The following is a 46420-nucleotide window of genomic DNA, read 5'->3' on the forward strand; positions in this document are numbered from 1 at the left end:
GCAGAACCGGATCTGCGGCAAGGGCGAGGCGAGCGATTTCAGGAAGGGCGCACCGCCTGCCGCCTCGGCCGGAAAGAATTTCTGGATGGTGTAGCCGCGTTCCAGAAGGCGCATCGCCTCGGTCGCCGAAGCCGCGCCCGGCAGCAGCGGCAGCCCCGCCTCTTCGCAAGCGTCGAGCAGCGTGTCCGTCGCACCGGGCGAGACGCCGAATTTCGCGCCGGCCTCCACCGCCCGTTGCACGTCCTTCGGAGTGAGCAGGGTGCCGGCCCCCACGACGCCACCTTCGACACGGGCCATCTCGGCAATCACCTCGAGCGCGGCATCGGTGCGCAAGGTCACCTCCAGCGCAGGCAAACCGCCCGCGACCAGCGCGGCGGCGAGGGGTGCGGCATGGGCCACATCCTCGACGATCAGCACGGGCACGATGGGGGCCAATTCGCAGATTTCGGCGGCTTTGGCAGACGCTTCGGCAGGGGTCATCGTCATCTCCTTACACAACCACGCCCGCGCCCTCGGTGGCGAGGCCGACGTTCTGGCGGAACATTTCGAACAGTTCGCGGCCAAGACCACGGGCATTGGCCGTCAGGTCCATCGTGGCGGGCGTGCGCGCGTCGAATCCTTCGGTCAGCACTTCGATGGTGCCGTTCGTGGCATCCACGCGCACCAGATCACCGTCCTGCACCTTGGCGATGGGGCCACCGTCCACCGCTTCGGGCGAGACATGGATCGCGGCGGGCACCTTGCCCGACGCACCGGACATGCGCCCGTCGGTCACGAGCGCGACCTTCAGCCCCCGGTCCTGCAACACGGCGAGCGTCGGCGTCAGCCCGTGAAGCTCAGGCATCCCGTTGGCCTTGGGGCCTTGGAAGCGCACGACGACCACCGTGTCCTCGGTGAACGCGCCGGCCTTGAACGCTTCCTTGACCGACGCCTGATCGGTGAAGACCCGCGCCTTGGCTTCGATCACGTGGCGCGCGGGATCGACCGCCGACACTTTCATGACCGCATGACCGAGGTTGCCCACCAACTGCGACAAGCCGCCGGTTTTCTGGAACGGATCGGCATAGGGGCGCACGATCTTGTCGTTCAGCGTCTTGCGCGGGCCGGGTTCGTATTTCACCCGGTCGCCATCTACTTTGGGCTCCTGCGTATAGGCTTCCAGCCCGCCGCCCGCGACGGTGCGGGTGTCGGGGTGCAACATGCCTTCGTCCAACAGGTCGCCGATCAGGTAGCCAAGCCCGCCCGCGGCGTGGAAATGGTTCACGTCGGCCAGACCGTTCGGATAGACCCGCGCCATGAGCGGCGTGACGGCCGAGATGTCGGCGAAATCCTGCATCGTCAGCTCGATCCCGGCGGCCCGCGCCATGGCGGGCAGGTGGATGAGCAGGTTCGTGGACCCGCCCGTGGCCATCAGCCCGACGATCCCGTTCACGAAGGCCTTTTCGTCCAGCACCTCGGCGACCGGGGTGAAAGCATTGCCCAATGCGGTGATCTGCGTCGCGCGGCGCGCACCCTCCATCGTCAGGGCATCGCGGAGCGGCGTGTTCGGGTTCACGAAGGACGCGCCGGGCAGGTGCAGCCCCATGAACTCCATCAGCATCTGGTTCGAATTGGCGGTGCCGTAGAAGGTGCAGGTGCCGGGGCCGTGATAGGCCTCCATCTCGGCCTGCATGAGCGCGTCGCGGCCCACTTCGCCCGCCGCGAATTTCTGGCGCACCTTGGCCTTTTCGTCGTTCGGCAGGCCGGAGGTCATGGGCCCTGCCGGCATGAAGATGCCGGGGATATGGCCGAAGGTGGCGGCGGCGATCACCAGACCCGGCACGATCTTGTCGCAGACCCCCAAATAAAGCGCGGCGTCGAAGGTGTTGTGACTGAGCGCCACGCCCGAGGCGAGCGCGATCACGTCGCGTGAAAACAGCGACAGCTCCATTCCGGTCTCGCCTTGCGTGACACCGTCGCACATGGCCGGCACGCCCCCCGCCACCTGCGCCGTCGCGCCCTCGGCCCGCGCGGCGGCCTTGATGAGGTCGGGGAACCGCTCGAACGGCTGGTGGGCCGACAGCATGTCGTTGAAGGTGGTGACGATCCCGATGTTGGGCGCATCCTTGGTGGCGAGTGCGTGTTGATCGGGGCCAGCCCCGGCATAGGCATGCGCCTGACCCGAACAACTCAGATGGCCGCGCTTCGGCCCCTTGTCGATCTGCGCCTGAATCCCCTCCATGTAGGAGGCGCGCCGTGCGGCGCTGCGGTCGATGATCCGTTGGGTGACCCGTTCGATCTCGCTGTTGAGAGCCATGGGAAGTCCTATTCTGATCGCGCGTTCTGGCGACCGCTTATCATGTCGTGATAGCGCTAACAACCCGGCGAACGCATCTGGCCGGGCAGGGCGCCCTCGTCGGAGGCTAGCATGCCTTTCCCCGGCGTCCCGTGCAAACGGCGCGAAACCGTCCGCAGGCGGGCACGTGCGCAGCCTCTTCCCGCCCGGACGCGAACGGGATAGGCAGTGCGCATGATCGATACGCAAAAGGGCAATCGCCCGTCCATCCGCCTCAAGCCGAAAGCCAACGCGCGCGCGATCCGTCACGGCGCACCGTGGGTCTATGACAACGAACTGGTCACGGACCGGCGTACCAAGGGCATCGCGCCGGGCACCATCGCCCGTTTGGAGGACGCGGACCGTGCGGCCCTGGGCACTGTCGCGGTGAACCCGAATTCCCGCATCTTCGCGCGGATGCTGGACCGCGACCCGGACGCTGTGATCGACAAAGCGTGGCTCGCCGCCAAGGTCGAACTGGCGCTCGCCCACCGTGCACGGCTTTTCCCCGACCCGTTCTATCGCCTGATCCATGCCGAGGCCGACGGGCTGCCCGGCGTGGTCATCGACCGCTTCGGCGATACGGCGGTGATCCAGCCCAATGCGGCATGGGCCGATGTGCTGTTCGACGATCTGGCGGCGGCGGTGGCCGAGGTCACGGGCGTGAGCACGGTGGTCAAGAACGCCAGCGGCCGGGCGCGCGGGCTCGAAGGGCTGGACGAGGAGACGCTGGTGGAGCGCGGGGCGGTCGACGGCCCGATCCCGGTGCCGATGAACGGCGCGACCTATATGGCCGACCTTCTGGGCGGGCAGAAGACGGGCCTTTTCTTCGACCAGCGTCCGAACCACGCCTTCGCCGCGACGCTTTCGAACGGCGCACGCGTGCTCGATGTCTTCAGCCATGTCGGGGGCTTCTCGCTCGCCGCACTGGCGAACGGCGCCACCACCGCACTGGCCGTCGACGGCTCGCAACCCGCGCTGGACCTCGCCACACAAGGCGCCGAAGCCACGGGCGTGGCGGACCGGTTCGACACCCGCCAAGGCGACGCTTTCGACGTGCTGACCTCGCTTGGCGAAGCGGGCGAGGTGTTCGACATGGTTATCTGCGACCCGCCCGCCTTTGCGCCCAACAAACAGGCGCTCGACGCGGGTCTCAGGGCCTATGAGCGCATCGCCCGGCTGGCGGCCCCCCTCGTCGGCCCCGGCGGCTATCTGGGCCTGTGCTCCTGCTCCCACGCCGCCGACCTCGACAGTTTCCGCAAGTCCAGCGTGCGGGGTATCGGGCGCGGCGGACGCGCGGCGCAATTGATCCACACGGGCTTTGCCGGCCCCGACCACCCGCAACATCCGGCGCTTGCCGAAAGCGGCTACCTCAAGGCGCTGTTCTTCCGGCTGACCGCATGAAGGTTCTGATCGACGCCTGCGTGCTTTACCCGACGGTGATGCGCGAGATGGTGATCGGCGTAGCCAAGGCGGGGTTGTTCGAGCCGAAGTGGAGCCCCCGCATCCTCGAAGAATGGGCGCGGGCGGCGGCGAAACTCGGTCCGGGGCAGGAGGCGCTTGCGCGCGGTGAAATCGCGACGCTGGAGGCCGACTGGCCCCGCGCCTCGTTCCGGCCCAAGGACGGCGACATGAGCCGCCTGTCGCTGCCCGACCCCGACGACGTGCATGTTCTAGCCTCGGCCATTGCATCCTCGGCGGACGTGCTGATGACGCTGAACATCAAGGACTTCCCCCGGCAATTGCTGGGCGAAGAGGGGCTGGTGCTGGCAAGTCCCGATCCGTTTCTGCTGGGGCTTTACGAAGACGCACCCGAAGCGATCGAAACCGTCGCCCGCGCCGTGCTGGACGAGGCGATCCGGCTGTCGGGCGAAGATTGGACGATCCGCAAGCTGATGAAGAAAGCCCGCCTGCCAAGACTCGGCAAGGCATTGGAAGCCTCGGGCACGTTCTAGCTATCGGCCTTGATAAGCCCGAGGCCCCGCAAGTAGACGCCGATCCCGCTTTCCAGCAGATCCTCGGGCGGAAACGGCGACTTGGTGCCGGGCGAGCCACGACCGAAAAGTTCGACGACACCGTGCGACATGGCCCAGATATGGGCCGAGACCATCCGGGCCGGCGGCCGTTTTTCGGGCGGCACGTCTTTCAGCAGTTCGTTCGCCGCCATGTCGAGCACGCCGAGCGCCCGGTTCGCCACATGGGCCAGATCGGCGGACTTGTTGATCGACACCCCGGACTCGAACATCGCGATGTAATGGCCCGGAAAGCGGCGGGAAAATGCCAGATAGGCCCGCCCCGTCGCCTCGAACGAGGCCAGCGCCGAGGGCTGGCCCTTGGCATAGGCATGTTCCATCAGGTCCGCGAAAATCTCATACCCCTGACGTGCGGCTTCGGCGATCAGGTCTTCGCGCCCGTCGAAATGGCGATAGACGGCGGCGGGCGTCACGCCAGCCTGCTTGGCCGCTTCCGACAGCGTGAACCCGGTCGGTCCCTTTTCCTCGATCAGCGTCAAGGCGGCTTCGACCAGCGCCTGCCGGAGATTGCCGTGGTGATATCCGCGCTTTTTCGTGGGCACCGGCGTCAGCTTTCCCAGATGTCCAGCCCGCCCGCGATCTTGGGGTCGGGGGCACAGGCCACGTCGTGGATTTTCTTATCGTAATCAATGCCCTGCAACACGGTCTTGATGGCCGCAAGCCGGGCGCGCTTTTTGTCGTCGGAACGGATGATCGTCCAGGGCGCATAGGGAAAATGCGACTTGGCGAAGGTTTCCGAGATCGCATCGGAATAGGCCTGCCAACGGCTGAGCCCCTGAACGTCGATGGATGAGAGTTTCCAATGCTTTAGCGGATCCTGCTCACGCGCCATGAAGCGGCGGAGTTGTTCCGCGCGGCCAACGTTCAACCAGAGCTTCACGAAATAGATGCCTTCGTCCACCAGCATGTGTTCGAACTCCGGCAGTTGCCTGAAGAACGCCGCGCGCTCGGCCTCGTCGCAGAAGCCGAACACCTTTTCGACCACACCCCGGTTGTACCACGAGCGGTCGAAGAGCACGATCTCACCTTCGGTCGGCAAGTGGCTGACATAGCGTTGGAAATACCATTCGCCCTGTTCGCGGTTCGAGGGTTTCGGAAGTGCGACGACCCGCGCGACACGGGGGTTCAGGTTCATCCGCATCCGCTTGATCGTGCCGCCCTTGCCAGCGGCGTCGCGCCCTTCGAACACGACGACGACACGCTTGCCGGTCGCTTTCACATCGGCCTGCAACTTCACAAGTTCAAGCTGAAGCGCCTCCAGCTCGTCCTCGTAATCGTCCTTGTCCATTTCTTCGGCATAAGGATAGGACGGGTCGAGCATATCGTCCTTGCCCGCACCCTCGATGGCCTTGCGCACATCCTCGGGCGCTTCGTCCGCATAGAATTTCGAGATTGCGCCGTCGAAAGGCAGGTCCATCGCCGTCTCCCGTGTCCAGTCAGGCCAGTATGGCTATTTGACCCCGGCGCGCAACGCCGCGCGGTCGATGGCGGCGATGGTTTCCGCCATCTCGACGTGATGGGGCATGTGTCCAACGCCGTCGAGAACCGTCAGGTTTCCGTTCTGCACCTCTTCGACCAGCGGTTCCGAATGGACCGACAACCCGACCGTGGTGTCGGCGTCGCCGTGGATCACCTCGACCGGGATTTCGACATCGGCATAACGCGGCTGCTGCTCTTCGAGGTGGTGGAGCAGTTCGTGCCGCTGTTGCGCATTGGCCTTGAATTGCTCGGGCAGCAGGATCATGCCCGCACCGATGTAATCGGCATATCCGGGCAGGGGATCGTTCGGCGCGAAGACCGCGTTGATCTGGGCTTCCAGATAGGCTTCGGGCAGCCATGCCGAGATGACATGCGCCATGATCGGCCCGATCACGGGTTGGGCGAGCAGGGCATAAAGCGTATCGCGGCCACCGGGCCACGGATGCGTGGCCCCGGCGATAGAGACGGCGGCGGAGATATGGTCGGGGTGATAGACCGCCCAGTTCATCACAAGGGCCCCGCCAAAGCTCTGGCCCGCGACGACGGGGTTTTCGACCCCCAGGGCGCGGGCGGCCTCGACCATAAGTGTGGTCTGTTCCGACAGGGTCACGCCATTGGGTTTGAGCGGCGGGGTGTAGCCCAGCCCCGGACGGTCGAGGATCGTGACGCGGTAGCTTTCAGCCAGCACCGGCGCGATGTCGAAGGTCCAGTCGCGGGTCGAACCGGACGCGCCGTGAAGCAGCACCAGATCCGGCCCTTCGCCCATCTGGACGTAATGCACCGGGTGCCCGTCCACGACGATGAATTGCCCCTCGGGCGGATGCGCGCGGTAGGCGGCAAGCCGACGGTTTTCCACCCGGATCATCGTCGCGCAGGCGAACAGCGCGAGGATCAGGAGAAGGCTAAGTGCCAATTTCATTCTGATCGTAGGGCGTCGTCTGGTAAATCTCGTTGATCCAGTTGCCGTAAAGCAAATGCGCATGGCTGCGCCAACGGTTCTTGGGCGGCTTGGTCGGGTCGTCGTCCGGGTAGTAGTTGATCGGCACCTCGATCGGCGTGCCGGAGGCGGTGTCGCGGTCGTATTCCTGCTTCAACGTGTCCGAGTCGTATTCGAAATGGTTGAAGATATAGAGCGCCCGGTGCGCCGGGTCTTCGACCAGACACGGCCCCGTCTCGGGCGACCCGAGAAGGGTGGTCAGCCCGTCGGCTGCGTCGATCTCATCCTGTTTCATCTCGGTCCACCGGCTTACGGGAATGACGAAGCTGTCCGAGAAGCCACGCAGATAGGGCGAATTTGGTTTCAGCTTTTCCTGCGGAAAGCAGCCGAAGCTTTTTTCCGGCAGTATATGCTTCTGCACCCCGTGGAAATGATAGATCATCGCCATGCCGCCCCAGCAGACGCCGAAGGTGGAATGCACATTGGTCTGGGTCCAGTCCATGACCTCGACCATCTCGTCCCAATAGGTCACGTCCTCGAACGGCAGATGTTCGATCGGGGCGCCGGTGATGATGAGCCCGTCGAACTTCTCGTCCTTCACGTCCTGAAAGTCGCGATAGAACATGCCCAGATGCTCCTCGGGCGTGTTCTTGGAGGCGTGCTCGGTCATCTTGATGAGCGTGAAATCGATCTGAAGCGGGGTCGCCCCGATCAGACGCGCGAACTGCGTCTCGGTCTGGATCTTCTTGGGCATCAGGTTCAAAAGCCCGATCTTCAGCGGCCGGATATCCTGTCGCGCCGCCTGATTTTCCGACATGACCATGACGCCCTCGCGCGAAAGCACGTCGGCGGCAGGCAGGTCGGCAGGGATCTTGATCGGCATCGGAAGCTCCGGTTGAAAGGTTCGGGTGAGATAAGCCTTTGATCACCGGGCCTCAAGGGCCGCCGCGATCAGGTCGTCGAAGTCGTCGGGGGACCGGACCTTCGCCACGTCGTCGGCCTTGACCCTGACCCCCCATTTCTCGGCCATCGCGGCATAGAGCGGGTGGCGGTGGTGCAGCGCCTTGGCATAGGTCGAGCGCACGAAGTCGTCCGGGTCCACCTGATCTTCGCGCAGACCCTTTTCGGCAAGGTAATCGGCCCAGCAGGCTTCGAGAAACGCGGGCTGATAATACATCGGCTTGGGCGCCTTGATGAACCGACGGACGAGTTCCTCGGTATGCGCCTCGGACCCTTCGATCCAGACCATCAGCAGATTGTCCGACAGGGCGGTGAGCACCGGGTCCGTTGGATCGTGCGGGTCCACGACCTCGCAGATCGAGCCGCCGCTGTCGCAGACGAAGTTGTCGTAGCCGTAAAGCGACTTGGCGCGGCGCACGAAACGCACCGTGTCGAGCAGGGCGTTGATCTCGGCGTCGCGATGCTCGGCCTGCCGCTGCATGTAGACGTCCCACGGCAATCCGTGTTTCGACGGATCGCCGGGTTTGCCGAGATAGGTCGAAAGGGGCGCGAGGTTGTTGAAGGTGATGTTCGACGCGATATAGACGCTGTCGGTCAACAGAAGCTCGCGCAGAAACGGGTTCTTCATCGCCTCGGACTTGAAATTGTCCGATATGAGCTCGCCCATGTATCGCGTGCCGATCCGGTAATCGACCGAGTAATGAAACCACGCGCCGCCGTCGCGCAGCATGTTGGACAGGTGCGTCTTGCCCAGCCCGGACATGCCGAACAGCAGCACGCGCTTCGCCGTCGCGTCGCGCCAGTCTTTCGCGGTCTCGTAGATCATCGCCGTCCCTGCCGTGGTTCTTGCCCCGTGTGGTAGCGGGCGGGCGCGGGCAGGGCAAGATCAACCCCGGTCGTCACGCTCCTGCGCCGGGACCGGGCCGCGTTCGGGGTCGAAGGTCAGGCGGCCGGGGCGGCAGGCGCTTTGCGCGATGTCCTCCCACGAACAGCCCCGGGCGCGCAGCGTGGCGATACTCGGCCCGCCCACGTCGCCATGTGCGCGCAGAGTCCGGGCCTCGATCAGGCTGCGCATCGGTTCGGGCGTGCGCGCCTTGAACGCAGTGGCAAGCGCGCGGCGCCGGGCATGAAGATGGCGTGCGATTGTTTCGGGCGCGTGACCGTCGGCCCGCATCCGCCGTGCCTCGCCTTTGAGCGCGTGAACCTCGGCCTCGTATGCGGCGCGAAGATCGCCCGCGCCACCGCTCATCCGACCCGCGCCCGCGCCTCGCGCACGCTGGCCCGGATGTTGATCCAGTTGGCCGTCAGGATCAGTGCACCGCCGAGGATCACGGCCATCTCCAACCGCTCCTGATAAAGCAGCCACCCGATTAGGGCGATCACCGGCAGGCGGGCGAAGTCGATGGGCATGACCACCGTTGCAGGTGCCAGTTTGAGCGCCGAGGTCAGGCAGAAATGCGCGGCGAGGCCCGCGAAACCGATGATGACGAGCCACGGCGCGGAGGCCGCGGACGGCAGCGCCATGTCGCCGTCGATGGCCGCGAGTGTGAGGCCGAAGACCGCCTGCATCGTCGTCAGGTAGAACAGGATCGAGGCAAGGCTTTGGGTGCGGGTCAGCTTGCGGGTGAACACGGCGGAGCCAGCAAAGCCGATCGCGGCACCCAGCGCGGCCAGCACGCCCGGCTCGAGCTGCACCGAAAAGGGTCGTGTCACGACGAGGATGCCGAGAAAGCCCACAAAGGCCGCCAGGGCCCGCGGCGCGGTGATGCGCTCGGCCAGAAAGATCGGCGACATCGCAAGCACCCAGAGCGGCGAGGTGAATTCGAGCGCGAAGACCTGTGCGAGTGGGATCACCCCGACGGCGTAGAACCACAGGTTCTGCCCGGTGAAATGGGACACGTTGCGCACGAAATGCAGGCCCAGTTGGCGACGCCCGACGCTGCCCCAAAGCCCGCGCGCGGAAATCACGGACACCACGATGACGATGCCGACGGAGGAGCGGTAGAACATCAACTCGAAGGTGTCGTGGTCGAGGCTCACCTCGCGGCCCGCCACGGCCATGGTGGTGAAACAGGCAATCGCACCCAGCATCCAGAGCGAGGCGCTCAGGATCGGGTTCACTGTCGGGGCCAGACCCTGCTCGTTCGCGCCATCGATCATGGCGCGACCCTGCCGTCAGCCGGTGGGAACCGCAAGCATAATGAACGCGAAAAATCCGACGACGACGATGGCCGGAATGGCCGCCATCGCGATCAGCGACCCCGGCTTCTGCCAGCCCGGCTTTTCGTTGAAACACGATCCGCAGTAATTGCTCGCAAGCCGCATACGATGCCCGCACGCGGTGCATTTGAAAATCCTGATTGCCATTCCGTCCCCACGGCAGGCTATATACAAAAGTCCTTAACGGTCGAAGCAGCCTCTCCGCACCGTCTGAATCAAGACGGAGCCAGTGCCCGTCGGCGACTCGTTAACATGCTATTTCCACATGACAAAGTGAGTTGTGCGGGCGACGGTCCCTTTTGCGCGCCGTGGTCCCAAAACGCTTTGGGTCGCATCATTTTTTTGCGGCAGGCAGCGGGTGAGGCCGGTTTCGATCAGAGCTTGTGCAGAATGAAAATGCCGGGGCTTGCCTAGGGTGAGCCCAGGTTCGTGTCCCACATCCTGCGAAAATCGGGCGTGTCGAACAGCTTTTCGACCATGATCGTTTCGCCCCGCGCCGTCGTGTGGCCGCCGTCCGGGGTCAAAGGCGCTCCGTCCTCGTCTATGACCCGGCACCCTTTGCCGGTCTCGCAAAAGGCGTCGTTCACAAGAAAATACGCGCGCCCGGTCATGCGCGAGCGGGCCTGATGGATAAGGTCGATCATGGGCGGAGCGGGTTCGACCACCGTGTATGACGCGTTCGTGTCGATATCCGCGACCCGCTCGGTGCGCGCGCAGGGCACTCAGCGAGTTGTATTTCACATCGCCGAAGGTGGTCGCTTCCAGAAACGCGACCCGCCCCGGCGCAAGTGCATCGAGATGATCGTAGGTTCGTGGCAACTCGCGGGTCGGCAGAACATCCCATGCGCTGCGCACGAGGGTCAGATCGGCTTCGCGCACGAGAGGATCGAGGTCCGGATCACCGACGCGCGGCTTCCAGTTCTGGCATTGTTTGTCCGAGGGGTCGAGAAACGCGGCAAGGTCCGGGGTGTCGCGGAGCACGTTTTTGCACCTACGCGGAATGGTGACCAGAACCACGTCGAGCCGGGAAAGATCGGCGGCCGAAGATGCGCGCAGGCCCTCGTACAGATCCTTGGCGAAGCTGTCCCCGATGATGAGGAGCTTGGGTTTGCCCGATCCGAATCCGGCCCGTGACGCCACCTGCCGGAAATCGTCATCCGGCCTGTTGTCGAGCGCCGCGACGAAAGCGCGTTCCGTCTCGCTGAGGCGAGAGGCGAACCCTTGGGTCAGGTGAGCGCCCAAACCGGCAGCGGCCAGTGCGACCATCCCAAGGGCCGACCACGCGAAAATGCGCGGTCGCGTCCATGTCTTGGAGGATCGGTCGCGGAAGGGCCGCTCGACATATCGCCAGCTCAGAAACGCCAGCGCGAAGGTCATCACGACGAGCGCGCCACCCAAAGCCAGATCGAATGACTCGGCGTACCGAAGTCTTGTGAAAGCGAACAAGGGTTGGTGCCAGAGATAGGCACTGTAGCTCACCAAACCGATCGCGACCGGAATGCGCGACCCCAGTAACCGACGCACCAAGGTGTCGCCCGAGCCGAACAGAATGATGAGCGCGACGCCTGCGACCGGAACGACCGTGATGAGCCCCGGAGAGGGTGTCGTGTCGTCGAACGCGAAAATCGGGACGATGACCATCGCCAGCCCGGCCAGCGAAAAAAGCTGGTTCGGTGCGACAGTCCGGCGGCTCATCACGAAGGCCACGAGCGACCCCGCGAACAACTCCCACGCGCGAAATATGGTCAAATAGAAGTTCGCCGTCGGCGCCTTGCGCCAACCTACTTCGCTCAGGCCAAGACTGATAAGGGCGATGACCCCGATGATCGTGAACGCCGCCTTGCGCCCCAGCCGCCATGCGAAAAACAGGAGGATCGGGAACAGAAGGTAGTATTGCTCTTCGACCGCAAGGCTCCACGTATGGAGAAGCGGTTTTTCCTCGGCCGCCGGGGAAAAATACCCGGCTTCACGCCAGAACAGGACATTCGAGACGAACAGGACGACCGCGATCAGGCTTCGACCGAATTCCTCCATCTGTTCGGGCAGCATCCATGCCCAGGCGAAGGGAATGCAGGCCAGCATCACCACGAACAGCGCGGGCAGGATGCGCCGCGCCCGGCGTTCGTAAAAGGTGACGAGGCTGAAACGACCCGCTTCGATGTCGTTCAGAAGGATCGTCGTAATCAGGTAGCCGCTGATGACGAAAAAGACATCGACGCCGATGAAGCCCCCGCTGAAAAGCGAGGCGCCGGCGTGGAAAAGAATGACAGGCACCACCGCGACGGATCGCAGGCCGTCGATCTCGGGGCGATAGTTCATTTCAACGTATTGAACCGGGTGTGGGCCATATCACGCATGACCGTCATCACTCCCACTCGATCGTCCCCGGAGGTTTCGAGGTGATGTCGTAGGTCACGCGGTTGATGCCCTGCACTTCGTTGATGATCCGCGTCGCGGTTTCGCCGAGGAATTCGTGGCTGAACGGATAGTAATCCGCCGTCATCCCGTCGACGCTGGTCACCGCGCGCAGCGCACAGGCGTAATCATAGGTGCGCCCGTCGCCCATGACGCCCACGGTGCGCACGGGCAGGATCGCGACGAAGGCCTGCCAGATCTCGTCGTAAAGGCCATGCTTGCGGATCTGGTCGATATAGACCGCATCAGCCTTGCGCAGAATGTCGAGCTTGTCGCGCGTGATCTCGCCCGGACAGCGGATCGCGAGACCGGGGCCGGGGAAGGGGTGGCGGCCGATGAAGCTGGCAGGCAGGCCAAGCTCGTGCCCAAGCGCGCGAACCTCGTCTTTGAAGAGTTCGCGCAGCGGTTCGACCAGCTTCAAACCCATCTTCTCGGGCAGACCGCCGACGTTGTGGTGGCTTTTGATCGTGACGCTCGGCCCGCCACTGAACGAGACGCTTTCGATCACGTCAGGGTAGAGCGTGCCTTGGGCGAGGAAATCGGCATCCTCGATTTCGCTCGCGTATTTCTGGAATACGTCGATGAAAAGCTTGCCGATGGTCTTGCGCTTCTGCTCGGGGTCCGAGACGCCCTCAAGCTCGCCAAGGAACAGATCGCTTTCATCCGCATGGATCAGCTTCATGTTGTAGTGGTCGCGGAACATCGTGACCACTTCCTCGGCCTCGTTGAGCCGGAGAAGGCCGTGATCGACGAAGACGCAGGTCAGTTGATCGCCAATCGCCTCGTGCAGCAGGACCGCCGTCACGGACGAGTCGACGCCACCGGACAGACCGCAGATCACGTGGGACGACCCCACTTGTTCGCGGATCTTGGCAATCGCTTCCTCACGGTAAGCGCCCATCGTCCAGTCGCCCTTGAAGCCTGCGTCGCGCACGAAGTTCTCGTAAAGCGTCTTGCCGTTCGGCGTGTGATGCACCTCCGGGTGGAACTGCACGGCGTAGAACCGGCGCTCAAGATCGGCGGTGATCGCGAAGGGGGCGTTGGGCGAGGTGCCGTAGACCTTGAAGCCCGGCGCGATCTTGGACACGTGGTCGCCGTGGCTCATCCACACCTGTTCGCGCCCCGTGCCGTCCATGAACCAGCCGTTCAGCGCGTCGATCCGCTCTTCGGTCGGGGTCACGTAGGCGCGCCCGAATTCGGCGGTGCCGTGACCGCGCAGAACCTCGCCGCCCAGCATGTGCATCATGACCTGCTGGCCGTAACAGATGCCGAGGATCGGAACCCCGAGGTCGAAAACGCTTGCCGGCGGACGCGGCGAGCCTTCGTCGATCACGCTGGCCGGACCGCCCGAGAAGATCACGGCTTTCGGCGCGAACTCGGCAAGGAACGCATCGGTCACGTTCTGGTAGGGGTGGATTTCGCAATAGACGTTCAACTCGCGCAGACGCCGCGCGATGAGCTGCGTCACCTGGCTGCCGAAGTCGATGATGAGAAGGCGCTGATGATCGCGCTGCGGGTCCGTGATGCTCATGGGCAAAGCAAATACGCGCCGCGCCACAGGCGCGCAAGCGCCCATCCGCCACAATCGACACACGCGCCGGGAACCCTGAGGCCGGCAGTCTCGTTTAGAGCCGCAGACCCCCGGACGGGTCCAACCCCAACATTAGCGAGGCTAACCATGAACACCCTAGATGCCCTGTTCAAACATTTCCTGCGCGACATTTACTATGCCGAAAAGCAGGTGCTGAAGACGCTGCCGAAAATGGCCCGCAAGGCCGACTCGGACGACCTCAAGACCGCCTTCGAAGATCACCGCGAAGAAACCGAGACCCAGATCGAGAACCTTGAAAAGGTGTTCGAGCATCTCGGGCTCAAGGCCCGTGGCGTCACCTGCGACGCGATCAACGGGATCCTCGACGAAGGCAAGGAGATCATGGAGGAAGCCGACGATCCCGATACCCGTGATGCGGGCATGATCGCGGCGGCGCAGGCGGTCGAGCATTACGAGATCACGCGCTACGGCACCCTGATCGCCTGGGCCAAGACCCTTGGGCTCGACCCCGAGGTCGGCAAGCTGTTGCAGGCGAATCTCGATCAGGAATACGACGCCGACCGCAAACTGTCGAAACTGGGCGAGGACAGCCTGAACCGTCAGGCGGCCTGAGCCGGGGCAGGCGGGGCCCCCGGTTTCAGGGCCCCGCCTGATCCAGCTTCGGCCCCGCGTCGTTTTCGCGCGTCAAATGTCGCAAACCCTCCCGACCCGGCGTCTGGGGCGGGCTATCAGGTGGCAGGATCAGCGCGGAGAAAGACATGTCCGAAGAAGTGGCGACCGGCGAACGCAAAAGGCGGGCACGGGGCGGAGGCGGCGCGGCACGACGCGCGGAACGCACGGCCCCGCGATTCGACTCGGCCCCCGTGATCGTGCGCAAGACGCCGACGCTGGACATTCTGAACGACGAGGCTTTGGCGATCATCGAAGCCAACGCGGAAACCGTGCTGGAAGAGATCGGGGTGGTCTTCGCCGAAAACCCCGGCGCGCTCGAGCGTTGGCGCGCGGCGGGTGCGGACGTGCGGGGGGAGCGGGTTCATATACCGCGCGGCCTCGCCCGCGAACTGTGCAAGACCGCGCCCTCGTCTTTCACGCATCACGCCCGAAACCCCGAGCGGTCGGTCGAGATCGGCGGCAACAATCTCGTCTTCGCGCCGGTCTATGGCCCGCCCTTCGTGCGCGATCTGGACGGCGTGCGCCGTTACGCCACGATCGAAGATTTCCGAACCTTCGTGAAGCTGGGCTATATGTCGAAATGGGTCCACCTGTCGGGCGGCACCCTGTGCGAACCGACGGACGTTCCGGTGAACAAACGTCACCTCGACATGCTCCATGCCCACATGACCCTGTCGGACAAGCCCTATATGGGTGCCGTGACCGACAAGGACTGGGCCGCCGATTGCGTCGAGATGTCCAAGATCCTGTTCGGGGCCGAGTTCGTCGACCAGAACGCGGTGATGACCTCGCTGGTCAACATCAACTCGCCGCTCACCTTCGACAGCGTCATGATGGGCACGTTGGAGACGTATGCCGCCGCAAATCAGGCCTGCATCGTGTCGCCCTTCATCGTCGGTGGTGCGATGGCGCCCGTGTCGGTGGCGGGCACGCTGACGCAGGTGCTGGCCGAGGTGATGGCGGGCGTCGCCTATTCGCAACTGGTGCGCAAGGGCGCGCCGGTGATCTTCGGCGCCTTCGTGACCTCGATCGACATGAACTCCGGCGCGCCGACCTTCGGGACGCCCGAGGCCACGCAGATCACGCTCGGCGCGGGGCAGCTTGCCCGCCGCATGGGGCTCCCGTTCCGCTCGTCCGGCGCGTTCACCGGCTCGAAACTGCCGGATGCGCAGGCGGGCTATGAAAGCGCGAACAGCCTTCAGATGGGGATGAATGCGGGCGTCAACTTCATGCTGCACGCCTGTGGCTGGCTCGAAGGCGGGCTGGTGTCGAGCTTCGAGAAATTCGTGCTGGATGCCGATCAGCTCGGAACGGTCCACAAATTCGCGGCCGGCGTCGCGATCGACGAGAACGCGCAGGCGATGGACGCGCTGCGCGAAGTGGGGCCGGGAGGGCACTACCTTGGCTGCGCCCACACGCAGGCCAATTTCAAGGACGCGTTCTGGCGCTCTGAAGTGCTCGACTACAAACCCTACGAGACCTGGTTCGAAGAAGGGGCACGGGATTCGTCGACGCTCGCCAATGTCCGGGTGCGCAAGCTGCTCGGCCAATACGAGGCACCGGCGATGGACCCCGCGGTGCGCGAGGCCATCGAAGCCTTCGTGGCGCGCCGCAAGGCCGAGATGCCCGACGCCTACAGCTGAACCTGATCGGGCGCGGCGAGGCTGCGGGCCTCGGCGATGATCGCGGTCAGCAACTCGATGTGCCGCGCGGGGGAATAATCCGCGCCCCCGCTCCGGCGGAGGCTTTCCACCTGTTCTTCGTGCAGGAGCAGCTCGTCGATGGTGTGGTCATGGCGGGCGGGCGTCTTGCCCAGAATCCGCGGCAAGGCCCGCTTGCGGTCATAACCTTCCAGCGCGAAGCGGGCGGCCTTCATCAAGAGTTTCGGGCGTTTCATCTGGCTGAGTCGGGTGATCGCGGGTCGCATCGTATCCTCCGTTGAGCGTGATTCGATGCCGTTGTCGCACAACCTAGACGAGTGTTGCGTCGTGGCCCCGCGCTGCGTGCGATGCCTTTAGAAGGCTTTATTCGATGCGGCGACATTGTGACCGCATCGTTGAGAGCCTGTGGATAAACCGTCAAATTGTGGATTGTCTGTGGATAACGACTCGCGTTAAGGTTGTATCGCTTCCAGATTGGAAACGGTTCGACACGGGATGAGGACAGAACATGCGGACACATGCCCAGCAGTCTTTCGGATCGCGCCAACGACTTCCGGCCTGGGTGCCGGAAACGGTTCGGACCTATCTGGCACATGTCGAAGACGGCACGTCGCTGCGCAATATCGCGCGGGAAACCGGCGTTCATGCGTCGACGGTGATGCGGCAGGTCAGGCGGTGCGAGGGATTGCGGGACGATCCGCTGGCGGACGCGGCTCTCAGGTCACTTGAAACGCTTTGGCATGGCTCGGGCCGCGACAGCGGACCGGACCGCCACGGAGGCACCGCGAAGACCATGACCCGCATACCGAACGACCATGACCGCATCGACCGGGAAGCCCTGCGCGCGCTCCGGGCGCTGACCGAACCGGGCGCGCTGCTTATCATCGCCGAGGGTGTCGAGGACGCCGTCGTCGTCGCGCATGTCGAAGACGACCGGCCCGTCCGCCGCGCGGTGGTGCCGCGCGACGTGGCCGAAATCCTCGCCCTGAAAGAATGGATCGAAGGGCGCACGCGGGGCCGCCTGAGCCGCTATTCGATCACGCCGTCGGGCCGGACCGAGCTTGGCCGGCTGATGGCCCAGAACGAGTCGCGCAAGGTCGCCTCGATCTCGGAGGTGACGAAAACGACCGCGAAACCGGGGCAGGGAGCGCAGAAGAAGCCGCGCACCGCGGGTGCGGAGCCGCCCCTGCGGGTTCTGGCCCGGCGCAAGCGCGGCGACGGATCGGCGTTTCTGTCCAAACCCATGGTGCGTGCGGCGGAACGGTTTCGCGAAAGCTACGAAATCGCCCGCACCGGGGGCGCCATCGGCGATGATCTGGGCGCCTTGCTCGAAGGGCATGTCCGCCCGGCGATGCCGTCGGGTGGCGGCGCGACCGCGCTCGCCATCCCGCGCCACATGACGGCGTTCCAAAGCCTCGCCAAAGCGATCGACAAGCTCGGCCCGGAGCTGTCCGAGGCCGTCATCCTGTCATGCTGTGACGAAACGGGCATGGAAGAGATCGAGGACCGGCTCGATTTCCCGGCACGGTCGGGCAAGATCGTTCTGCGGATCGCGCTGAATACGCTGGTGCGCCACTATGAAACGGTGGGCGACGAGGGTCACGATCTGATCTATTGACCCTGCGCCGCCCGGCGTTCAGACCGCACGCGATTCCGGCGTGCGGGCCACCACCAAAACGTCGAAATCCAGCCCGGGAAAACTGCGCCGGATTTCACGTTTGACCATCTCGGGGCGCGGAATGTCCTCGGCAAAGGCGCGGTAGCGCCCGCCGAATCCGCTGTCCACCAGTCGATAGGCGAGTTCCACGCAATCGAACCCGCTCGACATGAGCGGCGAAAGCACCACGTCGGGCCGATGCAACTCCATCAACTCGGTCGTCAGTTCGGCGAAATCCACGAAACGCGTTCCGGGAAGGTCACCGACCTTGTCGTTCGTGTTGGCCGCGTTCGATGAGCCGACGGCGAGCACGCGCAACGCCTCGGCACCTGTGCCTGTCGATGCGTCGATCCAATCAATGTTTTTGGTTTTATCCGGTTGACTCATTGCTCGGCTAAACCCCCTAGGAGTTATCAGGGTAAGTCCCTGTCCAAGTCACGCCACTGTAGTATGAGAGAAGTATTGATAGATTGCAAAGTGAACCTTTGGGCATTTAACCGAATAGATCAGTAACTTAGCGGGTGCGGTCGCGCGGCCACATTCAAAGGGATAGGCGAAGGCGAAAGCGGCAACGAAATGGATGCGGATACTTTCATCAGGGCGATTCCGATGCCCTGCGCCGTCATCGGTGCGGACCAGAGACTCGCGGCGCTCAATCCCGCTGCGGAGCGGCTTTTCGGCGGTGCCGTTCTGGGTCGGCACTACGCGGCGGTGTTCCGTCAGCCAGCCCTTCTCGACCGGATCGAGACCGTCATGCAGACCCGCGTGCCCGCGCAGGCGCGCCATATCGCATCGGGCGAGGCGCGGGAGCGGCTTTACGACGTATCGATCACGCCGCTCGACGCCGGAATGGGCACGATTCTGGCCTTCGACGATGTGACGGCGCTGGAAGAAGCGGGCGAGATGCGGTCGGAATTCGTGGCCAACGTCAGCCACGAACTGCGCACGCCGCTGACCGCCATTTCGGGCTTCGTCGAGACCCTGCGCGGCCCGGCGCGCGACGATGCCGCCGCGCGCGAGCATTTCCTGAAGATCATGGAGAGCGAAACGCGGCGGATGCACCGTCTGGTGGACGATCTGTTGTCGCTGGCCAAGGTCGAGGACACCGAGGGGTTGCGACCGACCGAGCAGCAGGATGTGGCGGAACTCCTGCTGAACGCCGCGCTGAACTTGCAGGGGCAGGCGGATGATCGGCTGGTACAGCTTCATGTGCGCGGTTGCGACGCGCCCGTCATGGCTCCGGCGGACCCCGATCAGCTTACGCAGGTGTTCACGAACCTGATCGAGAACGCGATCAAATACGGTGGCAGCGGCGGCGAGGTCACGGTCACCCTGTCTCAGGTTCAGCACGATCCCCGTCTGCGCGGGCCGGGCCTGATCGTCGCGGTCACGGATAAGGGCGAGGGCATCGACGAGCGGCACCTCGGCCGGTTGACCGAGCGATTCTACCGGGTCGACGATCACCGCTCCCGCGGGATGGGCGGCACCGGGCTGGGCCTTGCCATCGTCAAGCATATCGTGAACCGCCATCGCGGGCGTCTGCGGATCGAAAGCACGCCGGGGCAGGGGAGCACGTTCAGCGTGGCCTTGCCGACGCGCTAGACAACCCGCGCGAGTTGTCCACATCTGATTTGGACTGTGTTACACGCTTGTTACAAAACTGTCGCAAAACCATAGCGGACTCACCCTAGTGAGGCGCCCAGTGCGACGCGGAACGTGTCGCCTGCTGCAAACCAAACCAGGAGACACTCATGTCCTTTGCGAAACTGACCGCCTCGACCCTGGCGATCGCTGCCATGACCACCGGCGTTGCCGTCGCGCGTGACCAGGTCCAGGTGGCTGGCTCGTCCACCGTGCTGCCCTATGCCTCGATCGTCGCCGAAGCCTTTGGCGAAAACTTCGACTTCCCGACCCCGGTCGTGGAATCGGGCGGCTCCTCGGCTGGCCTCAAGCGCTTCTGCGAAGGCGTCGGTGAAAACACCATCGACATCGCGAATGCCTCGCGCGCGATCCGTGAAAAGGAAATCGCCGCCTGCGCCGAAGCCGGCGTGACGGACATCATCGAAGTGCGCATCGGCTACGACGGCATCGTGTTCGCCTCGCAGCTGAACGGCCCCGAGTTCACCGCGTTTACCGAAAGCGACATCTTCAACGCGCTGGCGCCGAAGGTCATGGTCGACGGCGAGCTGGTCGACAACCCGCACACCAAGTGGTCGGACTTCAACGCCGATCTGCCGGACGCCGAAATCCTCGCCTTCATCCCCGGCACCAAGCACGGCACCCGTGAAGTGTTCGAAGAGAAAGTCATCGCGGCTGGCTGCGAAGCCACCGGCGCGATGGAAGCCATGATCGCTGGCGGCATGTCGGAAGACGACGCCGAAGACGCCTGCCTGATGGTGCGCACCGACGGCATGTCGGTCGACATCGACGGCGACTACACCGAAACGCTCGCCCGCATCGATGCCAACACCAACGCCATCGGCGTCTTCGGCCTCGCGTTCTATGAGAACAACACCGACAAGCTGAAAGTGGCGACCATGTCGGGCGTCGAGCCGACCACCGAGACCATTGCCGCTGGCGATTACCCGGTGTCGCGCCCGCTCTACTTCTACATCAAGAAGGCCCACATCGGCGTCATCCCCGGCCTGAAGGAATACGCCGAGTTCTTTGTCGCTGACGAGATCGCCGGCCCCGACGGCCCGCTGTCGAACTACGGCCTCGTCGCCGATCCCGAGCTTGCCGCCACGCAGGCCATGATCGCGAACGAAGAGACCATGAACTAAGGTTTTCAGACCTTCGAAATCGGTCGGCGCGGGGGTGACCTCGCGCCGATCTTTACCGCGGGAAAGACGTACGGTGCGTTTCCCGAACCTAAAGGTGGCCCGCCGATGTCCCCTCTGATCCTTCTCGCCATCGTCCTTGCGCTCACGGTCGCAGGCTATGTCATGGGCCGCCAGCGCGCGGTCGGTTCGGTCGATGACGTGCGAAAGCTGCACAGTCTGCCGAATTTCTACGGGATGAACGTGGCGATGCTCGCCTTCGTCCCCGCCGTCCTGCTGCTTGCCATCTGGGTCATCGTGCAGCCGCTCGTCGTCGCCGGGCAGGTGCGCGGCGATATTCCCGATACGCTTTACGAGACGCGGGGCGAACTCAGCCTCGTGATGTCGGACGTGCAGCGCGTGGCCTCGGGCCTCGACACCGCGATCGCCCAAGGCGTGCTCGCGCCGGGTGATATCGAAGGGCTGGACGCGACCACGGTCCGCGACACGCTGGGCGGTGTCGGCGTCGCGCTCGGCTCGGACGTGAGCGAAGAGGTTCTGGCTGCCGCGCTCGACTATCGCGCCACGTCCAACACCGGGGATTGGGTGCGCACCGTCGTCGTGCTCGTCGTCGCGGTCGCCGGGTTTCTTTACGCCTATCTCGGCACCTCAGGCACGCTGCGGGCGCGCAACCGGGTCGAGACCGGCATCCTGATCCTGCTCATCACCGCCGCGCTTATCGCGATCCTGACGACGCTCGGCATCGTGCTGTCGCTTCTGTTCAATACAATCGAGTTCTTCGGCCTTTACCCGGCGGACGAGTTCTTTTTCGGCACCACATGGTCGCCCTCGTTCGGTGGCGGCTCGCAACTGGGTATCCTGCCGCTTCTGTGGGGCACGCTTTATATTTCGCTCATCGCGCTGGCGGTGGCCGTGCCCATCGGCCTGTTCGCCGCGATCTATCTGTCGGAATACGCAAGCTCAAAGGTGCGCAGCATCGCCAAACCGATGCTCGAGGTGCTCGCGGGCATTCCCACCATCGTCTACGGCCTGTTCGCGCTGCTGACCGTCGGTCCGCTTCTGGTCGGCATTTTCGGGGACGGTGGCATTCTGGGCGTCGGCTGGATGCAGGGCGGAACCGCCGTGATGACCGCCGGGCTCGTCATGGGAATCATGCTGATCCCCTTCGTGTCCTCGCTGTCCGACGACATCATCAACGCGGTGCCGCAGGCGATGCGCGACGGCTCCTACGGGCTTGGCGCGACACAGTCCGAAACCATCCGTCAAGTCGTCATGCCAGCCGCCCTTCCGGGCATCGTCGGCGCGATCCTTCTGGCCGCCTCGCGCGCCATCGGTGAGACGATGATCGTCGTGCTCGGGGCAGGGGCCGCGGCCCGCCTGTCGCTGAACCCGTTCGACGCCATGACGACGGTGACCGCCAAAATCGTGAGCCAGCTCACCGGCGACGCGGACTTCGCCAGCCCCGAGGCGCTGGTCGCCTTTTCACTGGGCATGACGCTCTTCGTCGTGACCCTCGCCCTAAATGTCCTCGCCCTCTACATCGTGCGCAAATACCGGGAGCAGTACGAATGACCGATGCGACCAACACCGGCTCGCTCTACGACGTCGACGCGCGCACGAAAAAGCGCAACGCGGCCGAGAAACGGTTCAGGATCTACGGCATGATCGCCATCGGTCTGGGCCTCGTGTTCCTCGTGGCGCTGCTGTCCACCATCGTCGTGCGCGGCATCCCGGCGTTCCAGCAGACCAAGCTGACGCTGCCTATCGCGCTGCCGGAAGAGACGCTCGACAAGTCCGGCGTGCGCGACATCGAGGTGATGAAGAAGGTGTCGACCTTCGGATACAATCCGCTCATCGAACAGGCGCTGGCCGACGCGCTGGACGCGAATGGCATCGAAAACCCGTTCGAGGACGCCAAGGGGCTGAAGCCGATCCTGTCCTCGTCGGCCGCCGCCGTCGTGCGGGACGAGGTGCTGGCGAACCCGGAACTGGTGGGCACGACCCATACGTTCGAGATTCTGGCGGCGAGCCGGGTGGACGGCTACCTCAAGGGCCGAGTGACGCGCGAAAGCGTGGCGCGTGACAACAACATCGATGCGGCCCATTTCGACGTGGTGGATGCGCTGCGCGACGCAGGCATCATCGCAAAGGGCTTCAACTTCGACTTCATCACCGGGGCGGATGCCTCGGAAAGCCGGCCGGAGCAGGCGGGGATCGGGGTGTCGATGCTGGGTTCGCTCTTCATGATGTTCGTGGTGCTGGGCCTGTCGCTGCCCATCGGAGTCGCGGCCTCGATCTATCTGGAGGAGTTCGCGACCCAGAACCGCTTTACCGACATCATCGAGGTGAACATCTCGAACCTCGCCGCCGTGCCTTCGATCGTCTTCGGTATTCTGGGTCTGGCCGTCTTCATCCAGTTCATGCATCTGCCGCAGTCGGCCCCGCTGGTCGGCGGCCTGGTCCTGACGCTGATGACGCTGCCGACCATTATCATTTCGACCCGCGCGTCGCTGAAAGCCGTGCCGCCATCGATCCGCGAGGCGGCTCTGGGCATCGGCGCGTCCAAGATGCAGACGGTGTTCCATCATGTCCTGCCGCTGGCCATGCCCGGCATCCTCACGGGCACCATCATCGGGCTGGCACAGGCGCTTGGGGAAACCGCGCCGCTGCTTCTGATCGGGATGGTCGGCTATATCGCGTCGAACTACCCGGACGGGGTGGCGAGCGGGTTCCTCGACCCGAACTCGGCCATGCCCGCGCAGATCTACGAATGGGCCAAGCGTGCCGATCCGGCTTACTACGAACGGGCATGGGGCGGGATCATCATCCTGCTCGTGTTCCTCATGACCATGAACATCCTGGCGGTGATCCTGCGCCGTCGTTTCGAGCGCCGCTGGTAATCGCGGGCAGGGGGAACTTATGATGAAAGACAATGTGGAAAACAAAGTCGGGGTGGATGCGATGAACGTGAAGTTCTCAGCAAGGGACGTGCAGGTCTATTATGGCGACAACCACGCCATCAAGGACGTGAACGTCGACATCCTCGACAAGACCGTAACGGCCTTCATCGGCCCGTCGGGCTGCGGCAAGTCGACCTTCCTGCGGTCCCTGAACCGGATGAACGACACGATCCCGATCTGCCGGGTCGAGGGCGACATTCTGCTGGACGGCGAAGACATCAACGCGCCGCAGGTGGACCCGGTGCAACTGCGCGCCAAGGTCGGGATGGTGTTTCAGAAGCCGAACCCGTTCCCCAAGTCGATCTACGACAATATCGCCTACGGCCCGCGCATTCACGGGCTGGCCCGCAACAAGGCGGAACTCGATGAAATCGTTGAAAAATCCCTACGCCGCGGCGCGATCTGGGACGAGGTGAAGGATCGCCTCGACGCGCCCGGCACCGGCCTGTCCGGCGGTCAGCAGCAGCGTCTGTGCATCGCGCGGGCGGTGGCGACCGAGCCGGAAGTTCTGCTGATGGATGAACCCTGTTCGGCGCTCGACCCCATCGCCACGGCGCAGGTCGAGGAACTGATCGACGAGCTCAAGGCCAGCTATTCGGTCGTGATCGTCACGCACTCGATGCAGCAGGCCGCGCGCGTCAGCCAGAAGACTGCGTTCTTCCATCTGGGCAACCTCGTCGAATACGACGACACGACCACCATCTTCACCAATCCGCGCGACACGCGGACGGAAAGCTACATCACCGGCCGTATCGGCTGAGGAGGGCAGAGACATGAACGATCCCCATATCGCAAAAGCCTTCGACCGCGATCTCGAAGCCATTCAGGCGCTGGTCATGAAAATGGGCGGGCTGGTCGAAGAAGCGATCCGCGAAGCCGCCAAATCGCTCAAGACTCGCGACACGGAGCGTGCCGAGAAGGTGCGTCAGGGCGACCGCAAGATCGACGAGCTTGAAGACCTCATCAACACCCAGTGCGCGCAGCTTCTGGCGATCCGGCAGCCGGCCGCGACCGACCTGCGCACCGTGCTGACGGTGATGAAGATCGCCGGCAACCTCGAACGCATCGGCGACTATGCCAAGAACATCGCGAAACGGACCGAGGTTCTGTCGCACATGCAGCCCATCGAAGGGGCCTCGAGCGCGATTCGACGCATGTCCAAAGAGGTCGAAGCGATGCTGTCCGATGCGCTCGACAGCTATATCCGCCGGGATGCGACGGTGGGCGAGGATGTGCGGCACCGCGATCTGGAAGTCGACCAGATGTATAACGCGCTGTTCCGCGAATTCCTGACGTTCATGATGGAAGATCCGCGCAACATCACCGCCTGTATGCACCTGCATTTCATCGCCAAGAACATCGAACGGATGGGCGACCACGTGACCTCGATCGCGGATCAGGTGATCTATCTGTCCACGGGCCAGTTCCCGGATGACCAGCGACCCAAGGACAACCAGTCCATCTACAAGGTCGAGGGGTTCGAAGAGGCGGACGAATGAGCACCGACAAGCCGCTCGTGCTGTTGGTCGAGGATGAACCGGCGCAACGGGAAATCCTGCGCTACAACCTCGCATCCGAAGGCTATGACGTGTCGATCGCCGAGAACGGCGACGACGCGATGGTGCTAGTCGAGGAAATCGGGCCGGACCTGATCCTGCTGGACTGGATGCTGCCGGGGGTTTCGGGGATCGAGATCTGCCGCCGTGTGAAATCGCGACGCGAGACGACGGATATTCCCGTCATCATGCTGTCGGCCCGGTCGGACGAGATGGACCGGGTGAGGGGGCTGGAAACCGGCGCCGACGATTACATGGTCAAACCGTTCTCGGTGCAGGAACTTATGGCGCGCATCCGCACGCAATTGCGCCGCACGCGCCCCGCGAGTGTCGGGCAGCAGCTTGCCTATGAGGACATCATCCTCGACGGCGAGACCCATCGCGTTACGCGCGGCGGCGATCCGATCAAATTGGGTCCGACCGAATTCCGGCTTCTGACGACCTTCATGGAAAAACCGGGCCGCGTCTGGAGCCGTGAACAACTTCTGGACCGGGTCTGGGGCCGTGACGTCTATGTCGATACGCGGACCGTCGATGTGCATGTCGGGCGGCTGCGCAAGGCGCTGTGCAAGACCGGGGGGGACGATCCGTTGCGCACGGTTCGGGGCACGGGATACGCGCTTGGCTAGGGCGCGTTTGCGTTTATTGCTTCGAGGGGAGCGCAGGTTTCCTAAATGCATAGTTTCGGGCGGCTAATGTGGTTTATGCGTATAATCAGTATTATGTAAAATAACCGCACGCCGGATTAAACGAAACTTTCCAATACCTTACCAAGACCTCCTGTCGCACTACCACACTCGCAAATAGCAAAAAATTCGCATTTTGTGTGCATATACACTCGACAACCCATACGAATGGTGGCTTTCTTCGGGCTCAAATGACACTCTGCCGTCAAGGGGCGTTCACGAAAGTGGGACGACGGAGTGCAAGCGACGGGATGAGGTACTGATGCTTGATGTGCTCGAACACATCGTGCGAGCAAGAACGCTCCAACAAGTCTGGCAATTGCACTGCGACAGGATGGCGACATTCGGGTTCGACAGGCTGATTTACGGATATACGCGCTTCGCGACGCCCAACTCGGTTGGCGAGCTGATCGACGCGCTGTTTCTGACCAACCACAATCCAACCTATTTTCGGCAGTTCATCGAGGAACGCATGTTCCTGCACGCGCCCCTCACCCGTTGGGCGCGTGAGAATGAAAGCGGATACTGCTCCTGGGGTGCGCTTTGGACGCGGCCTGAGGATCTGACCGAGAAAGAGCTGGAGGTGATCGCCTTCAACCGCGCGATGAACGTGACCGCGGGATATACAGTGGCAGTTCCGACCGCGTCGGATCGGTCTCATGCGCTGTTCGCGCTGACCGGCGCGCATGGGCTGACCCAGCAGGATCTGGACGAGATCTGGGCGGAAAACGGCAAGGAAATCGATGTGTTATGCAACATCGTTCACCTGAAGATCGCCTCGCTGCCGATCGAGACCAACCGCCCCAAGCTGTCGAAGCGCCAGTTGGAAGTGCTGGAATGGGTTTCGGAAGGCAAATCGAACCAGGATGTCGCGACGATCATGGACGTCTCGGTTCCGACCATCGAAAAGCACCTGCGCCTCGCGCGCGAAAAGCTGGGCGTGGACACCACCGCGCAAGCCATTGCCAAGATTACCTTCCTGAACCAGATCCACGTGCGCAGCTCGCAAGGTGGCGCGGTACAGTTGAACGACGATGTGGATGACGGATCGTCCTATGTCAGCCGCCGGTTGCGCCGCGCGGACGAGGACTACTGACGGTTGTCAAACACGTCCAAAAGGGTAAGGAAAACCAGCAGAAAGTAAGGAAAACCTTACTGGTATCTCGCGAAGAAATGCGAGATTGTGTCTCTGTTCCGTGAGTGGTGGCAATTGATGCCTTTGGAACTGGGGATGGGGCACTCGCGATTTCGGGATCGCTCCATTCCCGTCTCACCCCCTGCCGATCTCTGCTTCATCTCAGTTTCAATCGCCAGGCCGCTGTCGGCCAAAGAAAAACCCGGCACGCGTCGGCGCACCGGGTTCTGTCATGTGGGACCGGGCACCCTGCCCGACCCGATCCTATCCGGATCAGGCGCCGGCGGCCTTGGCCACTTCGGCGGCGAAGTCTTCTTCGACCTTCTCGATGCCTTCGCCGACTTCCATGCGGATGAAGCCGGTGATCGTCGCGCCCGCTTCTTTCGCGGCCTGCTCGACCGTCAGGTCCGGGTTGATCACGAAGTTCTGGCCCAGAAGCGTGACTTCCGAGAGGAACTTCTTCATGCGGCCTTCGATCATCTTCTCGATCACCTGCTCCGGCTTGCCGGATTCGCGGGCGATCTCGATCTGGATCTGACGCTCTTTCTCGACGATGGCCGGATCGAGCGAGGCTTGATCGAGCGAAGCCGGGTTCGCGGCGGCGACGTGCATCGCGACCTGCTTGCCGAAGGCTTCGTCACCGCCGGTCATCGCGACGAGGACACCGATCTTGCCGAGGCCGTCAGCGACGGCGTTGTGCACGTAGGTCACGACCGTCTCGCCGGAGATCTTCTCCATGCGGCGCACGCCCATGTTCTCGCCGATCTTCGCGATAGCGTCGGTAATCATGGTCGAAACCGGCTTGCCGTCGATGTCGGCCTCTTTCAGCGCGTCCACGTCGGCCACGTTCAGCGCGGCGGCGGCGATCTTGGTGACCATGCCCTGGAATTCGGCGTTCTTGCCGACGAAGTCGGTTTCCGCGTTCACTTCGACCGCGATGCCGGTGTCGCCCGACACGGCGACGGCGACGAGGCCCTCGGCAGCGGTGCGGCCCGATTTCTTGGCGGCGGTGGCAAGACCCTTGGTGCGCAGCCAGTCCATCGCGGCGTCCATGTCGCCATCGGTCTCGGTCAGCGCCTTCTTGGCATCCATCATGCCCGCGCCGGATTTCTCGCGGAGTTCTTTCACTTGTGCAGCGGTGATCGCCATCTTGGCTCTCCTTCGTAATGTACGGGGTCCGTTAGAAACGGGTCCGAGGGCGGTGTGCCCGCCCTCGGTTACAGGACTGTGACGAAGATCAGGCTTCGGCCTGCTCTTCGGCGACAGCTTCCTCGACCATGCCTCCTTCCAGCGCACCGACGTCGATGCCGGCGGCTTCGAGCTGACCGGACATGCCGTCAAGCGCGGCGCGGGCGGCCAGATCGCAGTACAGCGCGATGGCGCGGGCGGCGTCGTCGTTGCCGGGGATGATGTAGTCAACGCCATCGGGCGAGCAGTTGGAGTCGACCACGGCCACGACCGGGATGCCCAGCTTGTTGGCTTCCTTGATGGCGAGGTCTTCCTTGTTCACGTCGATGACGAACAGGAGGTCGGGACGGCCGCCCATTTCGCGGATACCGCCGAGCGAGAGCGTCAGCTTCTCCTGATCGCGTTCCATGCCCAGACGCTCTTTCTTCGTCAGGCCTTCGGCACCGGCGGCGAGCTGCTCGTCATAGGCCTTGAGGCGGTTGATCGACTGCGACACGGTCTGCCAGTTGGTCAGCGTGCCACCGAGCCAGCGGTGGTTCATGTAGTACTGGGCCGATTTCTCGGCGGCTTCGGCGATCGGCTTCGACGCCTGACGCTTGGTGCCGACGAACAGGATGCGGCCGTTCTTCGCGACCGTTTCACGGATCACGTTCAGGGCGGCGTCCAGCATCGGGACGGTCTGGGTCAGGTCGAAAATGTGGATGCCGTTCCGCTCACCGTAGATGAACTCGCCCATGCGGGGGTTCCAACGCTGAGTCTGGTGGCCGAAGTGAACGCCAGCTTCCAAAAGCTGACGCAGAGTGAATTCAGGGAGCGCCATGTCCAAGTTCCTTTTCCGGTTTGCGCCTCGGCGGGGCTTCTAGGTTTGGACGAAAGCTTCGTCCTCACCAACCGGTGGACCTGCACGGGATTTCTCCCCGTCAGGCCCGACCCCGCCTGTGAAGTAGGGCGGCCATTACGGGGCTTTGGCCCTGTTGGCAAGGGGTTTCGCGGTTTTTCAGCTTGTTTTCGCTGAAATTGGCGTAGGGTCGGATCAAAGGGCCCGCAATCAGGCGGGCGGGACAGGAGGATCAATGGCATTTCCCGACTTCATACAGGCGTTCCCCGCCCTCGACATCCCGTTTCCCGAGGATGTGGTTTCGGCGCGCGCGATCCAATCCGACGCGGGCCTCGTCGTCTTTTTCACCTTTCATCAGGATTTCGAGATCCCGGAGCACAGCCACAAGTGGCAATGGGGCACGCTCGTCTCGGGCGAGATCGAAATGACCATCGACGGCGAGGTGCAGACCTGCGGTCCCGGCGACACATGGAACCTGCCGACAGGCGTGCCGCATAGTGCGCGTATCAAGGCCGGGACAACCGCTATCGACGTGTTCGAGGAAGCGGATCGGTATCCTTTGCGCGCCTGATCGGCCCGAACCCGGCTTGCGGTTTTCCCGGCGGGTTGCCAAAAGCGGGTGATGAACGGGACCAGCGACATTCTTTGCATCGGCAGCGTGCTGTGGGACGTGATCGGGCGCACCGACGCGTCGATGCGGCAGGGCAATGACGTGCCGGGACGGATCACGCGCCTGCCGGGCGGCGTGGCGCTGAACATCGCGATGACGCTGAAACGGTTCGGGCTGACCCCTGCCCTGTTGTCCATCGTCGGCTCGGACCCCGAGGGCGACGAACTCGTCACCGCCTGCGACGACATGGGGCTGATTACCGCCTTTCTGCTGCGCGATGCGCGGCTGCCGACCGACAGCTACATCGCCATCGAGGATAACGGCGGGCTGGTCGCGGCGATGTGCGACGCGCATTCGCTGGAGGCGGCGGGCGACCGTATCCTCGCGCCCCTGTTCGACGGCCGGTTGGGGAGCGCCGAGGCCCCCTACAGCGGCCCGGTGGCGCTGGACGGGAACCTGACCGAGGCGCTGCTTATCGACGTGGCCGAGCACCCTGCCCTGCGCAAAGCCGATCTCAGGATCGCCCCGGCCAGCCCCGGCAAGGCGACGCGGCTGACCCCGCTGCTCGCCCATCCCGGCGCGACGCTTTACGTCAATCTCGAAGAGGCCGGGTTGATCCTTGGCCGGACCTTCGACGCGGCCTTCCACGCCGCCGATGCGCTGGTCGCCGCCGGGGCGACGCGCGCACTGGTGACGGATGGCGCACGGTCGGCGGCGCTTGGCGAATATGCCGGCACGATCAGCGATACCCCGCCACGGGTTCCGCAAAAACGCGTGACCGGCGCAGGCGACACCTTCATGGCAGCCCATATCGCGGCGGAAAGGCGCGGCGAAAGCGGTGCGGTCGCGCTGCGCACGGCGCTGAACGCCGCCGCCACTTATGTATCGGGAGAGGACCCCGCATGATCGACATTCACTACTCGCCCGAAGTGGCCGACGCGCGCGCATCCGGCGCCCCCCTCGTGGCGCTGGAAAGCACCATCATCACCCACGGGATGCCGTGGCCGCAGAACGTGGAAACCGCGCGCGAGGTCGAGGCGACGATCCGCGCCGAGGGGGCCGTGCCCGCGACCATCGCGGTCTTGTCGGGCCGCCTGCACGTGGGCCTGACGGACGACGAGCTCGAGACGCTGGGTCAGGCCAAGGACGTGGCCAAGCTGTCACGAGCCGATATCGCGGCCTGTATCGCCACAGGCGGCACGGGGGCCACGACCGTGGCCGCGACGATGATCGCCGCGCACCTGGCGGGCATCCGGGTCTTCGCGACCGGCGGGATCGGCGGTGTGCATCGGGGCGCCGAAACCTCGTTCGACATCTCCGCCGACCTGATCGAACTGGCCACGACGCCCGTGACCGTGGTGGCAGCCGGGGCCAAGGCCATTCTGGATCTGCCGAAAACTCTGGAAGTGCTGGAAACCAACGGGGTGCCCGTCATCGCCTATGGTCAGGACGACTTCCCGGCGTTCTGGTCGCGTGCGTCCGGCCTTGGCGCACCGCTCAGGATGGACAGCGCCGAAGACATCGCACGGGCCGCCGAGACGCGCACAGCGATGGGCCTGTCAGGCGGGCAACTCGTCGCCAACCCGATCCCGCAGGAATACGAGATCGCACAAGAGGTGATCGGCCCGATCATCGAGGCCGCGCTGGACGAAGCCGAGGCGCAGGGGATCAAGGGCAAAGCGGTCACGCCGTTCCTGCTCGACCATATCTTCCGGGCGACCGACGGCGCTTCGCTCACCGCCAATATCGCCCTCGTTCTGAACAATGCGCGCCTTGGGGCGGGGATTGCGCGGGCGCTTGCAGGAAAGTGATACCACGGCGGAACCTCACCATTGCCGTGCCGCGCCGCAGCGCCTAGATAGCGTGTAACGCCCGAACCCCGGACCATTATGAACGCCAAGCCCACCCCGCCCGACCATCCGCGCAGACGCCGTCGCTTCTTCGCAGGGTTCAGGAACAATTTTCTCACGGGGCTGGTCGTCGTCGCGCCCATCGCGCTGACCATCTGGCTGATCTGGACCTTCATCGGCTGGATCGACGGCTGGGTTCTGCCCTTCGTGCCGAAAAGCTACCACCCGGACATGCTGATCCAACGCTACCTTGGCGACAAGGAGTGGTTCATCGCCGTCTTCGGCGAGAACGTGACGGTGAACATCCGGGGCCTCGGCGTCGTCATCTTCCTGCTGTTCACGATTTTCGTGGGCTGGATCGCCAAGGGGATTCTCGGACGTCAGTTCATCGCATGGGGCGAAAACCTCGTCGATCGGATGCCCATCGTCCGCTCGCTCTACAACGGGATCAAGCAGATCGCCGAGACGGTGTTCGCGCAGACCGACACCAAGTTCGACAAGGCCTGTCTGGTCGAATATCCCCGTAAGGGGCTGTGGGCCATCGCGTTCATTTCGACGAACGCGAAGGGTGAGATCGCCAAGCGCATTCCGGTGGATGAAGAGATCATATCGGTGTTTCTGCCGACCACGCCGAACCCGACCTCGGGCTTCCTTCTCTTCGTGCCGCGCCATTCGGTGATCGAACTCGACATGACGGTCGAGGATGCGGCGAAACTCGTCATTTCGGCGGGCCTCGTCTATCCGAACAAGAAAGACACGGTGGAAAACAAAGGCGGCACGCCGCTGCCCAAACCGGCGGAATGACGGCGGCGCTGACCGGGTTCGCGACCGGCTTTTCCCTGATCCTCGCAATCGGCGCGCAGAACGCCTTCGTCCTGCGCCAAGGGCTTTTGCGCAGCCATGTGTTCTGGCTGTGCCTGTTCTGCGCGGCGTCCGACGCGCTCCTCATCACCGCAGGCGTCGCGGGCTTCGGGGCGATGGTCGCGGCGGCACCCTGGCTGCCGCTTGTTATGAGCCTCGGGGGTGCTGCGTTCCTGATCGTCTACGGCCTCACCCGGCTCATCGCGGCATGGCGCGGCGGCGATGCGATGGAGATCGGCGGCGCGGACCATTCGCTGTGGAAGACACTGGCGATCGCGGCGGCGTTCACCTGGGCCAATCCGCATGTCTACCTCGACACACTCGGCCTGATCGGTGCCGTGTCCACGCAATACCCCGACTGGCCCACCCGCATCACCTTCGGCGCCGGGGCCGTCATCGCGAGTTTCGTTTTCTTCTTCGGCCTTGGCTACGGCGCCCGGTTCCTCGCGCCCATCATGCGCTCGGCGCGGGCGTGGCAAGTGCTCGACCTTGTGATCGGGCTGACGATGCTGGCGATTGCGGCGAAGTTGATCGCGGGCGTTCTTTGACGGGCGGGCTTGGCGACGAAGGCTTCATGAAGCCACCCGTCCCCATAGCCTGTCCGAAAGATAGACCCGCTCGGCGGATTGCCGCGCCCCCGACCGGACACCAAAAAAAACGCCGGCACTAGGGCCGGCGTTCAGTCATTGAGGCAGGTTTCATACAGGCAAGAAACCTATCGAGCAGTGCCCTCAATATAGAGGCAGCAACTTCAAAGTCCAAGCTAAAAGTTTGAAAAGCCAAGGAACGCCCACTAGGCTCGCCACAAACAGGCGCAGTACGGGGGACCGTTTCCAATGACATTCGCAGTTCATCGCCGATTCGCCCAACATATGTTGGGGATCGCTCTTGCAGGCACAATTGGCGGGATGGCCCAAATGGTACATGCCGAACCCAAGCACGGCATCGCCATGTATGGGGAACCGGCCCTTCCCGCGGATTTCAAGCACTTGCCGCAAGCCAACCCGGATGCGCCCAAGGGGGGCGAGATCGTCTTTGCCGAATCGGGGTCGTTCGATTCCCTGCATCCGGTCATCACCAAGGGCAATCCGCCCTGGCAGTTGCGCTACATGATCTTCGAAAGCCTGCTGGGCCGGTCCTATGACGAGCCGTTCACGCTTTACGGCCTTCTGGCCGAGACGGTAGAAACCGGGCCGAACCGCGAATGGGTCGAATTCACGCTGCGCGAAGAGGCCGCGTTCTCGGACGGCTCGCCGGTGACGGTCGAGGATGTGATGTGGTCTTACGAAATCCTCGGGACCGAGGGGCACCCGCGCTATCTCGGCGCATGGGGCAAGATCGAAAAGATGGAACAGACCGGCCCGCGCTCGGTCCGGTTCACCTTCAACACGGTCGATTTCGAACTACCGCTCATCATGGGGTTGCGGCCCATCCTGAAGAAGGCCCAGTGGGAAGGGCATGACTTTCAGGCGTCGGGCATCGACGTCATCCCGATCGGGTCGTCGCCCTATGTGATCGGGGATTTCGAACCGGGGCGATATCTGAACCTCGAACGCAATCCCGATTATTGGGGCAAGGATGTGCCGTTCATGCAGGGTCAGATGAACTTCGACACGATCCGGTATGAATTCTACGGCGACGGCGACGTGGTGTTCGAGGCGTTCAAGGCGGGCGAAGCGAACACCTACCGCGAAACCAATGCCGAGAAATGGGCGACGCAATACGACTTCCCGGCGGTGCAATCGGGCGACGTGGTGCTGTCGGAGATTCCGCACAAGCGCCCGACCGGCATTCAGGGCTATGTCATGAACACCCGCAGCCCCCAATTTCAGGACTGGCGGGTGCGCGAGGCGATGATCCAGGTCTTCAACTTCGAATTCATCAACCAGACCCTGAACGGCGGTCGCGAGCCGCGCATCCAGTCCTATTTCCATAACTCGGTTCTGGGGATGGAAGTGGGCGCCCCGGCAACGGGCCGCGTGGCCGAATACCTGAGCGCCTATGACGACCTGCCGCCGGGCGCGCTCGAGGGATACGCCCTGCCCGCCTCGGACGGGTCCGAGCGCAACCGCGCCGGGGTCGCCCGTGCGCTGGACCTGATGGCCGAGGCCGGATGGACGGTGCAGGACGGCGTGATGAAGAACGAAGCGGGCGAGGAGTTCACCTTTGAAATCGTGCTCAATCAAGGCGCGACGCAGGACCGGCAGGTGATCGACATCTACGCCGCGTCGCTGGCCCGGATCGGGATCACGCCGACGATCTCGGCGATGGACTCGGCGCAATATACCGAGCGCACCAACAGCTACGATTTCGACATGGCCCCCTACTGGCGGTCGCTGTCGCTGTCGCCGGGGAACGAGCAACGCCTGTACTGGGGCTCGGCCATGGTGGGCGAGAACGGGTCGCGCAACTGGATGGGTGTCGAATCCGATGCCGTGGACGGGTTGATCGAGGAAATGCTGACGGCGGACAGTCAGGAGGATTTTCAAGCCGCGACCAAGGCGCTGGACCGGGTGCTCACGGCGGGGCGCTACGTGATCCCGATCTGGTATTCCGACGTGTCCCGCGTGGCCCATGTGAAAGAACTGCACTACCCCGAGACGCTGCCGATGTATGGCGACTGGCTGGGCTTCCAGCCGGAGCTTTGGTGGTACGAAGAGTGACTGCGCGGCGCTGGCGGGGGGCGCTGCCCCTCGCGCACCCACGCGCTATGTCGAAACCGGAAAGACCTAGCCGTTGGGCAGAAGCAATGAGGCGTCGCCGTAGCTGAAAAAGCGGTAACGGTTCTCGATGGCGTGGGCATAGACCTCGCGCATCCGCTCCATGCCCATGAGCGCCGAGACCAGCATCATCAGCGTCGATTTCGGCAAGTGGAAATTGGTCATCAGCCCGTCGGTGATCTTGAAGGCATAGCCGGGCCGGATGAAGATATCCGTCGGGCCGCGCCACGGCTCGATCCGGCCCGGAGCCGCCGCCGCACTTTCGATCAGCCGGAGCGCCGTGGTGCCGACCGGAATGATCCGGCCTCCGGCAGCGCGGGTCGCGTTGATTTCGGCGGCGGCGGCTTCGGTCACTTCGCCCCATTCCGCGTGCATCTTGTGGTCGGACACGTCGTCCACCTTGACCGGCAGGAACGTGCCCGCGCCGACATGAAGCGTGACATGGGTGCGGGCCACACCTCGCGCGTCCAGCGCCGCAAGCAGCGCATCGTCGAAATGGAGCGAAGCGGTGGGGGCCGCGACCGCGCCGGTCTGGCGCGCCCAGACGGTCTGATAGTCCTCGCGGTCCTGCGCATCCGCGCGGCGTTTGGCCTCGATATAGGGCGGGAGCGGCATCCGCCCGGCCTCGGCCAGTGCCGCATCGAATGCCGCGCCCGTCAGGTTGAAGGTCAGCACCGCCTGCCCTTCGGAACGTGACAGCACGGTGGCGCTCAGGCCCGCAGCGAAGTCGATGGTTTCGCCATCCTTCACCTTGCGCAACGGCTTGACCAGCGCCGACCACGCGCCGGGTTGCGCATCCGGGGCAAGTAGCGTCACTTCGATCCGCGCCTGCGCCTCGCCCCGCGTCCGCGTGCCTTCGAGCCGGGCCGGGATCACCCGCGTGTCGTTCAGCACGAGCCGGTCGCCGGGGCGAAGCCAATCGACCAAATCGGTCACCACCCCGTCGGTGATCCGGGCGCGCTCGGCGACCAGCAGACGGGCCGAGGACCGGGGCCGGGCCGGCCGGGTCGCGATCAGATCCTCGGGCAGGTCGAAATCGTAATCTGAAAGCCGGGTGCCAATGGCATCGGTCGTCATGTCGGCCTCACGGTGTGGGTTGCTGCGGCGCTTGCCTGCGGAAAACCTCGCGTAGCACACCCGGCGTCAGGATCGAAAGCGGATTGATCCCCACGTTCGGCTTTTTCGCGGGGCCGGTCAGCGTGAAGTTGAACCCGACAAGGCCCTCGCCGTCGCGCGCGCTCACCGCGCGGCCCAGCGAGTTGATGAGGTAGAAGGGCGACAGCGTGCCCTGCATGTCGAGCGTGTTGGACCCCAAGTTGTAATACCCGTCCATCGACAGGCCGAGCGAGGCGGAGACGGCGGAGGACGAATAGAGCGTCAGGCGTTCGGGCGAGAGGTTGAAGCGCCCCTTCACTTCGGAAAAGCCGATGCCGGGGCCGTCCAATTGGTCGAGCAGACCGACGACCGAGATCGCGGACAGAAGCTCGGCCATCGCGGGCGCTTCCACGAGGCGCGTGTCGGTGAGGGTGACGGAGCCTTCGAAGGTGCCCTTCTGGCCGGTCGGGGCGAGCACGACCTCGAGCGCGCCACCGCTGGCTTTGGTGAAGAGGTTGAGACCGCGCAGGATCTCGCCGCCCTGTGCCGCGTTGATCCGGTAGGCCGCACCGTTCTCGGTCTGGGCCACGGTGCCGGTGAGTTGCGCGCCGCCGCTTACCTGTGACGTGAACGTGCCGCGCAGACCGCCGGACAGATCGAAGTTCCCCCGGAAACCTTGCAAGACGATGCCCTCGGCGATCACCAGTTCATCCAGCGTCAGATCGAGCGGCGACGCGGGGCCGCGCGCGCCTCCGGACGACCCGCCGGACGAAAGCCCGGCGTTGCGCAGGTCGGCACGCCCGCCCCGCACGGCTATGGCGATGGGCGCGTTCCCCCGCCCGGTGAGCGTGACGGGGGCGTCGAGCCAGCCGCCAAGCCGCACGCGCGAGAAACTGGCGCGGTCGAGGCCCCCCGACTTGGTCGTGATCGTGCCGGATGCGGACAGGCCGGGCGCGGTGAGCGACAGGGTTTCGACCGTCGGCGTCGGGCCGAGGGTGGCGGTCAGGTCGAGCTGGCCGGAGGTGCCTGCGGCCTTGCTCCACCCGGTGCCGGGAATGGCCAGACGTGCCCCGACGAGGGTCGAACTGGCCGTCAGCGTGATCGGCTGATTGGGCACGATACGGGCCGTGAACTGCGCGGGCGCGGCACCGTCGAGGATGGCGGAGGAGAGGCCGAGGTTGAATTCCTCGACCAGCGCCTGACCGACCGTGATCGTGCCTTCGACCGTGGACCCCTGCCCTGCGGTCTCGGGCGCGATGGGCTGCACCCATGTCGCGCGCACGTCGACATCGCCGATCTTGCCCGGCCCCGTGACCTCGATCGCCTCGGGCCGCGCGGTGAAATCGAGCCGCTCCGCGGTCAGGGTGCTGCCCTTGATGATCTGGTCCGTGCGCACGTCGAACACCGACCCGGCCACGTCGAACTGAATATCCTCGATCGGGATCACGGGTTTTTGGAGGAAATTAACCGTGCCGTGGGCCGATACCCTGCCGGTGGCGACGTCCGGCCCGAAATCGTTGTTCTTGAAGACCTCGAACGGCGGCAGCTCCAGCAGCGCGAAGGCGCCCTGCACCGGCCCCTCGATCTTCACGTCGGCCTGCGCGGGGCCTTGCTTGACCGTCACATCCGGCACGGTGAAGCTGCTGCCCGAGACGTCCATGTCCATCCCGTTGGGCGCCGTCATGGTGCCCTGATCCACCCCGACGACGAAGCGTTGGTTCGCCAGCGACATATGGCCCGATGAATCGTGAACGACCGGCATCTGCTTCATCACGCGGACTTGGGCGCCCGTGGCTTCGGCCCCCATCATCAGAACCGCCGATTTCAGCGAGGGGCCGCGCAGCGCCATGTGAACGTCGCGCAGCGCGCCCGCCTCGACGTTGCGGAACATCCAGTCGCGCGGCTTGGGGGCCACCGTCTTGGGCCAGACCTGTTTCAGGTTCGGCACGTCGATGGACGGGATATGCGCGTTCAGTGCCATCGCCCATTCGTCGCCCGCCGCCGTGATCCGTCCGTCGAGGTTGAAGCGCGTCGATCCGCGAAACAGGACGACCTGCCCGATATCCACCGAGAAGGGCGAAAGCTTGACCCGGAAATCGGCAAACCCCCGGTCGATGGTCACCGGGGCGTCGAAGACCTCCGGCGTGGTGAACGAGGCCCGGTTCACGCGGATCTGCCCGATCACCGATTGCGGCCAGTCGTTCTGGAAGTCGGCGAGCATGAGCTTGCCGTCCAGCTCGATCTCGCCCAGATCCGAGGTGAAGGTAAGACCGGACAGTTGCAGCGCCTGTTGTTCCGGGTCGTAGTCCAGATACCCCTTGGCGCCGCCGAAGCCCACAGGATGCGAGGTCGGGTTTGGTTTGATCGCGCCTTCCTTGATCTCCATCGCGCCTGCGAGGTCCGAGATCGTGCCGTCGCCCGCGATGGTCGTGCGCAGGGCCCCGTCGATGGGGGCGTCGATCAGGTTCAGAAACGACAGCGCCGCCGATTGCGCGCCGATGTCGCGCGCGGCGGCGTTGCGGAAGCTGATCGACAGGGTGGCGGCGCTATCGGCCTTGGCGGTGCGCAGGCCCAGTTCGACCTCGGCCAGTTCGTCGGTCTGGTTGAAGACGTCGAAGCTCACTTCGGTTTCGACGATCTTGTCGGTCTGCCCCACCACCAGCCGTCCGTCGGTCACCTGCCAGATGCGGCCCGTCCGGGCGTCTTCCAGCGTGATGGTCAGGCCGAGCGCCTCGACATGAACCGCTTCGGCAAGGATACCGCCGTCGAACACGGCGTCGAATTCGTCGAGCACGTCGGCGAGGTTCCCGGTGGCGGTGTCGCCCTGCCCGAATTGCAGCGCGAAGCTGCCGTCCGCCAGCCGCCGAAACGTCACCTGCGCCCCCGACAGGATCACGGTGCGCGGCACGAATTCACCCTGAAACAGCGGTGCAAGGCGCACGCCGCCTTCGATCGAGTTCAATTGCGCGATGTCGAGGCCGGAGGCGTCCCTGAGCCCCACATCGACCAGACGCAGCCTAGGCCGGCCCTTGGGCGTGACCCCCAATTCGATGCGGCGGAGTGTGATCGACCCTTCGGGCATCGCCGTATTGAGTTCGGTCTCGACCCGTTCGGCGACCCAGTCGGGCAAGGCAATGGCCCGGCCGGTCAGCGACATCGAGGCCAATGTCAGAAACAGCCCCACGGCGGCGATGGCGAGGACGGACCAGATACCGAGGTGAAAATGCAGCCGACGCGGTCGCCACCGCGCGGCACGGGACGACGCGTCCGTGGGACGCGAAGGCGGCTCGTGCTCAGTCGGTTCGGTCATCTCTGGCCGGTGCTTTCCATCCGGGGGCTCGTGTGATTGAACCGTGATTAGGGCAAAGCCCAATGGAAGGAAAGAATATGGCCGATCAGCTTTTGGACATCGGCGCGAAAGCGCCCGCGTTTTCCCTGCCCCGCGATGGCGGCGATACCGTGTCGCTCGACGATTTCGCGGGCAAACCCGTGGTTCTGTTTTTCTACCCCAAAGCCTCGACCCCGGGCTGCACCAACGAGGCGCTGGATTTCACCCGGCTCCATCAGGCGTTCGTCGATGCGGGGGCCGTGGTTCTGGGCGCGTCCAAGGACAGCGTGAAGAAGCAGGAGAATTTCGCGGCCAAACAAGAGCTGACCGTGCCGCTTCTGTCCGATGCCGAGGGAACGCTGTGTGAGGATTACGGCGTCTGGGGCGAGAAGAAGATGTACGGCAAGACTTTCATGGGCATCACCCGCACCACCTATCTCATCGGCGCGGACGGCAAGATCGCGCAGGTCTGGCCCAAGGTGAAAGTGCCGGGTCACGCGGACGAGGTGCTGGCGGCGGTCAAGGCGCTTTGAGCCAGACGCTTGCCGAAATGGCGGTGGAGGTTCTCACCACCGCCGACGGGCGCGAAAAGACAGCCCTGTCGCGCAGACATGCGGCCACATGGTTCGCCGCCCGCGCGGCGGGCGATCCGCTGCCCGTCGGGCGGGCCGATCCCCCCGACTTTCCGGCGAGACCCGCACGACCGGAGTTGCTCGACCCGCGCGACGTGCCGCGCAGGCGACCCGGCAGCCCCGAGGGGCGCAAAGCGATCCTGCACGCGATCGCGCATATCGAGCTGAACGCGGTGGACCTGCATTGGGACATCATCCCGCGCTTCGCGGACACGCCGATGCCCGCCGGGTTCTATGACGACTGGGTGAAGGCGGCGGATGACGAGTCGAAGCATTTCAACCTCGTCTGCGATGCGCTCGAAGCGCAGGGAAGCCATTATGGCGCCCTGCCCGCCCATGCGGGCATGTGGCGCGCGGCCGAGGATACGGCGCGGGATCTGATGGGCCGGCTCGCGGTCGTTCCGATGGTGCTGGAGGCGCGCGGGCTCGACGTGACGCCCGGCATGATCGAGATTTTCCGTCAGGCGAAGGACACGCAGTCCGTGGCCGCGCTGGAGGTGATCTACTCCGAAGAAGTCGCGCATGTCGCCTATGGGTCCAAATGGTTTCACTTTCTGTGCGGGCGGCACGAGGCCGACCCCAAGGATGCCTTCCACGATCTCGTGCGTCGCTACTTCCACGGCGGGCTGAAACCGCCCTTCAACGAGGAAAAGCGCGCCGAGGCCGGGATGCCCCCGGATTTCTATTGGCCGCTAGCATCGGAACCCGCGCGCTGACCCCGCGAAATCGGCAGGTTCCTGCCCGATGCGACCCCCTGACCCGACCAAAAGGGTGATAAATTGTTGCACTTATGCAGTATCGCACGGTAAGGACCGACAAGCGCGCCGTTGGGGAACAGACGCGCAAGAATTGGGATGGGGCAATCAGACGGTGACAGCGTGCTGAACACAGTGGCCTACAGGTTTAACCGACGGCTCGAAAAGAGTTTTCCTGAGCAGCGGCTCTTTCTGCGCTCGGAACAGGGAACCCGCTTCGTGATCCTGACGCCGACCGTGCAACTGGTCGCTTGGGTCGTCAGCGCCGCCTTCGTCGCCTGGGCCATTATCGCCACCGCCGTCCTTCTGATGGATTCCGTGTCATCGGGTAGCGTGCGCGAGCAATCGCAGCGCGAGCAACGCCTGTATGAGGAGCGCCTTCGCACACTTGCCGACCAGCGCGACGCCCGCGCGGCCGAAGCGGTTGCGGCGCAGGAACGCTTCAACCTTGCCCTCGCCCAGATTTCCGAAATGCAGTCCGAGCTTCTCGCGTCGGAAGAGCATCGGCGCGAACTGGAAACCGGGATCAACGTGATCCAATCGACGCTGCGGCGCACGATGAATGAACGCGACGATGCGCGCGGGTCGCTCGAAGCGATGTTGGCCGAGGCGCGGGGCGAAGACGGCTCGGGCCAAGCCCCCGTCATGGTCAGCGGCGAGGATATGAGCCAGACCGTCGCCGTGCTGACCGCCGCCTTGGAAGCGACCGCCACGGAACGTGACGCCGCCTTGGCCGAAGCCGCCGAGGCCAAGACCGCCACCGACGACCTGATCTACGAGGCGCGGCTGCGCGACGAGCGCAACAACCAGATCTTCAGCCAGCTCGAAGAGGCGGTGACCGTCAGCCTCGAACCGCTCGACAAGATGTTCTCGGCCGCGGGCATGTCCACAGACAATATCCTTGCACAGGTCCGGCGCGGCTATTCCGGTCAGGGTGGACCGTTGATGCCGATGATCCTGTCCACCAAAGGCGAAGAGCCGAGCGAGGACATGGAGCGCGCCAACCAGATCCTGAACGAGCTGGACCGCATGAACATGTACCGGATCGCCGCTGAAAAGCTGCCGTTCTACATGCCCGTGCGTCCGGGCACCTTCCGCTACACCTCGGGCTTCGGCACCCGTTGGGGCCGCCTGCACGCGGGCACCGACATGGCCGGGCCGGTCGGGACGCCGATCTACGCGACCGCCGATGGCGTCGTGACCCATGCCGACTGGCAGTCCGGTTATGGTCGGCTCATCAAAGTGCAGCACGAGTTCGGGCTTGAAACCCGCTATGCCCATTTGTCGCGCATCCGGGTCAAGAAAGGCCAAAGGGTCTCGCGCGGGGACCTGATTGGTGATATGGGCAATTCCGGACGGTCCACCGGCCCCCATCTCCACTACGAAGTGCGCGTGGGCGGCAAGGCTGTGAATCCAATGACATATATCAAGGCAGGACGAGATGTTTTCTAAGAGCCGCATCAACGAACCGGGCCCCAAGGCGGGCGAGTCTGAAACCAAACCGGCAGGGGAAACGTCTATGCCGAAACCTCCGGCGTCCAGCGCCTCCTCGTCGGCCCCGATGCCGAGCACGCCCAAGGCGAAAGCCCCGGCCTCGACCCTGTCGTCGGACCTGACGGTGGTGGGCAACCTGCGCTCGACCGGCGACATCCTTGTCGAAGGCACGATCGAGGGCGACATCCGCGCCCACATGCTGACGGTCGGTGAAAGCGCCACCGTTAAGGGCGAAGTGGTTGCCGACGACGTGGTCGTGAACGGCCGGATCGTGGGCCGTCTGCGCGGCCTCAAGGTGCGCCTGACCTCGACCGCCCGTGTCGAAGGCGACATCATCCACAAGACCATCGCGATCGAAAGCGGCGCGCATTTCGAAGGCTCGGTTCAGCGTCAGGAAGACCCGCTGAACAACGGCGGCGCCCCGCGCCCCAAGGCCGCCGCGCCGCAGCAGCAGGCCCCGGCCCAGCAGCCCGCGCCGAAGCCCGCGCAGAACTGATCGGGATTTGATCCGATTTTGAAGGCCGCCCCGACCGGGCGGCCTTTTTCATTCCGGATGGACGAGCGCGCGGCGATACAGGTGCCAGGTGGCGTGACCCAGCACCGGCAACGCGATGAACAGGCCCAGAAACGCCGGGATCATCGCGGCGAAAAGGATCACAGCGATCACGATCCCCCAAAGGATCATCACCCCCCGGTTCGCCGCCACGAATTGCCACGACACGATCATCGCCGTGATGAAATCGAGTTCCTTGTCCAGAAGCAGCGGCAAGCTGACCACGGTCAGCGAAAACAGCACATAGGCCGTCACCGCCCCGACGAGCGTGCCGACGCCAAGCATCTTGATCCCGTTGAAGGAAAAGATCGTGTGCTGCCAGTCGGTCAGGATGTTCTGCATCGGCATTAGGCCGAGAAAGAGCGCAAAGATCATGTGAGCGATGAACACCCAGAACAGAAAGATCATGATGATGACCGCCGCCATCGACGGGATCTGGCGGTCTTTCTGGCGGAACACCACCCCGATAATCTCGGACCAGCGGCAGCCCATGCCGCCCTGCAGGTTCGCATCCCTCAGTTCCAGCCGTCGCGATACCTCATAAAGCCCAACGGCGAGGAACGGGGCAAGGAGCGGGAATCCCAGCGCGACGGGGATGATCGAATAGCTCTGATCGGCACGTTGCAGTTGCAGGACGAGGATGATGCCGCCCACGACATAAAAGGCCGCGAAGAACAGGCCGATCAGCGGGACGCGCGTGAAATCGCGCCAGCCGGCCCTGAGCACCTCGCCGATCACGGATGCGGAAACGGTCGCGACCTTGGGGGTCGGCGACGGTTCGGTCGCGGTGATGTCTGTCAAATGTCCCTCCCGCACGAAAGTTGTCACCTGTCGCGCGGTTCAGATTTGATCCGATGAATGTGTTTCGGTCAAGCGGCCGAATGCGGAGGCTGCATCCGGCGTGCATTCAAACAATCCAGTTGGCGCGTTTCGACGCGGCTCTCAGGTGCGACCTAGTCTTCCGCGTTGGCTTCGGCCCGGCTCTTGCCCGCCACGTCCATCGCCAGCGTCGCGGCCATCAGCCCGTCGAGGTCGCCGTCCAGCACGCCTTGGGTATCGGACGTTTCGAACGACGTGCGCAGGTCTTTGACCATCTGATAGGGCTGGAGAACGTAGGACCGGATCTGGTTGCCCCAGCCCGCATCGCCCTTGTTCTCATGCGCCTCGTTGATGGCTTGGTTCCGGCGGTCGAGCTCCATCTGATAAAGCCTTGATTTCAGGGCTTTCATCGCGATGTCGCGGTTCTGGTGCTGGGACTTTTCCGAACTGGTCACGACGATCCCGGTGGGGATGTGCGTGATCCGCACGGCGGAGTCGGTGGTGTTCACGTGCTGGCCGCCCGCCCCGGACGAGCGGTAGGTGTCGATGCGGATGTCGTTCGGCGCGACCTCGACCTCGATGTTGTCGTCCACGACCGGGTAGACCCAGACCGACGAGAACGAGGTGTGGCGACGGGCGGCGCTGTCGTAGGGCGAAATGCGCACCAGACGATGCACGCCGCTTTCCGATTTCAGCCAGCCATAGGCATTGTGGCCTGAGATTTTGTAGGTGGCGGATTTGATGCCCGCCTCTTCGCCCGGTGTCGTCGACTGAAGCTCAACCTTGTAGCCATGCGCCTCGGCCCAGCGGACATACATGCGCGCCAGCATAGACGCCCAGTCGCAGCTTTCGGTGCCGCCCGCGCCCGAGTGGACTTCGAGAAACGTGTCGTTGGGGTCGGCCTCGCCGTTCAGAAGCGCCTCGATCTCGGCGGCGGCGGCGCGTTCCTTGAGCGCCTTCAACGCGGCTTCGGCGTCCTTGACGACCTCGTCGTCGTCCTCCATCTCGCCCAGTTCGATCAGTTCGACGCTGTCGTTCTTTTCCTGCTCCATCGCCTTGTAGCCATCCATCTGGGCCACCAGCGACTGGCGTTCGCGCATAAGTTTCTGCGCCCGGTCGGGATCGTTCCAAAGCTCGGGGTCTTCGGTCATCGCGTTCAGCTCTTCCAGCCGGTGCTCGGCGGTTTCCCAGCCGATCCGTTGCCGAAGAAGGGCCAGCGATTTCTCGATGGCGTCCACGTTGTTCTGAGCCTCTGCCCGCATGGTCGTTCCTCTGCGCGTTATCCGCGTCTACCTATCAACGGTGCGGGGACGCGGCAAGGTGCGAGCGGTCAAACCGGCGTGCCGATACGCCGGTCGATGGCAAGGGCCAGCCCGTCGACGACCGCCGTGAAGGCCTCGGATCGCTCGAGCGTGGCCGCCGGGCAGACGCTGTGCGCCGCGCCTTCGACCAGCGACATGAGCGACGAGCCCCCGACGAGGACGACGCGGGAGATGTCGGCGGGTTTCACCGTTGCCAGGTCGAGCGTTTCGCGGATCGCCTGGGTGAGCGTGGCGGTCTGGTCGGCCAGTGCGGCGTCCATCGTGGCGCGGGTGATTTCGGCGGCAAGGCCCGGCTCCACCAGCCCCATCGCCACGCGCCCTGCCCCGTGCGGCCCGTTGGCGGCGATCTTGCCCCGCTCCACGGCGAAGGCGAGGTCGTGGCCGAGTTCCTCGTCGATCACGGTGGCGAGGCGTTCGATCAGGACCGGTTCAACCGCGTGCTTGCGGTAGTCCTTGATCGTGCGCCGGGTTTCGGGGCTGTACAGGAACGGGATCTTGGCCCATGTGGCGAGATCGACATAGAGCGCTTTGGGCATGGGCAGACGGCCCGCCCCCATGTCGCGCGTAAGCTGGCTGCCGTGGCCCAGAAGCGGCATCACATGGGTGAGCGAGATCGACTGGTCGAAATCGGTGCCGCCGAGACGAATGCCATTGGAGGACAGGATTTCGGCGCCCTCCGGACCCTCGCGAAAAACCGAGAAATCCGAGGTGCCGCCGCCGATATCGACGACGAGGCCAAGCCCCTCGCCCTTGCCCGCCGCGAGGGCCGCGGCCTCGGGTTCATAGACGAAGCGCAGGTGCTCGAAGCCCGCCGCGCGGTAGCAGGCGGCGAGGTCGTCTTGCGCGCGGGCGTCGCGCTCGGGGTCGTTCGAGTGGAAATGAACGGGGCGGCCCGAAACCGCGGTGGAGAAGGTCATCCGCGTCATATCCTCGGCGCGGGTTTTCACTTCCGTCAGGAACGCGGTGACGATGTCGGCAAGGGTCCGGCGCTTGCCGCCGATAAGACGGGTTTCGTGAAACAACGACGTGCCGAGCACGCTTTTCAGCGCGCGCATATAGCGCCCTTCGGTGCCCGCGATCAGCGCCTCGCCCGCCTGGGTTCCGATCCGCATCGCGCCGCCGGTGGGAAAGAAGACCGCCGTGGGCAGCGTGTCGTTCCCCGCCTCGAGCGGCACGCGGAAGGCTTTGCCGCCCATCAGCACGGCGGCGGCCGAGTTCGAGGTGCCGAAGTCGATGGCAAGGGTGCGGTGTGGGTCGGACATGGGGGCGCTCCTCGGGAAGCGCCGGGTTTATCCGGGGGGCGTGTGGGCTGCAAGGTGTTGCGCTGCGGCTTGCGCC

44 protein-coding genes (1 of these 44 cut by a window edge) are annotated in these 46420 nt (G+C 64.3%); 23 read left to right on the forward strand and 21 right to left on the reverse strand.

Annotation, left to right across the window (positions count from 1 at the left end):
• Nucleotides 1-486, reverse strand: partial view of a bifunctional 4-hydroxy-2-oxoglutarate aldolase/2-dehydro-3-deoxy-phosphogluconate aldolase gene (gene eda, locus RB2654_RS03770; protein WP_008328759.1) — the 5' portion only. 162 nt of this gene lie to the left of the window's left edge; 486 of the gene's 648 nt are visible here — the first part of the coding sequence; the start codon lies at nucleotides 484-486; the stop codon falls past the left edge of the window.
• Between the two features lie 4 nt (nucleotides 487-490).
• Nucleotides 491-2296 (reverse strand): phosphogluconate dehydratase, encoded by a 1806-nt coding sequence (gene edd / locus RB2654_RS03775; protein WP_008328760.1) that lies wholly within the window; start codon nucleotides 2294-2296, stop codon nucleotides 491-493.
• Nucleotides 2297-2509: 213 nt separating this feature from the next.
• Between edd and RB2654_RS03780 the strand changes: the two genes are divergently transcribed.
• Nucleotides 2510-3718 (forward strand): RSP_2647 family RNA methyltransferase, encoded by a 1209-nt coding sequence (locus tag RB2654_RS03780; RefSeq protein ID WP_008328761.1) that lies wholly within the window; start codon nucleotides 2510-2512, stop codon nucleotides 3716-3718.
• Entirely contained in the window at nucleotides 3715-4269 is a 555-nt protein-coding gene (locus RB2654_RS03785) for an RSP_2648 family PIN domain-containing protein (protein WP_008328762.1), read from the forward strand. The genes RB2654_RS03780 and RB2654_RS03785 overlap by 4 nt, the downstream gene beginning before the upstream one ends.
• On the opposite strand, the gene RB2654_RS03790 is transcribed toward RB2654_RS03785, so the two are convergent.
• The 10 genes from RB2654_RS03790 to guaA all read right to left on the reverse strand — a co-directional run bounded on the left by RB2654_RS03790 (nucleotide 4266) and on the right by guaA (nucleotide 13889).
• Nucleotides 4266-4889, reverse strand: coding sequence for a TetR/AcrR family transcriptional regulator (locus RB2654_RS03790; RefSeq protein ID WP_008328763.1), 624 nt, complete (start codon nucleotides 4887-4889; stop codon nucleotides 4266-4268). The two genes, RB2654_RS03785 and RB2654_RS03790, sit on opposite strands and share 4 nt — an antisense overlap.
• Nucleotides 4890-4894: 5 nt before the next feature.
• Nucleotides 4895-5764, reverse strand: a complete 870-nt coding sequence (gene ppk2 / locus RB2654_RS03795; protein ID WP_008328764.1) for a polyphosphate kinase 2 — start codon at nucleotides 5762-5764, stop codon at nucleotides 4895-4897.
• 33 nt (nucleotides 5765-5797) lie between these two features.
• A complete protein-coding gene (locus RB2654_RS03800; protein WP_008328765.1) occupies nucleotides 5798-6745 on the reverse strand; it encodes an alpha/beta fold hydrolase in 948 nt (315 codons plus the stop codon).
• The gene (gene metA / locus RB2654_RS03805) at nucleotides 6729-7646 is read right to left on the reverse strand and encodes a homoserine O-acetyltransferase MetA (RefSeq protein ID WP_008328766.1); all 918 of its coding nucleotides are present in this window, start codon (nucleotides 7644-7646) and stop codon (nucleotides 6729-6731) included. The genes RB2654_RS03800 and metA overlap by 17 nt, the downstream gene beginning before the upstream one ends.
• 42 nt (nucleotides 7647-7688) lie before the next feature.
• Entirely contained in the window at nucleotides 7689-8549 is an 861-nt protein-coding gene (locus tag RB2654_RS03810) for a hypothetical protein (RefSeq protein WP_008328767.1), read from the reverse strand.
• A 60-nt stretch (nucleotides 8550-8609) separates the two neighbouring features.
• A complete protein-coding gene (locus RB2654_RS03815) occupies nucleotides 8610-8972 on the reverse strand; it encodes a hypothetical protein (RefSeq protein ID WP_008328768.1) in 363 nt (120 codons plus the stop codon).
• Entirely contained in the window at nucleotides 8969-9883 is a 915-nt protein-coding gene (locus RB2654_RS03820; protein WP_008328769.1) for a DMT family transporter, read from the reverse strand. The genes RB2654_RS03815 and RB2654_RS03820 overlap by 4 nt, the downstream gene beginning before the upstream one ends.
• Nucleotides 9884-9898: 15 nt before the next feature.
• Nucleotides 9899-10048 (reverse strand): hypothetical protein, encoded by a 150-nt coding sequence (locus tag RB2654_RS23300; protein ID WP_008328770.1) that lies wholly within the window; start codon nucleotides 10046-10048, stop codon nucleotides 9899-9901.
• A gap of 150 nt (nucleotides 10049-10198) precedes the next feature.
• Complete coding sequence (locus tag RB2654_RS22760) at nucleotides 10199-12262, reverse strand: acyltransferase family protein (protein WP_008328771.1); 2064 nt, start codon at nucleotides 12260-12262, stop codon at nucleotides 10199-10201.
• Between the two features lie 46 nt (nucleotides 12263-12308).
• A complete protein-coding gene (gene guaA / locus RB2654_RS03830; protein WP_008328787.1) occupies nucleotides 12309-13889 on the reverse strand; it encodes a glutamine-hydrolyzing GMP synthase in 1581 nt (526 codons plus the stop codon).
• A 147-nt stretch (nucleotides 13890-14036) separates the two neighbouring features.
• Between guaA and RB2654_RS03835 the strand changes: the two genes are divergently transcribed.
• Nucleotides 14037-14522 (forward strand): YciE/YciF ferroxidase family protein, encoded by a 486-nt coding sequence (locus RB2654_RS03835; RefSeq protein WP_008328788.1) that lies wholly within the window; start codon nucleotides 14037-14039, stop codon nucleotides 14520-14522.
• 146 nt (nucleotides 14523-14668) lie between these two features.
• Nucleotides 14669-16225: a trimethylamine methyltransferase family protein gene (locus RB2654_RS03840; protein WP_008328789.1), complete on the forward strand. Its 1557-nt coding sequence runs from the start codon at nucleotides 14669-14671 to the stop codon at nucleotides 16223-16225.
• Here the strand turns inward: RB2654_RS03840 and RB2654_RS03845 are convergent.
• Nucleotides 16216-16509, reverse strand: coding sequence for a DUF6477 family protein (locus RB2654_RS03845; RefSeq protein WP_008328790.1), 294 nt, complete (start codon nucleotides 16507-16509; stop codon nucleotides 16216-16218). The genes RB2654_RS03840 and RB2654_RS03845 overlap by 10 nt on opposite strands.
• A gap of 242 nt (nucleotides 16510-16751) precedes the next feature.
• On the opposite strand from RB2654_RS03845, the gene RB2654_RS03850 reads away from it, so the two are divergent.
• Entirely contained in the window at nucleotides 16752-17861 is a 1110-nt protein-coding gene (locus RB2654_RS03850; protein WP_050771928.1) for a DUF6456 domain-containing protein, read from the forward strand.
• An 18-nt stretch (nucleotides 17862-17879) separates the two neighbouring features.
• Here the strand turns inward: RB2654_RS03850 and RB2654_RS03855 are convergent, their stop codons facing one another.
• Nucleotides 17880-18287 (reverse strand): hypothetical protein, encoded by a 408-nt coding sequence (locus RB2654_RS03855; RefSeq protein ID WP_008328792.1) that lies wholly within the window; start codon nucleotides 18285-18287, stop codon nucleotides 17880-17882.
• A gap of 189 nt (nucleotides 18288-18476) precedes the next feature.
• Between RB2654_RS03855 and RB2654_RS03860 the strand changes: the two genes are divergently transcribed.
• The 8 genes from RB2654_RS03860 to RB2654_RS03895 all read left to right on the forward strand — a co-directional run bounded on the left by RB2654_RS03860 (nucleotide 18477) and on the right by RB2654_RS03895 (nucleotide 26978).
• Complete coding sequence (locus RB2654_RS03860) at nucleotides 18477-19502, forward strand: ATP-binding protein (RefSeq protein WP_008328793.1); 1026 nt, start codon at nucleotides 18477-18479, stop codon at nucleotides 19500-19502.
• A 149-nt stretch (nucleotides 19503-19651) separates the two neighbouring features.
• Nucleotides 19652-20683 carry a substrate-binding domain-containing protein gene (locus RB2654_RS03865; protein ID WP_008328794.1) on the forward strand — a complete coding sequence of 344 codons (1032 nt, stop codon included), beginning with the start codon at nucleotides 19652-19654 and terminating at the stop codon, nucleotides 20681-20683.
• Between the two features lie 105 nt (nucleotides 20684-20788).
• Nucleotides 20789-22252, forward strand: a complete 1464-nt coding sequence (pstC, locus tag RB2654_RS03870) for a phosphate ABC transporter permease subunit PstC (protein WP_008328795.1) — start codon at nucleotides 20789-20791, stop codon at nucleotides 22250-22252.
• Entirely contained in the window at nucleotides 22249-23580 is a 1332-nt protein-coding gene (pstA, locus tag RB2654_RS03875; protein WP_008328796.1) for a phosphate ABC transporter permease PstA, read from the forward strand. Before pstC ends, pstA begins: the two co-directional genes overlap by 4 nt.
• A 22-nt stretch (nucleotides 23581-23602) precedes the next feature.
• Nucleotides 23603-24400 (forward strand): phosphate ABC transporter ATP-binding protein PstB, encoded by a 798-nt coding sequence (gene pstB / locus RB2654_RS03880; RefSeq protein WP_040885434.1) that lies wholly within the window; start codon nucleotides 23603-23605, stop codon nucleotides 24398-24400.
• A 13-nt stretch (nucleotides 24401-24413) separates the two neighbouring features.
• On the forward strand, nucleotides 24414-25139 hold the full coding sequence (phoU, locus tag RB2654_RS03885; protein WP_008328798.1) for a phosphate signaling complex protein PhoU: 726 nt from the start codon (nucleotides 24414-24416) through the stop codon (nucleotides 25137-25139).
• Nucleotides 25136-25825, forward strand: coding sequence for a phosphate regulon transcriptional regulator PhoB (gene phoB, locus RB2654_RS03890; protein WP_008328799.1), 690 nt, complete (start codon nucleotides 25136-25138; stop codon nucleotides 25823-25825). Before phoU ends, phoB begins: the two co-directional genes overlap by 4 nt.
• Nucleotides 25826-26144: 319 nt before the next feature.
• The gene (locus tag RB2654_RS03895; protein ID WP_083783333.1) at nucleotides 26145-26978 is read left to right on the forward strand and encodes a helix-turn-helix transcriptional regulator; all 834 of its coding nucleotides are present in this window, start codon (nucleotides 26145-26147) and stop codon (nucleotides 26976-26978) included.
• Between the two features lie 312 nt (nucleotides 26979-27290).
• Here the strand turns inward: RB2654_RS03895 and tsf are convergent, their stop codons facing one another.
• Together tsf and rpsB are read right to left on the reverse strand one after the other, a co-directional pair.
• The gene (tsf, locus tag RB2654_RS03900; RefSeq protein ID WP_008328801.1) at nucleotides 27291-28166 is read right to left on the reverse strand and encodes a translation elongation factor Ts; all 876 of its coding nucleotides are present in this window, start codon (nucleotides 28164-28166) and stop codon (nucleotides 27291-27293) included.
• An 88-nt stretch (nucleotides 28167-28254) separates the two neighbouring features.
• Nucleotides 28255-29025: a 30S ribosomal protein S2 gene (gene rpsB / locus RB2654_RS03905; protein WP_040884365.1), complete on the reverse strand. Its 771-nt coding sequence runs from the start codon at nucleotides 29023-29025 to the stop codon at nucleotides 28255-28257.
• A 253-nt stretch (nucleotides 29026-29278) separates the two neighbouring features.
• Here rpsB and RB2654_RS03910 point away from each other — a divergent pair, with 253 nt between their 5' ends.
• The 6 genes from RB2654_RS03910 to RB2654_RS03935 all read left to right on the forward strand — a co-directional run bounded on the left by RB2654_RS03910 (nucleotide 29279) and on the right by RB2654_RS03935 (nucleotide 35027).
• Nucleotides 29279-29614 carry a cupin domain-containing protein gene (locus tag RB2654_RS03910; RefSeq protein ID WP_008328803.1) on the forward strand — a complete coding sequence of 112 codons (336 nt, stop codon included), beginning with the start codon at nucleotides 29279-29281 and terminating at the stop codon, nucleotides 29612-29614.
• Between the two features lie 51 nt (nucleotides 29615-29665).
• Complete coding sequence (locus RB2654_RS03915) at nucleotides 29666-30559, forward strand: PfkB family carbohydrate kinase (protein WP_008328804.1); 894 nt, start codon at nucleotides 29666-29668, stop codon at nucleotides 30557-30559.
• Nucleotides 30556-31464 (forward strand): pseudouridine-5'-phosphate glycosidase, encoded by a 909-nt coding sequence (locus tag RB2654_RS03920; RefSeq protein ID WP_008328805.1) that lies wholly within the window; start codon nucleotides 30556-30558, stop codon nucleotides 31462-31464. Before RB2654_RS03915 ends, RB2654_RS03920 begins: the two co-directional genes overlap by 4 nt.
• Nucleotides 31465-31542: 78 nt before the next feature.
• Complete coding sequence (locus tag RB2654_RS03925) at nucleotides 31543-32307, forward strand: DUF502 domain-containing protein (protein ID WP_008328806.1); 765 nt, start codon at nucleotides 31543-31545, stop codon at nucleotides 32305-32307.
• A complete protein-coding gene (locus RB2654_RS03930) occupies nucleotides 32304-32912 on the forward strand; it encodes a LysE/ArgO family amino acid transporter (RefSeq protein WP_008328808.1) in 609 nt (202 codons plus the stop codon). Before RB2654_RS03925 ends, RB2654_RS03930 begins: the two co-directional genes overlap by 4 nt.
• 369 nt (nucleotides 32913-33281) lie before the next feature.
• On the forward strand, nucleotides 33282-35027 hold the full coding sequence (locus RB2654_RS03935) for an extracellular solute-binding protein (protein WP_008328820.1): 1746 nt from the start codon (nucleotides 33282-33284) through the stop codon (nucleotides 35025-35027).
• Nucleotides 35028-35093: 66 nt separating this feature from the next.
• On the opposite strand, the gene queA is transcribed toward RB2654_RS03935, so the two are convergent.
• A complete protein-coding gene (gene queA / locus RB2654_RS03940; protein WP_008328821.1) occupies nucleotides 35094-36161 on the reverse strand; it encodes a tRNA preQ1(34) S-adenosylmethionine ribosyltransferase-isomerase QueA in 1068 nt (355 codons plus the stop codon).
• Between the two features lie 7 nt (nucleotides 36162-36168).
• Entirely contained in the window at nucleotides 36169-39489 is a 3321-nt protein-coding gene (locus tag RB2654_RS03945) for a YhdP family protein (RefSeq protein ID WP_008328822.1), read from the reverse strand.
• A 62-nt stretch (nucleotides 39490-39551) separates the two neighbouring features.
• Between RB2654_RS03945 and bcp the strand changes: the two genes are divergently transcribed.
• From bcp to RB2654_RS03965, 4 genes are all read left to right on the forward strand, one after another.
• The gene (gene bcp / locus RB2654_RS03950; protein ID WP_008328823.1) at nucleotides 39552-40040 is read left to right on the forward strand and encodes a thioredoxin-dependent thiol peroxidase; all 489 of its coding nucleotides are present in this window, start codon (nucleotides 39552-39554) and stop codon (nucleotides 40038-40040) included.
• Nucleotides 40041-40057: 17 nt separating this feature from the next.
• Nucleotides 40058-40855 carry a ferritin-like domain-containing protein gene (locus tag RB2654_RS03955; RefSeq protein ID WP_008328824.1) on the forward strand — a complete coding sequence of 266 codons (798 nt, stop codon included), beginning with the start codon at nucleotides 40058-40060 and terminating at the stop codon, nucleotides 40853-40855.
• 162 nt (nucleotides 40856-41017) lie between these two features.
• Nucleotides 41018-42346, forward strand: coding sequence for a M23 family metallopeptidase (locus RB2654_RS03960; RefSeq protein ID WP_235889017.1), 1329 nt, complete (start codon nucleotides 41018-41020; stop codon nucleotides 42344-42346).
• Nucleotides 42336-42884: a bactofilin family protein gene (locus RB2654_RS03965; RefSeq protein ID WP_040884369.1), complete on the forward strand. Its 549-nt coding sequence runs from the start codon at nucleotides 42336-42338 to the stop codon at nucleotides 42882-42884. The genes RB2654_RS03960 and RB2654_RS03965 overlap by 11 nt, the downstream gene beginning before the upstream one ends.
• 48 nt (nucleotides 42885-42932) lie before the next feature.
• Here RB2654_RS03965 and RB2654_RS03970 read toward each other — a convergent pair whose 3' ends face one another.
• From RB2654_RS03970 to RB2654_RS03980, 3 genes are all read right to left on the reverse strand, one after another.
• Nucleotides 42933-43742, reverse strand: a complete 810-nt coding sequence (locus tag RB2654_RS03970) for a DUF2189 domain-containing protein (RefSeq protein WP_008328827.1) — start codon at nucleotides 43740-43742, stop codon at nucleotides 42933-42935.
• 152 nt (nucleotides 43743-43894) lie between these two features.
• Complete coding sequence (gene prfB, locus RB2654_RS03975; protein ID WP_008328828.1) at nucleotides 43895-45022, reverse strand: peptide chain release factor 2; 1128 nt, start codon at nucleotides 45020-45022, stop codon at nucleotides 43895-43897.
• Between the two features lie 68 nt (nucleotides 45023-45090).
• Nucleotides 45091-46344 (reverse strand): Hsp70 family protein, encoded by a 1254-nt coding sequence (locus RB2654_RS03980; protein WP_008328829.1) that lies wholly within the window; start codon nucleotides 46342-46344, stop codon nucleotides 45091-45093.
• Nucleotides 46345-46420: the final 76 nt, after the last annotated feature.

Origin of the sequence: Maritimibacter alkaliphilus HTCC2654 (assembly GCF_000152805.1) — a bacterium.
In the GTDB taxonomy this organism is placed as follows: Bacteria; Pseudomonadota; Alphaproteobacteria; order Rhodobacterales; family Rhodobacteraceae; genus Maritimibacter; species Maritimibacter alkaliphilus.

Coding starts and splice junctions, on each gene's coding strand:
- RB2654_RS03850 (WP_050771928.1), top strand. CDS start 16,752: ATGCGGACACATGCCCAGCAGTCTTTCGGATCGCGCCAACGACTTCCG.
- pstC (WP_008328795.1), top strand. CDS start 20,789: ATGTCCCCTCTGATCCTTCTCGCCATCGTCCTTGCGCTCACGGTCGCA.
- phoU (WP_008328798.1), top strand. CDS start 24,414: ATGAACGATCCCCATATCGCAAAAGCCTTCGACCGCGATCTCGAAGCC.
- RB2654_RS03810 (WP_008328767.1), bottom strand. CDS start 8,549: ATGATCTACGAGACCGCGAAAGACTGGCGCGACGCGACGGCGAAGCGC.
- RB2654_RS03895 (WP_083783333.1), top strand. CDS start 26,145: ATGCTTGATGTGCTCGAACACATCGTGCGAGCAAGAACGCTCCAACAA.
- pstB (WP_040885434.1), top strand. CDS start 23,603: ATGAAAGACAATGTGGAAAACAAAGTCGGGGTGGATGCGATGAACGTG.
- RB2654_RS23300 (WP_008328770.1), bottom strand. CDS start 10,048: ATGCGGCTTGCGAGCAATTACTGCGGATCGTGTTTCAACGAAAAGCCG.
- RB2654_RS03935 (WP_008328820.1), top strand. CDS start 33,282: ATGGTACATGCCGAACCCAAGCACGGCATCGCCATGTATGGGGAACCG.
- RB2654_RS03965 (WP_040884369.1), top strand. CDS start 42,336: ATGTTTTCTAAGAGCCGCATCAACGAACCGGGCCCCAAGGCGGGCGAG.
- RB2654_RS03980 (WP_008328829.1), bottom strand. CDS start 46,344: ATGTCCGACCCACACCGCACCCTTGCCATCGACTTCGGCACCTCGAAC.
- guaA (WP_008328787.1), bottom strand. CDS start 13,889: ATGAGCATCACGGACCCGCAGCGCGATCATCAGCGCCTTCTCATCATC.
- RB2654_RS03955 (WP_008328824.1), top strand. CDS start 40,058: ATGGCGGTGGAGGTTCTCACCACCGCCGACGGGCGCGAAAAGACAGCC.
- RB2654_RS03855 (WP_008328792.1), bottom strand. CDS start 18,287: ATGAGTCAACCGGATAAAACCAAAAACATTGATTGGATCGACGCATCG.
- RB2654_RS03920 (WP_008328805.1), top strand. CDS start 30,556: ATGATCGACATTCACTACTCGCCCGAAGTGGCCGACGCGCGCGCATCC.
- edd (WP_008328760.1), bottom strand. CDS start 2,296: ATGGCTCTCAACAGCGAGATCGAACGGGTCACCCAACGGATCATCGAC.
- RB2654_RS03910 (WP_008328803.1), top strand. CDS start 29,279: ATGGCATTTCCCGACTTCATACAGGCGTTCCCCGCCCTCGACATCCCG.
- RB2654_RS03945 (WP_008328822.1), bottom strand. CDS start 39,489: ATGACCGAACCGACTGAGCACGAGCCGCCTTCGCGTCCCACGGACGCG.
- RB2654_RS03915 (WP_008328804.1), top strand. CDS start 29,666: ATGAACGGGACCAGCGACATTCTTTGCATCGGCAGCGTGCTGTGGGAC.
- prfB (WP_008328828.1), bottom strand. CDS start 45,022: ATGCGGGCAGAGGCTCAGAACAACGTGGACGCCATCGAGAAATCGCTG.
- RB2654_RS03845 (WP_008328790.1), bottom strand. CDS start 16,509: ATGCGACCCGCGATCACCCGACTCAGCCAGATGAAACGCCCGAAACTC.
- phoB (WP_008328799.1), top strand. CDS start 25,136: ATGAGCACCGACAAGCCGCTCGTGCTGTTGGTCGAGGATGAACCGGCG.
- RB2654_RS03780 (WP_008328761.1), top strand. CDS start 2,510: ATGATCGATACGCAAAAGGGCAATCGCCCGTCCATCCGCCTCAAGCCG.
- RB2654_RS03840 (WP_008328789.1), top strand. CDS start 14,669: ATGTCCGAAGAAGTGGCGACCGGCGAACGCAAAAGGCGGGCACGGGGC.
- RB2654_RS03815 (WP_008328768.1), bottom strand. CDS start 8,972: ATGAGCGGTGGCGCGGGCGATCTTCGCGCCGCATACGAGGCCGAGGTT.
- RB2654_RS03800 (WP_008328765.1), bottom strand. CDS start 6,745: ATGAAATTGGCACTTAGCCTTCTCCTGATCCTCGCGCTGTTCGCCTGC.
- rpsB (WP_040884365.1), bottom strand. CDS start 29,025: ATGGCGCTCCCTGAATTCACTCTGCGTCAGCTTTTGGAAGCTGGCGTT.
- tsf (WP_008328801.1), bottom strand. CDS start 28,166: ATGGCGATCACCGCTGCACAAGTGAAAGAACTCCGCGAGAAATCCGGC.
- metA (WP_008328766.1), bottom strand. CDS start 7,646: ATGCCGATCAAGATCCCTGCCGACCTGCCTGCCGCCGACGTGCTTTCG.
- RB2654_RS03925 (WP_008328806.1), top strand. CDS start 31,543: ATGAACGCCAAGCCCACCCCGCCCGACCATCCGCGCAGACGCCGTCGC.
- RB2654_RS03930 (WP_008328808.1), top strand. CDS start 32,304: ATGACGGCGGCGCTGACCGGGTTCGCGACCGGCTTTTCCCTGATCCTC.
- RB2654_RS22760 (WP_008328771.1), bottom strand. CDS start 12,262: ATGAACTATCGCCCCGAGATCGACGGCCTGCGATCCGTCGCGGTGGTG.
- RB2654_RS03835 (WP_008328788.1), top strand. CDS start 14,037: ATGAACACCCTAGATGCCCTGTTCAAACATTTCCTGCGCGACATTTAC.
- bcp (WP_008328823.1), top strand. CDS start 39,552: ATGGAAGGAAAGAATATGGCCGATCAGCTTTTGGACATCGGCGCGAAA.
- RB2654_RS03860 (WP_008328793.1), top strand. CDS start 18,477: ATGGATGCGGATACTTTCATCAGGGCGATTCCGATGCCCTGCGCCGTC.
- ppk2 (WP_008328764.1), bottom strand. CDS start 5,764: ATGGACCTGCCTTTCGACGGCGCAATCTCGAAATTCTATGCGGACGAA.
- pstA (WP_008328796.1), top strand. CDS start 22,249: ATGACCGATGCGACCAACACCGGCTCGCTCTACGACGTCGACGCGCGC.
- queA (WP_008328821.1), bottom strand. CDS start 36,161: ATGACGACCGATGCCATTGGCACCCGGCTTTCAGATTACGATTTCGAC.
- RB2654_RS03785 (WP_008328762.1), top strand. CDS start 3,715: ATGAAGGTTCTGATCGACGCCTGCGTGCTTTACCCGACGGTGATGCGC.
- RB2654_RS03820 (WP_008328769.1), bottom strand. CDS start 9,883: ATGATCGATGGCGCGAACGAGCAGGGTCTGGCCCCGACAGTGAACCCG.
- RB2654_RS03865 (WP_008328794.1), top strand. CDS start 19,652: ATGTCCTTTGCGAAACTGACCGCCTCGACCCTGGCGATCGCTGCCATG.